Annotated in this window: 47 protein-coding genes; 20 read left to right on the forward strand and 27 right to left on the reverse strand. The window is 49.7% G+C overall.

What is annotated here, in order from left to right; genetic code table 11:
* Positions 1–389 precede the first annotated feature (389 nt).
* The 3 genes from mnmG (at position 390) to H6F90_RS29370 (ending at position 4,583) form a co-directional block, all read left to right on the forward strand.
* Entirely contained in the window at positions 390–2,303 is a 1,914-nt protein-coding gene (gene mnmG, locus H6F90_RS29360) for a tRNA uridine-5-carboxymethylaminomethyl(34) synthesis enzyme MnmG (protein WP_190555486.1), read from the forward strand.
* A 521-nt stretch (positions 2,304–2,824) separates the two neighbouring features.
* The gene (locus H6F90_RS29365) at positions 2,825–3,874 is read left to right on the forward strand and encodes a hypothetical protein (protein ID WP_190555487.1); all 1,050 of its coding nucleotides are present in this window, start codon (positions 2,825–2,827) and stop codon (positions 3,872–3,874) included.
* Between the two features lie 115 nt (positions 3,875–3,989).
* The gene (locus H6F90_RS29370) at positions 3,990–4,583 is read left to right on the forward strand and encodes a TIGR04376 family protein (RefSeq protein ID WP_190555488.1); all 594 of its coding nucleotides are present in this window, start codon (positions 3,990–3,992) and stop codon (positions 4,581–4,583) included.
* 85 nt (positions 4,584–4,668) lie between these two features.
* Here the strand turns inward: H6F90_RS29370 and H6F90_RS29375 are convergent, their stop codons facing one another.
* Positions 4,669–5,025 carry a hypothetical protein gene (locus tag H6F90_RS29375; protein WP_190555489.1) on the reverse strand — a complete coding sequence of 119 codons (357 nt, stop codon included), beginning with the start codon at positions 5,023–5,025 and terminating at the stop codon, positions 4,669–4,671.
* A gap of 171 nt (positions 5,026–5,196) precedes the next feature.
* On the opposite strand from H6F90_RS29375, the gene H6F90_RS29380 reads away from it, so the two are divergent.
* A complete protein-coding gene (locus tag H6F90_RS29380) occupies positions 5,197–7,719 on the forward strand; it encodes a GTPase (protein ID WP_190555490.1) in 2,523 nt (840 codons plus the stop codon).
* 12 nt (positions 7,720–7,731) lie between these two features.
* Entirely contained in the window at positions 7,732–9,486 is a 1,755-nt protein-coding gene (locus tag H6F90_RS29385) for a GTPase (RefSeq protein ID WP_190555491.1), read from the forward strand.
* 151 nt (positions 9,487–9,637) lie between these two features.
* Here the strand turns inward: H6F90_RS29385 and H6F90_RS29390 are convergent, their stop codons facing one another.
* The gene (locus tag H6F90_RS29390; RefSeq protein ID WP_190555492.1) at positions 9,638–10,879 is read right to left on the reverse strand and encodes a glycerophosphodiester phosphodiesterase; all 1,242 of its coding nucleotides are present in this window, start codon (positions 10,877–10,879) and stop codon (positions 9,638–9,640) included.
* Positions 10,880–11,085: 206 nt separating this feature from the next.
* Here H6F90_RS29390 and ligA point away from each other — a divergent pair, with 206 nt between their 5' ends.
* A complete protein-coding gene (gene ligA / locus H6F90_RS29395) occupies positions 11,086–13,152 on the forward strand; it encodes an NAD-dependent DNA ligase LigA (RefSeq protein ID WP_190555493.1) in 2,067 nt (688 codons plus the stop codon).
* A gap of 9 nt (positions 13,153–13,161) precedes the next feature.
* Here ligA and lepB read toward each other — a convergent pair whose 3' ends face one another.
* Entirely contained in the window at positions 13,162–14,625 is a 1,464-nt protein-coding gene (gene lepB, locus H6F90_RS31675) for a signal peptidase I (RefSeq protein ID WP_190555494.1), read from the reverse strand.
* A gap of 34 nt (positions 14,626–14,659) precedes the next feature.
* A complete protein-coding gene (locus H6F90_RS29405) occupies positions 14,660–17,104 on the reverse strand; it encodes a VIT domain-containing protein (protein WP_190555495.1) in 2,445 nt (814 codons plus the stop codon).
* Positions 17,105–17,310: 206 nt separating this feature from the next.
* Here H6F90_RS29405 and H6F90_RS30320 point away from each other — a divergent pair, with 206 nt between their 5' ends.
* Positions 17,311–18,363 carry a hypothetical protein gene (locus H6F90_RS30320; RefSeq protein ID WP_199296269.1) on the forward strand — a complete coding sequence of 351 codons (1,053 nt, stop codon included), beginning with the start codon at positions 17,311–17,313 and terminating at the stop codon, positions 18,361–18,363.
* A gap of 3 nt (positions 18,364–18,366) precedes the next feature.
* On the opposite strand, the gene H6F90_RS29415 is transcribed toward H6F90_RS30320, so the two are convergent.
* The gene (locus H6F90_RS29415; RefSeq protein ID WP_190555496.1) at positions 18,367–18,555 is read right to left on the reverse strand and encodes a CPXCG motif-containing cysteine-rich protein; all 189 of its coding nucleotides are present in this window, start codon (positions 18,553–18,555) and stop codon (positions 18,367–18,369) included.
* A gap of 46 nt (positions 18,556–18,601) precedes the next feature.
* Positions 18,602–20,260 (reverse strand): radical SAM protein, encoded by a 1,659-nt coding sequence (locus tag H6F90_RS29420; RefSeq protein WP_190555497.1) that lies wholly within the window; start codon positions 20,258–20,260, stop codon positions 18,602–18,604.
* 180 nt (positions 20,261–20,440) lie between these two features.
* Here H6F90_RS29420 and H6F90_RS29425 point away from each other — a divergent pair, with 180 nt between their 5' ends.
* Together H6F90_RS29425 and H6F90_RS29430 are read left to right on the forward strand one after the other, a co-directional pair.
* Positions 20,441–20,890: a thiol-disulfide oxidoreductase DCC family protein gene (locus tag H6F90_RS29425; protein ID WP_190555498.1), complete on the forward strand. Its 450-nt coding sequence runs from the start codon at positions 20,441–20,443 to the stop codon at positions 20,888–20,890.
* A 239-nt stretch (positions 20,891–21,129) separates the two neighbouring features.
* A complete protein-coding gene (locus tag H6F90_RS29430; protein ID WP_190555499.1) occupies positions 21,130–21,897 on the forward strand; it encodes a gamma-glutamyl-gamma-aminobutyrate hydrolase family protein in 768 nt (255 codons plus the stop codon).
* Between the two features lie 53 nt (positions 21,898–21,950).
* Here H6F90_RS29430 and rpsU read toward each other — a convergent pair whose 3' ends face one another.
* The 8 genes from rpsU to H6F90_RS29470 form a co-directional block, all read right to left on the reverse strand.
* On the reverse strand, positions 21,951–22,130 hold the full coding sequence (gene rpsU / locus H6F90_RS29435; RefSeq protein WP_190433665.1) for a 30S ribosomal protein S21: 180 nt from the start codon (positions 22,128–22,130) through the stop codon (positions 21,951–21,953).
* 104 nt (positions 22,131–22,234) lie between these two features.
* Positions 22,235–22,582, reverse strand: coding sequence for an RNA-binding protein (locus H6F90_RS29440; RefSeq protein ID WP_190433663.1), 348 nt, complete (start codon positions 22,580–22,582; stop codon positions 22,235–22,237).
* Positions 22,583–23,022: 440 nt separating this feature from the next.
* Positions 23,023–24,561: a glycosyl hydrolase family 57 gene (locus H6F90_RS29445; RefSeq protein WP_190555500.1), complete on the reverse strand. Its 1,539-nt coding sequence runs from the start codon at positions 24,559–24,561 to the stop codon at positions 23,023–23,025.
* 105 nt (positions 24,562–24,666) lie between these two features.
* Complete coding sequence (aroF, locus tag H6F90_RS29450; RefSeq protein WP_190555501.1) at positions 24,667–25,545, reverse strand: 3-deoxy-7-phosphoheptulonate synthase; 879 nt, start codon at positions 25,543–25,545, stop codon at positions 24,667–24,669.
* 570 nt (positions 25,546–26,115) lie between these two features.
* The gene (locus H6F90_RS29455) at positions 26,116–26,952 is read right to left on the reverse strand and encodes an Npun_R2479 family HD domain-containing metalloprotein (protein WP_190555502.1); all 837 of its coding nucleotides are present in this window, start codon (positions 26,950–26,952) and stop codon (positions 26,116–26,118) included.
* A 120-nt stretch (positions 26,953–27,072) separates the two neighbouring features.
* Positions 27,073–27,783 (reverse strand): SDR family oxidoreductase, encoded by a 711-nt coding sequence (locus tag H6F90_RS29460; protein ID WP_190555503.1) that lies wholly within the window; start codon positions 27,781–27,783, stop codon positions 27,073–27,075.
* A gap of 196 nt (positions 27,784–27,979) precedes the next feature.
* Positions 27,980–28,492, reverse strand: coding sequence for a GNAT family N-acetyltransferase (locus tag H6F90_RS29465; protein WP_190555504.1), 513 nt, complete (start codon positions 28,490–28,492; stop codon positions 27,980–27,982).
* 20 nt (positions 28,493–28,512) lie between these two features.
* The gene (locus H6F90_RS29470) at positions 28,513–29,418 is read right to left on the reverse strand and encodes an alpha/beta fold hydrolase (protein WP_190555505.1); all 906 of its coding nucleotides are present in this window, start codon (positions 29,416–29,418) and stop codon (positions 28,513–28,515) included.
* A 151-nt stretch (positions 29,419–29,569) separates the two neighbouring features.
* Between H6F90_RS29470 and H6F90_RS29475 the strand changes: the two genes are divergently transcribed.
* Positions 29,570–31,375 carry an S-layer homology domain-containing protein gene (locus tag H6F90_RS29475; protein WP_199296270.1) on the forward strand — a complete coding sequence of 602 codons (1,806 nt, stop codon included), beginning with the start codon at positions 29,570–29,572 and terminating at the stop codon, positions 31,373–31,375.
* A 137-nt stretch (positions 31,376–31,512) separates the two neighbouring features.
* Here H6F90_RS29475 and H6F90_RS29480 read toward each other — a convergent pair whose 3' ends face one another.
* The 5 genes from H6F90_RS29480 to H6F90_RS29500 form a co-directional block, all read right to left on the reverse strand.
* Positions 31,513–31,902, reverse strand: coding sequence for a hypothetical protein (locus tag H6F90_RS29480; RefSeq protein WP_190555506.1), 390 nt, complete (start codon positions 31,900–31,902; stop codon positions 31,513–31,515).
* A gap of 93 nt (positions 31,903–31,995) precedes the next feature.
* Positions 31,996–33,144 carry an EAL domain-containing protein gene (locus H6F90_RS29485; protein ID WP_370588135.1) on the reverse strand — a complete coding sequence of 383 codons (1,149 nt, stop codon included), beginning with the start codon at positions 33,142–33,144 and terminating at the stop codon, positions 31,996–31,998.
* Positions 33,145–33,448: 304 nt separating this feature from the next.
* Positions 33,449–34,375 carry a 15-cis-phytoene synthase CrtB gene (gene crtB / locus H6F90_RS29490; protein ID WP_190555507.1) on the reverse strand — a complete coding sequence of 309 codons (927 nt, stop codon included), beginning with the start codon at positions 34,373–34,375 and terminating at the stop codon, positions 33,449–33,451.
* 31 nt (positions 34,376–34,406) lie between these two features.
* The gene (gene pds, locus H6F90_RS29495) at positions 34,407–35,834 is read right to left on the reverse strand and encodes a 15-cis-phytoene desaturase (RefSeq protein WP_190555508.1); all 1,428 of its coding nucleotides are present in this window, start codon (positions 35,832–35,834) and stop codon (positions 34,407–34,409) included.
* Between the two features lie 222 nt (positions 35,835–36,056).
* Positions 36,057–37,802 carry a hypothetical protein gene (locus H6F90_RS29500; protein ID WP_190555509.1) on the reverse strand — a complete coding sequence of 582 codons (1,746 nt, stop codon included), beginning with the start codon at positions 37,800–37,802 and terminating at the stop codon, positions 36,057–36,059.
* A gap of 149 nt (positions 37,803–37,951) precedes the next feature.
* Between H6F90_RS29500 and H6F90_RS29505 the strand changes: the two genes are divergently transcribed.
* From H6F90_RS29505 to H6F90_RS29545, 9 genes are all read left to right on the forward strand, one after another.
* On the forward strand, positions 37,952–38,176 hold the full coding sequence (locus H6F90_RS29505) for a hypothetical protein (RefSeq protein ID WP_190555510.1): 225 nt from the start codon (positions 37,952–37,954) through the stop codon (positions 38,174–38,176).
* A 97-nt stretch (positions 38,177–38,273) separates the two neighbouring features.
* Positions 38,274–40,301 carry a molecular chaperone DnaK gene (gene dnaK, locus H6F90_RS29510; RefSeq protein WP_190555511.1) on the forward strand — a complete coding sequence of 676 codons (2,028 nt, stop codon included), beginning with the start codon at positions 38,274–38,276 and terminating at the stop codon, positions 40,299–40,301.
* A gap of 94 nt (positions 40,302–40,395) precedes the next feature.
* Positions 40,396–41,382: a DnaJ C-terminal domain-containing protein gene (locus H6F90_RS29515; protein WP_190555512.1), complete on the forward strand. Its 987-nt coding sequence runs from the start codon at positions 40,396–40,398 to the stop codon at positions 41,380–41,382.
* Positions 41,383–41,556: 174 nt separating this feature from the next.
* Positions 41,557–42,042 carry a PAS domain-containing protein gene (locus H6F90_RS29520; protein ID WP_370588136.1) on the forward strand — a complete coding sequence of 162 codons (486 nt, stop codon included), beginning with the start codon at positions 41,557–41,559 and terminating at the stop codon, positions 42,040–42,042.
* A complete protein-coding gene (locus H6F90_RS31310) occupies positions 42,003–44,252 on the forward strand; it encodes a bifunctional diguanylate cyclase/phosphodiesterase (RefSeq protein WP_190555513.1) in 2,250 nt (749 codons plus the stop codon). The genes H6F90_RS29520 and H6F90_RS31310 overlap by 40 nt, the downstream gene beginning before the upstream one ends.
* A gap of 160 nt (positions 44,253–44,412) precedes the next feature.
* Entirely contained in the window at positions 44,413–44,883 is a 471-nt protein-coding gene (gene sufU, locus H6F90_RS29530; protein WP_190555514.1) for a Fe-S cluster assembly sulfur transfer protein SufU, read from the forward strand.
* 55 nt (positions 44,884–44,938) lie between these two features.
* Positions 44,939–45,472: a Ycf51 family protein gene (locus H6F90_RS29535; protein WP_190555516.1), complete on the forward strand. Its 534-nt coding sequence runs from the start codon at positions 44,939–44,941 to the stop codon at positions 45,470–45,472.
* 126 nt (positions 45,473–45,598) lie between these two features.
* Entirely contained in the window at positions 45,599–46,783 is a 1,185-nt protein-coding gene (locus tag H6F90_RS29540) for an iron-containing alcohol dehydrogenase family protein (protein WP_190555517.1), read from the forward strand.
* A 3-nt stretch (positions 46,784–46,786) separates the two neighbouring features.
* Positions 46,787–47,998: an aspartate aminotransferase gene (locus H6F90_RS29545; protein ID WP_190555519.1), complete on the forward strand. Its 1,212-nt coding sequence runs from the start codon at positions 46,787–46,789 to the stop codon at positions 47,996–47,998.
* A gap of 93 nt (positions 47,999–48,091) precedes the next feature.
* Here the strand turns inward: H6F90_RS29545 and H6F90_RS29550 are convergent, their stop codons facing one another.
* The 7 genes from H6F90_RS29550 to H6F90_RS29585 all read right to left on the reverse strand — a co-directional run bounded on the left by H6F90_RS29550 (position 48,092) and on the right by H6F90_RS29585 (position 55,197).
* The gene (locus H6F90_RS29550; RefSeq protein WP_190555520.1) at positions 48,092–48,853 is read right to left on the reverse strand and encodes a hypothetical protein; all 762 of its coding nucleotides are present in this window, start codon (positions 48,851–48,853) and stop codon (positions 48,092–48,094) included.
* 361 nt (positions 48,854–49,214) lie between these two features.
* Positions 49,215–50,066, reverse strand: a complete 852-nt coding sequence (locus H6F90_RS30325) for a peptidoglycan-binding protein (protein WP_199296271.1) — start codon at positions 50,064–50,066, stop codon at positions 49,215–49,217.
* A 423-nt stretch (positions 50,067–50,489) separates the two neighbouring features.
* Positions 50,490–50,915, reverse strand: coding sequence for a hypothetical protein (locus tag H6F90_RS29565; protein ID WP_190433631.1), 426 nt, complete (start codon positions 50,913–50,915; stop codon positions 50,490–50,492).
* 28 nt (positions 50,916–50,943) lie between these two features.
* Positions 50,944–51,348 (reverse strand): NIL domain-containing protein, encoded by a 405-nt coding sequence (locus H6F90_RS29570; RefSeq protein WP_190433629.1) that lies wholly within the window; start codon positions 51,346–51,348, stop codon positions 50,944–50,946.
* Positions 51,349–51,552: 204 nt separating this feature from the next.
* The gene (locus tag H6F90_RS29575; protein WP_190555522.1) at positions 51,553–51,807 is read right to left on the reverse strand and encodes a hypothetical protein; all 255 of its coding nucleotides are present in this window, start codon (positions 51,805–51,807) and stop codon (positions 51,553–51,555) included.
* A 148-nt stretch (positions 51,808–51,955) separates the two neighbouring features.
* Complete coding sequence (locus tag H6F90_RS29580; RefSeq protein WP_190433626.1) at positions 51,956–53,140, reverse strand: M20 family metallopeptidase; 1,185 nt, start codon at positions 53,138–53,140, stop codon at positions 51,956–51,958.
* Between the two features lie 14 nt (positions 53,141–53,154).
* Positions 53,155–55,197 carry a DUF3352 domain-containing protein gene (locus H6F90_RS29585; protein WP_370588137.1) on the reverse strand — a complete coding sequence of 681 codons (2,043 nt, stop codon included), beginning with the start codon at positions 55,195–55,197 and terminating at the stop codon, positions 53,155–53,157.
* A gap of 163 nt (positions 55,198–55,360) precedes the next feature.
* Here H6F90_RS29585 and H6F90_RS29590 point away from each other — a divergent pair, with 163 nt between their 5' ends.
* A complete protein-coding gene (locus H6F90_RS29590) occupies positions 55,361–55,642 on the forward strand; it encodes a hypothetical protein (RefSeq protein ID WP_190433622.1) in 282 nt (93 codons plus the stop codon).
* Positions 55,643–55,651: 9 nt separating this feature from the next.
* Here H6F90_RS29590 and H6F90_RS29595 read toward each other — a convergent pair.
* Positions 55,652–55,867 (reverse strand): sigma-70 family RNA polymerase sigma factor (locus tag H6F90_RS29595; protein ID WP_190555525.1); only part of this gene is annotated, 216 nt, incomplete at its 5' end.

Here is a 55,867-nt window from a genome sequence, read left to right on the forward strand (position 1 = left end):
TCAGCCTTAGACAAAGCCATTCAAGAGGCATTTGCTCAAGTCTCTCTAGAAGATATTCGCAGCTGGTTTACTCATTGTTGTTACTGTACCTCAGGAGACTAGGAAACGCTCTATAAAAACCTCAATAAATATTAATTAATCTTCAAGAGCATTGCTCATGGAATTAGCTGGTAAGCAAAGATTTTAAGAATTAACTTGTAGTTGTTGGGGCGAAGCATCTGGGAGGAAAGCTTTTGCTAATCCAACAATATTCTGTCGATTTTTCTGTCTTTACTTAGGTTGATGTGCAGCATCAATTCCTTTGGCAACAGTTAAGTGGATATAGCCTGACGGTTGAGTATAACCGCTAAAATTAGTGAGTTGAGATTCTCCAGCGTTCGAACCAAACTATGACCCTGCAAACACCCGTAGAATTCTTAGATGCTTTTGATGTGATTGTGGTTGGAGCGGGTCACGCTGGTTGTGAAGCAGCTCTCGCTTCCGCACGGTTAGGTTGCCGTACGATGCTGCTCACCCTCAACCTCGACAAAATTGCCTGGCAACCCTGCAATCCAGCTGTTGGCGGACCTGCTAAATCTCAACTTGTACATGAAGCTGATGCTCTGGGTGGCGAAATTGGCAAACTGGCCGATCGCACCTACTTGCAAAAGCGCATTCTTAACAACTCCAGAGGGCCAGCAGTTTGGGCCTTGCGCGCGCAGACCGATAAGCGTGAATACGCCAACATCATGAAAGTCATCGTGGAGAACCAGGAGAACTTGGTGCTGCGAGAGACCATGGCGACCGACTTGATCTTGGGCGAAAACGATGAAGTGATCGGCGTGCAAACCTACTTTGGCGTGGCCTTCCAGTGCAAAGCTGTTGTCCTAACCACAGGCACATTCTTGGGCGGCAAGATTTGGGTGGGCAACAAGTCGATGGATGCAGGACGAGCAGGAGAATTCGCCGCTGTAGGACTCACCGAAACCCTCAACCGACTGGGATTTGAAACCGGACGCCTGAAAACTGGCACCCCCGCGCGGGTAGATCGGCGATCGGTAGACTACAGCAAAATGGAAGCCCAGCCCCCCGACGAAGATGTGCGCTGGTTCAGCTTTGACCCAGAAGCTTGGGTAGAGCGGGAGCAGATGAACTGTCACCTGACTCGCACCACTGCCGAGACGCACCGCTTGATTCGCGAAAATCTACACTTGTCTCCGGTCTATGGCGGTTGGGTCGATGCCAAAGGCCCCCGCTACTGCCCCAGCATCGAAGACAAAATTGTGCGCTTTGCCGATAAAGAGAGCCACCAAATCTTTATTGAGCCAGAAGGTCGAGACATCCCAGAACTCTACATCCAAGGCTTCTCCACCGGACTGCCAGAAGGCTTGCAACTGCAAATGCTGCGATCGCTGCCTGGACTCGAAAACTGCACCATGTTGCGGCCCGCCTACGCCGTGGAATACGACTACATACCCGCTACCCAGTGCTACCCCACCTTAATGACCAAAAAAGTAGCTGGGCTGTTCTGTGCAGGGCAAATCAACGGCACCACAGGCTATGAAGAAGCTGCGGCTCAAGGTTTAGTTGCAGGCATGAACGCTGCCCGCTACGCCTACAACCAGGAGATGGTGATTTTGCCCCGTGAGCAAAGCTACATCGGCACTTTGATCGACGACCTCTGCACCAAAGACCTGCGCGAACCCTACCGCATGCTCACCAGCCGCTCCGAGTACCGATTGCTCCTGCGCTCCGACAATGCCGACCAGCGCCTCACCCCTCTCGGTCGCGAAATTGGCCTCATCGACGATCGCCGCTGGGAACTCTTTACCCGCAAGCAAGCCAACATCACCGCCGAAAAAGAGCGCCTGCACGAAACCCGCATCAAAGAACACGACCCTGTGGGCAAAGCGATTGCCACCGACACTCAACAAGCCATCAAAGGCTCCGTTACCCTAGCCGATTTACTGCGTCGCCCTGGATTCCACTACACCAACCTCGACCATTATAACCTCGGCAACCCAGAACTGGAACGCGTCGAAAAAGAAGGCGCAGAAATCGATATCAAATACGCAGGCTACTTGCACCGCCAACAACACCAAATTGAGCAAATCACCCGCCAAGAACACCGCAAACTCCCCGCCGACCTCGACTACGCCGCGATCGAAACCCTCTCGAAAGAATCCCGCGAAAAACTAGCTAAAATCAAACCCCTTACCCTAGGCCAAGCCACCCGCATCGGTGGCGTCAACCCAGCCGACATCAACGCCCTCCTAGTTTACTTAGAAGTCCGGGCGCGGCAGTTGGTTGGAACTGAGGGATGACGGAGGAAGGATGAGGAATGAGCCAGAACTTTAGAGGTTAGGGCATTCCAAGCCTCGAAACACCGCCAACTAGACTCGTCTGGAGGAGGCCTGGAGGACGCAGCCGTCCTTCAGCGGGGGTTTGGGGGCGAGTGCCCCCAAGGCTCGGGTTTAGTCAAACCTAACCAGAGCCACCTTGGTTTTTTGTAACAACTAATTAAAATCTGAACCCCGAAACCCTGTAATCATCACCACTCTTGCTAAATTTTGGTAGATTCAGCGATCGCAGCTTCAGATCACACGATTCGTTGTATTCTTCCTGTAAACTACTCATGATTTTCCGCCTCCGCGTAGAACCTTCTACTGATGAGGCCGCGATCGCCTTTAATAAGCTACTTCGCAAACGATTTCAGGAAGCAATCTTTATATCTATAATCAGGGCGCACTAGCATTAGCTTTTTTGAGAGATTGGTTGAGCAGAATCACTCCAACCTCCTCCAGCAATACCCGCATTAATTGAACTGTCACCGAGCGAGCAGTCTATGTCCCAAGATGTCGTAACCAGCCAGATGGCCTCAGACTCATTAGAAAACTCAATGCCGAGTCCTGTTTGGTCTGTAGAGGACTATGCTGACAAATTGATGGATGAGCTGTTTGAGGACGTAGATCGCGTCGTGGAAGGCGGCACCTCACTACCCACAGAAACTACACCGATTGAGAACACTTCGGTCCAAGCTCTAGCCATTCCTCAAATGATCCTGGCTTCAGCACTCATGCCACGCCAAGGTCTCACCTCCCAGCCTGTTCGCAGCGACGCTCCCGATACAGCTTTGGTAGAAACCGATAGCTCACTCGAAAAGCATCGCCAGTTCGGCCACTCGTTCGACAAGATCTTGTTGGGGGCGGCTTGTGCCTCCATTGTCGGCATCATCTTGATCTGGTTAGGGAGCCAGGGTAAGTTGGGGCGATTCTTCCCTACTAGCAACTCTTCCTCTGTCATAACCACACCTGCCCCCACAACTAAAGAGCTAGCAGATGCTCAATTTGGTGCGTATGTGCAGCAATCGCTAGAAACCATTGCTCAACTCGAAAACCCAGGCAAACAAGTAGCAGCAGTTCCCACCACTGCACCCCAATCTGCCGGAACTCTGCCGACCGTACCCGTGACTGGCAACTTAGCCCAGCCGCTGACTCGGATTCCCAGCGCGCTAGAGCGCATCTACACCCTGCCGAAGATACCGCAACGCCCCTACAATCGTCCTGTCCCTGCACCTGTCGCACCTGTGGTACCGCGTCCTGTGGTTGTGCGTCCCGTAGTCCCCATGCCCAGTGTCGCGCCTGCACCTGTCGCTTCTGTCCCCATTGCTCCCGCTGCACCTGCCGCGCCTGCGCCTCAAGTAACTCTGCAAGGGGTTGTGGAATGGGGCGATCGCTCTGCCGCTTTGTTTGAAATTGGCGGTAGCACCCAGCGAATTAATTTGGGTGAGGGCATTGGCTCTAGCGGTTGGACTTTGGTGAAAGTCAGTAACAAAGAAGCCGTAATTCGCCGCAATGGAGAGGTGCGATCGGTTTACGTAGGGCAGCAGTTTTGAGCTAGTTTCAAACTGAGCCAGTGCTTCGTAAGTTCTTCCTTAAGCTTGTAGCGGAGTTTGGGTTACCCCTTGCTACCATCAGACAAAGCTTTATCCGACCGCAGGAGTTCTGGCCGTGGGTTTATTTGAAGATTTCAGCCGTTTTCTGGAAACTCGACTAGAGGAATTTCTGCGGAACAACCCTCATTTGGAGTTGCAAGCTCTGGAAGAACAACTGCGGGAACAAGAGGAAGAAGCGCTGCGACTCATGGCCGATTTGCGTCTGAAAGAGAAGCAAGCGCAAGATAATATTTTGGCAACAGCTCAAGAAATCCAGCGCTGGCATGAGCGGATTGGGAAAGCCAAAACTGCCGGGAGATGGGACTTGGTGAAGCCAGCCGAGGAGCGAGAGGCCGCTTTGTTGCGAGAAGGCAATCAACGCTGGGGCCAAATGCAAGTGCTGAAGGAACGCATGAAGCAAACAGAAGAGTTGCAGCGGAAGATTCAAGCTCGTCGCCAAGAAGTCAGAGCCAAGGCGGTGGAAGCGGAGGCAGCTCGTGCGAGTGCTAATGCCAATGCGAGTGCCAAAACCGCAACGAGTTGGCAGACGATTGGCTGGAACCAAAGCAACACTTACTTGCACAACAGCGCCGATCCCCTAGAAGCTCAATTCAAGCGCTGGGAAATGGACGAGGAACTAGATCAACTAAAGCGCAACATGGGGCGGTAGTTCCAACTTTCTGCGAAAAGCTGGAAGTCTAAAATTTAGCGATCGCGACACTCAGCCCGACCCAATGCGGAACTAGCTTTGGGCTTTATTCTTGGGACTCAGGGCGCTGAATCGTAAACGAAATGGGATGAGGTGGTTGAGATTTTAGGTTGGGTAACTGAGGCTCTAAAGGTTTCTGGGCTGAGTTGAGCTGAACGGGAATTCCTGATGCGACAGGATTAATCACCGTGGGAGTTGGGTTAGCGATCGCCTTTGATTCCTCGAACTTCAAGGCGAAAGGCAAGCCTGCACGTTTGTCATAGTTAGAGGCGATCGCTAAAGCGGCCCCGCCCAGGATAAACACGGGCAATGGTAAGGTCACTGTCCAGTTAAAATGTTGCACCCATTGGTACAGTTCCACCAAGCCAAACAAAACGACAAACGTAGTTGCCCAGATTTTCATGGCTCAGCCCCAAGCATTCCGCTAATGTACCAGTACTGTACCAAAGCTGTACTATACCGCAAGGTTTCCCAATTTTGCTATCGCTACTCAAGAGCAAAATTCTCTCACTAATGCTAGTCATCAGCAGGTATCGGGAACTCTACCTCTGTCGCTCTATTGAACTAACTCTTCATGCAAACAACTGAGCCCGTTGTAGTAGCTGATGAGCAATTAAACTATCCATTTCTGCTGATCACTCACATGGTTTGTGCGGATCAGCAAATCCATAATCAAGAAGCAAAAAGCCTGCGAGAGTTAGCTTCTCAAGCCCAAGTGAGCCAGCAAACGCTAGATGAGATGGAAAAAATTCTAGCGCAAGACGAACAGCAGCTTTCTATAGATTCTGTAGCTCAGGCAGTACCCCGAAAACAAAGAGTAGAAGCAATACAACAAATTCTTGCGATCGCTTATGTGGATGGATTTTGCTCACCGTTAGAGCGAGAAATGATTGAACATATTTCTCAGCTTTGGAGCATTCCATTAGACACTATACAGCGGTTGCTGATAAAAGCAGAAAGTGCTGTTGCTAAGGTAAAGAGTACTGCTGAAGAAGCCCAAGCTTTATCTTTTGGTGCTCGCTTACTGAAGGGGGCTGACTCTTTGCTGTCTCGCTCTCTCGTAAACAAGCTGTCGGAGATTGCTCCGCAAGATGTTAGCCGGAAGGTTGAGCAGTTACGGCAAGAAATTCTTTTAGCTGGTCCTGAATATGATGATGCCATTCATCAGTGCTCTGAAGTCGCTCGTGAGGATTACAAATTCGCCGAACTAGCCCTCAGGTCAACCTACACGGCTCTGCAAGATTTAGGGAGTAATATCCAGCAAGTAGTTGGAGAGATAAGGAGTAAAACAACTGATAAGGGACAGGCTGGTACTGCGAAAGAGGTTGCTAAGCAGCTTGAGAATACAAGACGAAGTTTAACTGCTGAAATCATTCAGGACTTAGGCAAAGTTCGTGAATCTCTCCAAGCCAAGCAACGTGCCCTCAATCACTTCAGTATTGCTTTTATGGGCAGAACCAAAGCTGGTAAAAGCACCCTTCATGCCATTGTGACGAATGAAGGCTGGGATGCAATCGGAGTTGGTAAGCAGCGTACTACCCGATACAACCGTGTTTACGAATGGAAGAATGTCCGCATTATTGATACTCCTGGCATCGGTGCTCCAGGAGGGAAAACTGATGAAGAGATTGCCCAAAGCATTATTGAAGAAGCAGATGTCGTTTGCTACGTGGTGACAAATGACAACATTTTGCAAACAGAGTTTAATTTCTTGCAAGCTTTAAAAGAAAGAGCAAAGCCATTAATTGTTCTACTCAACGTCAAGCATAATTTACGAGATTCAAGACTCTTAGAGCGTTTTCTGCAAGATCCTGAGAAGCTGCTTGCGATGGACGGTAAGAGTGGCTTAGGTGGGCATATTGAACGTATTCGCAGATATGCCAAGCAGAACTACGCTAACGATTACTTCAGTATTGTTCCAGCAATGTTGATTGCGGCACAAATATCTCGTGAAACGGAGGATCAGAAACGTAAGCAGCAGCTTTTTCAAGCTAGCAAACTGCAAGACTTTCTCGATTCAATTCGAGTATCTCTCATTAAACATGGTGTCATTCGGCGATCGCAAACGTTACTTGGTTCGACTGTTGGCTCAATTGAGCAGCCGCAAATCTGGCTTATCAAAGAAGCTCAAAAGTATGAGCAATTAGCTAGCACTCTCCAAAACAAACGTAAAGCACTACAGGAGACTATTAAAAGAGCTGAAAAAGATACTCTTGAAGTTCTAAAACAAAGGATTGAAGCTCGTTTTCAAATTGCTATGAACGAAGTTCAGCCTTTTGCGGAAAGTCACTGGGAAAGTAATGAAACCAGCATGAAATTAGGCTGGGAGAGCAAACTTAAGGCGATCAAGTTTGAGGAGTGCCTAAAGATAGCGTACCAAGAGAGTAGTCAAAAGTTTAGCCAGGAGGTTCAAGAAGCTATTGAAGAAATTGGAAATGAGTTACAGCTAGTTGCTCAATTAAATAGCAGTAACTTCAAATTCTCCGAGCAATCTTCCAGCATGTTTGACAAAGACTTTGTTCGTATTGGTGGTAGCGTTCTAGTAATTGCTGGTGCTGTTCTCTCCTTTTTTATTCCGCCACTTGGTTTTGCAGTGGGTATTGCTGGAACTGTTGCTGGTCTACTAAGCGGGCTCTTTAAATCGAGAGAGCAGAAGCGTAGTGAAGCTGTTAAAGGTATTTCAAATTCTTTGACTAGCCAGCTCGAAGAACAAAAGAAAGTTGTACTTCAGCAAGCTGAAGGTGATTTTTGCAAGCATTGCAATTCCGTTGCTACAAGCATTGAGCAGTATTTCGATGAGTTAATAGGCGGCTTGTCAAAAATTGCAAGTCATCTTGAAGAAGCTCAAAAGAAATTAGCTGCCTCTGCCAACTATCTAAATCGAGCCTACGCTAAGCGCATTCTCGATTACTGTCTTGAGCAACGTGAACCTTTAACCGAGGCAAATATTAGCAAGAGCGTGCTCAGAGTGAAACGAGACTTTGGACGAAGCATCATTATCTCCACCAAGTTGCCTCTACAGTCGAAAAAGTCTTTGAACGAGCTGAAAGAAGTTCTTCAAGAAAACATTTCTATTCCAAACGCCAAATTTCAATAGAGGAATCAAGTCATGACTCAAAGTAATGCAGGTTTTAAGGCTGCCACTATTGGCAGTCAGTTTAAGAGTGCATGTGTCAAGTTTGACAACTTATTAGCTAAAGGGAGTACTGAAGAACTCACGGCGATTCGCAAGAAGCTGCGCGAAGGATTGAAAGACTATCAACAACAAGGAGTACTCAGCGTTGCCTTTGTGGGACAGTACAGTGCAGGTAAATCTACAATTATTTCCGCTCTTACAGGCCGACGGGATATTCGCATTGATGCTGATATTGCAACTGACAAAACATCTAGCTATAGCTGGAATGGCATCAAAGTCATAGACACACCAGGACTTTTTACAGAGCGTAAGGATCACGATGACATTACTTACAATGCTATTGAGAAGGCAGATCTGTTAGTTTTCTGCCTGACTTACATGCTGTTTGACTCAATTACAGTTGAAAACTTCAAAAAGTTGGCATTTGATAAAGGCTATCGCTGGAAGATCATGCTGCTCGTCAATAAAATGTCTGACGAAGCTGGGACTGAAGAACAAAAGATCGCCAGTTATCGCAAGAGCCTCACTGATGCCCTAAAGCCTTATAACTTAGATGAATTTCCTGTTTGCTTCATTGATGCAAAAGACTATTGCGATGGCGTAGACGACCAGGAAGATTTTTTGATTGAGATTAGCCGCTTCAATACATTTATTGATGAGCTTAATGAGTTTACAAAACGTCGCGCTTCTCTTGCTCGTTTAGATACCCCAGTTCGGATTGCCCTTGGTTGCATTGATGAGGCCCAAGTTAGCTTTACTCGTAACTCTAAGCAAGATTCAGCCTTTCTTGAAGTGCTCACACGCCTCTCTCGCACAGTCCGCAAAGAGCGCGATCGCTTAAGAACCAAGGTTCAGGGAATTACACTCAAAATGTCAGCCGCAGTTGCTCAGGAAGGCTCTATTCTTGCGGCAGAGGTAGGAACTCAAGCTGATTTTGGGGTTTTGAACCAACAAGTGGAGATCAATATCCGTCAGCATTACGAACAAGCTGAAAATGCTTTGCAATCTGTGATTAACTTAGCAGTTGAATCGATACAGTTAGAGGTAGAAAAAGTTCTCCAAAGCGATTTAGCTCAAGCTTTTGTTGCGCGCTTGGAAGCAGATCAAAAGATATCTGCCCAAGACTTTAACAATGGCGTAGATATGAATCGCTTAAAGGGTCAGATTGGCTGGCTAGGGCAAATCGGTGGAGAAGTTGGAGTTCGACTCACAGAAGCTGCAACTCGAAGTGTAATATCTACTGCGGGGCAAGGATTTCTTCGTTCTATGGATGTAGCAGGAAGCGGCTTACATCAAGGTGTTTTGGCAGTTGGGAAATTTGTAGGCTTTAAATTCAAACCTTGGCAAGCAGTTGGTATTGCTAAAAATATCGGTAATGCCGCTAAGTTTCTTGGACCTGCTATGGCACTCGTTTCGGTTGGTGTAGATGCTTATTCCATACATCAAGAGCGGGAAACCGAGAGGAAGATGTCTGAGGTTCGTAGTGATATTACGAGCCAGTTCCAAGCGATCGCGAAAAACTTGGAGAGCCAGATTGAAAGCCAACTGAGAGAGTTTGAAGCTCAGGTTTACGGAGAGATTGATAGAAAAATTTCTGAGGCTCGTCATACTGAAGAGAGCGCGATCGCTGGGTCAAACGAATGGGTCAAGCAACTCATTGGAATTCGGCAGGAGTTTGAGGGGATTATCCACGAAATTAGTGCTGCTATGATGCCTCCCGTCAGTTAGTGCTTAGACGATCGCGCTTGGAGCAGTGGTATGGGCACCTCTTGTGGGTGCCGTTCATCTAAGCGGGGTAGGCACGAGACCCACCCCTACAAATGCGCGCGTTTTACAAGTTGCCAATCAATATCAATGCTAGGGTGGCGATCGCGCAAATCTAAGACGGTTCAGACTGAGTGCGGCGACGGCGGAGGAAGGCTGCGACAGGGATGACTCCTAACGCTAAAGTCAAACCGGGTTCGGGGACTTCCTTACCGCCATTTGGATCACCAGCAACTCGATTCCGCACTTGCACCGCAGTTCCGGGGAAATCGCTGAACACACCATCTACGCCCAACGCAAAGAACTGTTCGTACTCCCGTTCCGGATTGCCGTTGTAATCCTGGGCTAGGAAGAAGTTCTCGTTGCGGAACGTGTAGGGATGTACCAACAGACCAGCTGTGTGAGCATCATCGACTAACGTAGTCGGCGATTGTAAAAACCGATCAGCATCGCTAATTACGCCATCTCCGTTCAAGTCATCTGGCTTGCCGTCTTGGTTTTGGTCAATGGTTGCCGCAGGGATAATCAAGCGCTTGGAAGGGCCAATGCCGTTGGCGTAAGAGGCGATCGCAGTCAAAGCATTGGGTCGAGTTAAATCACCATAGGTGCGAGCATCGCCACTCAAAATAAAGTCGTAGGGTTTTTCAGTGGCCCCACCAAACAACTGCACTAAAGGTACATCGGTGAGTTGGTTGAGCTGCTGGAGGTTGCCCACTTCAAACGACTGGATAAATACCGGAGCATTGAGGCCGATATAGCCATTCTTATTCAGGGTTTCGACCAGAGGTTCTTCGAGCGACAGACCAATCGAGTCGAAGTAGCTAGGATGCTTGGTTTCGGGGTAAATGCCAATCGTACGGCCTAGCTCAGCACTCTTCCGCTGGGCTAAATCAATCACTTCTTGCAGCGTCGGAACTTCAAACTGCCCATTAAAAGCTGTATTGCCCGGACGCAGGTCAGGAATTCGCTCCTTGGCTCGCAGCGTCTTCAGTTCTGCCAAAGTAAAGTCTTCGGTGAACCATCCAGTATAGGTCACGCCATCAATCACTTTGGTGGCTTTCCGGGTGGCAAATTCTGGACGCTCAGCGACATCGGTTGTGCCAGAAATCTCATTTTCGTGACGAGCTACCAGCACGCCATCTTTAGTCGCAACCAAGTCAGGCTCAATGTAATCGGCTCCTTGGGCGATCGCTAACTCATAAGCCGCCAAGGTATGCTCTGGCCGCAGACCACTCGCGCCTCGATGACCAATTACAATTGGGGGTTGCCCGGTTAGGGTGGCAGCTTTCACTTCAACCATCGGCCATACTGCCAGCACGGTACTTGCTAGCAATCCTAGCTTGAACAAACGCAGCATGAAAAATTCCTCACTAGCAGGTGAACAACGCCTCCTTGAGTAAAAATACGGGGTTCAGATTAAGCTTAAGTCTAGGTTTTTGTTAATGGCTGTTTAGGAGCGGGTTAAACTGCGATCGCTTTTGGTCTTTTTCCTCAACCAGAATCGGAAGTGGGAGCGTTAAACTAGCGTCTGGAGTTTTGATTCATGGGCAACGGAGCGTCTCTGTGGAACAGCCAACTGCACAGCCAACCCCTGCGATCGCAGCGCGAGTATTAGAACTGCGGAAATTGGTGCAAAAGGCTAGCTACGAGTACTACGTGCTGGATGCTCCGGCGATGGAAGACGCGGTTTACGACCAGCTCTACCGAGAACTCAAAGATTTAGAAATTCAGTACCCAGAGCTAATCACCCCCGATAGCCCCACCCAGCGCGTTGGCGAACGACCTGCCTCTCAATTCACCTCTGTCCGCCACAATGTGCCGCTCTACAGCTTAGAAAACGCCTTTGGCAATGCCGATTTGAACACTTGGCAGGAACGCTGGCGGAGAGTTGCGCCAGATGTCGGCGCAGCAGAATACATTTGTGAACTGAAAATCGACGGTAACGCGATCGCCCTGACTTATGAAAATGGCTTGCTGGTGCGCGGTGCCACCCGTGGCGATGGCATCTCTGGCGAAGAGATTACCCAAAACATCAAAACCATTCGCTCCATTCCCCTACGACTCAACCTCGATAACCCACCCCCTTCAGTCGAAGTGCGAGGCGAAGCCTTCTTACCGCTGGACGTGTTCGAGCAGATCAACCAAGAGCGTGCCCAAGCAGGCGAAGCCTCCTTCGCTAACCCCCGCAACGCTGCCGCTGGAACTCTGCGCCAACTCGACTCGCGCATCGTCGCCAAACGCCGCCTCGACTTCTTCGCTTACACCCTGCACATCCCCGATGCCTCCGCTCAAGGGGAAGTTTCCCATCCTTTCCAAATTCAAAGCCAATGGGAAGCTCTGGAATGGTTGCAACAAGTAGGATTCCGCGTTAACCCCAACCGCGAGCGCTGCCCCAACCTAGAAGCCGTGAAAGCTTACTGCGATCGCTGGTCTACCGAGCGGGTGGAGTTGCCCTACATGACCGATGGTGTAGTGATCAAAATCAACTCTTTTGACCTGCAAACCCAGCTCGGATTTACCCAAAAATTTCCTCGCTGGGCGATCGCACTCAAGTATCCTGCCGAGGAAGCTCCCACACTGCTGGAAAACATTAGTGTCAATGTCGGTCGCACCGGAGCCATCACCCCCGTCGCCGAACTCAAACCTGTGCAGCTCGCAGGCACCACCGTTTCTCGCGCCACACTCCACAACCGCGATCGCATTGCCGAACTCGACATCCACATTGGCGACACGGTGATTGTTCGCAAGGCAGGCGAGATTATCCCCGAAGTGGTGCGAGTGCTGAAGGAACTGCGCCCCGCCGATGCCCGCTCCTTCACCATGCCGACTCACTGCCCAGAGTGTGGTCAACCCGTGGTTAAGCCTGAAACTGAAGCTGTCACCCGCTGCATTAATGCCTCTTGCCCCGCGATTCTGCGTGGAGCCTTGATTCACTGGGCCAGCCGTGATGCTTTGGATATCAACGGCTTGGGCGAAAAACTCGTGCAGCAGTTTGTCGAACACAGCTTGGTACATTCCGTCGCCGACCTCTACGACCTCACGACAGAGCGGCTGATGACGCTAGAGCGCATGGGCCAGAAATCCGCTCAGAAACTCGTCAATGCGATCGCCCATTCCAAAGATCAACCTTGGTCTCGCGTCCTTTACGGCTTGGGCATCCGTCATGTCGGTAGCGTCAATGCTCAAACCCTCACCGCTCAATTTCCCAGCGTCGAACAGTTAGCGAGTGCTGAGGTGAGTGCGATCGCCAGTGTCTATGGCATTGGCTCCGAAATCGCCCAAGCCGTACATCAGTGGTTTCGCATCCCTGCCAACCAAACTTTGATTGAGCGTTTACGTGCCGCTAGATTGCAGTTTGCTGCGGAAGTTACTGCTCAACCCACTAGCGGAAATCAAGCTTTAGCAGGCAAAACATTCGTGATCACAGGTACCCTACCCACACTCAAGCGCGATGAAGCCAAAGCCATGATCCAGCAAGCCGGAGGTAAAGTCACCGATTCTGTAAGCGCCAAAACCGGCTATTTGGTTGCTGGAGAAAACGCTGGGTCAAAGCTAGAAAAAGCTCAATCTTTAGGTGTTCCTCAACTTACTGAAGCTGAGTTATTAGCGCTAATTGCATCAATCCAGTGAACAATAAACTTACTGCTGGTTTAGAGGTCGAATTCTAGCGGGTGGCCAGTAGATTTTGTACGCTCTACCCACAATATTTCTGTCTGGGAGAAATCCCCAAACATGAGAATCAAAACTATCATTGCGATTATCCCCTAAGACTAGGTAGGCATCATTAGGCACTACTTCTGGCCCCCATTCGTAAGCAGGAGGCTCAGAAATATAGCTCTCCTGTAAAGGTTGGTCATTGCGATAGACTCTACCTTCTTTGACTTGAATTGTTTCCCCCGGTGTACCAATCACTCGTTTGACAAAAAACTTATCTTTCATTGGCCTGTCTGAAGAGCTTCTTTGCAGTGGATGGAAAACAACCAGATCACCATCTTTGGGCACATATCTTAAAGACTTTAAAACAAAGATTCGGTCCTTAACTTGTAGCGTTGGCTCCATTGAACTGCTAGGAATTACAAACCTCTCAATTCGTTGCTGGAGAGAGGCAGGCACTGCTCCCATTAATAAGCGAATTGCAACAATACTAGCAATCACTAAAACAATAATCTGTTGTGCTCGAATCGCTGATTTTTTCGGCGCATGAGCATAAGCGTGATAACAAGCAAAACCCGTAATCATTGCAGGTAGCCAAACATGAATCTTGAGGCCCACTAAACCACTGGCAGCAACAATCATGGCTACTATCAAGACCGTACCAAGAAGGTTTTGCTGAAGGTAAACCTGCCCCAATCCAGGCAAAAGTTGCGACAAAAAAACAGCCAACCAACTCTCTTTTTGGCTCGCATCCTCCTTGTGAACTTCTAGAATGCTACCCCCCGTTACCCCACGGTATGCTTCAAACAAATCCACAATGTAGATAAAGACAACTGGCAGAATGCAACTTAAGCCAATTAATGTATTGCCCGCAGGGCTGAAAATTGACCAAAAAGCCAACCAAATTAGGGCGATCGCCATCCCCGCAAACAGTAATCCCCTAACTATCTGACCTACATAGATTTGGCCCAAACCAGGAAACAACAAAGATAAATTCGCCGCGAACCAAGCATCTTTACTCGCGATCGCCCCTACCTCTCCTGTCCCCGCAGACTTTTGCTTCTGACCAGAACCAGCCTGAGTCAAAGAACGCGAACTGGCAATAGATGCAGCCGCAGGAATAGCCGTTGTTGGCCTTGTATCAGACACAGAAGCTTGATCCGCGATCGCAAACTCCTCCATCCAACTCAGTGCAGCCTGATCAACTTGCTTCCCCGAAACCTGCACCTGCTGAATCCCTGCCACACCCAAAGCCAGCAAGCCTCGACGCACATAGTTTATTGCTACTGACTGATTAGGTAACCGCTCCGCCACCAACTCCACCTGCAAGCGATCGCCCACCAACTCCACCGCCGCCGTTATCCCCTGCGGCTTCAGAGCCCGATTCATCAACGTAGCGATCGCATCAGGATTCCCTTGTTTAGCTAGTTCCAGCAGATTCTCAGTCACGGCAGATGGCTATAAATGCTCAACTAAATCCACCCTAACGCAACCGTAACGTCACCCGCACCTTACCCGTCACACCTTGCGATGGCTGCCAGCCCTGGAGCGATCGCTTGATCACATTAACCACAACCGCCTCTTTTAGGGTAGAAGTCTTGTCATCCAGCAAAATGCGACCGACTCGACCATTCTGCACCGAGAACTCTAGCACCACGTCTCCGTTAAATCCGGTTGGTAGATTCAGGCGTTGCAGATATTGCGTCAACATAGGCATTTGCGCCGGATCTAAACCCGTGATACTTACCACTTGCAAGCGAGAATTGTTAGGTACAGGAGCGATCGCCTCTGCTTCAGCAGCCACCCTGGTCTTAGCTACTGGAGGACTCGCTGTTGCTGCTTGGTTGTTACTCCCCACTGGTCGTCCCGCTAAACTCCTAGATGGAGCCATCGCAGGCATAGGAACAGCGGCACCTGACCCCATCGCAGCGTCTTGAGCGTTCCCAAAGACACCTTCGTAGCTAACCCCCTCTGGCATTTCCACTGGCACTTGTACCCTCTGGCGAGTGCCATCTGGATTGACTCGCACCTCATCACTGACCGCGACAAACGCTGTATATTGCGAGAGCAAGCGATAAGCCAAGGCTGTATCAGTAACTGCTGCCACGCCAGACGTGGTTTCGCCACCAAACATTTGGTTCATCAAGTCTTTGATCCGGGCACGGCCCCAAAGCTGAGCGATCGCGGGATTGTTATCTCCTTGGTCAAAGTTAACCTGGAGCATTTTTTCATAGCGTTCTCCACCCGCCGCTACTCCGGTGATTTTCAGAGTGCCACTGGCGCGATCGCTTTTGCGTCCAAACAGCACCAGCGGTTGATTAGCAAACAAATCGGGAGCCGCTAAGGGATAAACTTCTGGGGCAGCACCAGAGCCTTGCCAGGTGGCTTGAACGTTGGTCAGAACGGGGTTGTTGATTTGCCGGAAGAACTTCTCGGATACTTGCTGAGTTGGCTCATCTTGGCGAATCACCTGAGACGTCCCTCGACCCACTTCTGCCAAGCGATCGAGCAAAAAGCGATTGACTGAACTACCCACGCCAAAGCTGTAGAGCCGATTCCCTGGCTTGAGTTGGCGCTGTACTTCAGCAATCACTTGGTTTTCGTTGCCAATGTAGCCATCGGTGAGCAGCACGACGCTGCGTAGCCGCCCGGATTCTGCCGCTGGGAAATTCATCACCGCTTGAATGCCATTCAACAGTTCGCTGCCGCCGTTGGCCTTGAGTTGGTCCACATAAGCGATCGCCTTAGCGCGATTAGCGGGTGTGTTTGGCAGTGGTGCGGGAGAGAGCTGGGTGGTTGTATTGGAAAAATCAATAATCGAGAAGGTGTCGTTGGGATTCAGCCCATTGATGAAGCGGCGCATCAGTTCTTGCGACTTCGCCAACGGATCGCCTTCTTGAGAGCCAGAGGTATCCATCAAGAACACCACATCTTTCGGCACAATCTCATTGCTGCGGTACTGCACAGCGGGGATGAGATAGACCGCAAAGTGCCCCCCTTGGGCGTCGGCTTGCGTCAACAGCGTGGCTTGCGTCTCTTTGCCCGCTACCCGATAACGCAAAATCAGATCTTTGTTAGGAATCGTGTCTTCTGCCACCAATTGCACTTTGGTTGTATTACCTGCTGGCTCCACTCTCAGTTTGTGAGAAGGCGATCGCACCTCTTGCACAGACACACCTGCATCAATCTCAACGGTGACTCCAATATCATGACCAGAGCGGGTGCCAGGTTTGAGAACGGGAGGCGTAATCCGAGAGGCATCAGGCACCACATCTGTATCGGTGCTGTTACCGATCGCGTTGCCAGGGATGTATCGCGGTCCTACCACCATCGGAAAGACGAATTCGTAATCACCACCCTCAAACTTGAGGCTATCGCTGTAGCGAATCGTGACTTCAATTCGTTCACCGGGACGAATATTCGCCAAGGACTGCGTAAAAATATTGTCCCGCTCTTGCTCTAATAGCCCTGCGGTGCGGCCTTGTTGTCTCGCCTGCTCATAAATTTTCTGCGCTTCTTCTCGCTTTTTAATATCTCCTTTGATGACGCGATCGCCAATTTTGATTTCCATGTCATCTACTGCCGCCTCATCGGGCAGGGGAAAAACATAGATGGCTTCTAGCGGATCTTTAAAGGGATTCTCAAAGGTTTGAGTTACCTCAACGCGAGAGATATTGCCCGCTACCTTCGCCTTCACCTCCGTATGTTTGAGCACAAAGGCTTGCTGCTGCCCATCCTTTTGCCCAAATAAACCACCGGGTGCAGGAGTAGGTGTCGGCTCAGCAGTGTTATCCATTGAAGTTGGATTCACGATTGTAGGGCGCAGAGGCACTGACCTCACCGATTGAGCAATAGAAAAGTGGGCGAGCGCTCCTATCGTGCCAACCAGGAGCAATGTAGCAGCAGGCAGAGCATAGGCAAATTTCATACTTAAACTCTTAGCAGTAGAAAAGAATCGCTAGACCGAACGCGGTTGACTCTTACCATGACATGCTGAAAGCTACCGATCTCGACCGTTGCAATTTTTGTAACATCGGTCATGGCAAGATCGGAAATTATAGCGATCGCGACTGTAGCTACTTACCAATCAGGCTTTAGTTGCTTTGTTTATTGCTTTGCTGTGGCAAGCTTCCTATGTTTAAACCATCTCTCACAATCAGTGCCTCTATCTGTGCTGCGCTCGGTCTGCTCTCAATAACTCAGCCAGCCTGGTCCCGTCCCAGCGCGAACATTACCGCGATCCAAATTGAACCCATGCAGAGAAATGGTCAGGAGCAGTTAACCCTGATCGTGCCTGATCGCAATCTGTATAACGGTTCCAGTGGTGCTCTGAGCCGCTACAACCTGCACATGGCCAAAATGTTTGAGGTCACGTTTGCCCACTGCGACCAGTTGCGCCCTCATATTCAACAAGTGCGATGGCAATATGTTGGGGACAATGGCGATCTGAACTTGGATCAATTCTCGATCAATTGCGAACTGGCTCAGGAAGTGGTGGATACCTATGGTCTGACCAACTCCGAACCCACGACTATGACTTATCGGGCTACAGGAACTAAGACAGTAGAGTACATCCCCACCTTGAACTTGAGAGGCGATCGCTTAGCCCGCTTCCAAGATACCGTTCAGCAATTTCGGCCTGCTCCCAGTTCTGAGTTTGGGCCAGCGATCGGCGGTTATAGCGAGCCTGTCTCGATTGCTCCAGCCACTACGCCAGCAGACACAACCGTTCCCGTTGCTAGCATTCGTTTCCTGCCAGCCAGCCAAGGAGGACAAGCTCGTGGCATTTTCATCGTGCCCGATCGCGACACCGCTCGCTCGGCCTATGGTGGCTCTTTGCGTCGCTACGATGTGCATTTAGCCAAAATGTTTGAAGTCGCCAATCTCTACTGCTCCACTAACGATTGGCAGAGTGTGGAGTGGAACTACTTTGCAGGCAATGGCGACATCAACATGGGCCGCTTCGTCATGGGCTGCAACTTGGTGCGCGATGTGGTCAATGCCTATGGGCAGGGTCGCAAAGAGCGTACCCTAATTCGTTTTGGCTATGGCAATAATGCTGCGCAGGAAACTCACAATTTACCGGTGCTGAATATTACGGGAGATAAAATCCCCAAATTCATCAACTTTGCCAAGCGTTTCCAGCCTGTCGGGGTGGCGCAGCGAGTTGATGCCGAGCGACGTTAACGCTTAACCTTCATAGTCGCTGTCGATTTCAATATCCAGCGTGTCTTCATCAATGTGGACATAAAGCACATTGGGGCGGCAGCAAACTTGGCAATCTTCGATGTAGGATTGCTGTCCCCCAGCGCTGAAGTCAACAAAAGTTAAGTTAGGTTCACCACAGAAGGCACAGAAGTATTCAGCCGTGTTTTGCATGAGTTCAGGTGCAGCGCAAAACCCTCATTTTACCTATAGGAAGGTCTTAGGCGGGAACGCTTAACTGTTGCTCTAACGCGGCTTGGTGTTCCCAGTTAAATAGACTGGTGGCCGTTGCCAAATGCTTCAGCAGCGTGTTTTGGGGTAATGGTCCTTTTAAATGCTGCCAAGGCAATACGAGATCCGGAGTCCAATCAGCATAGACATAAAATTCCAGGTCGGGTAACTGTCCTCGCAGTTCTTTGAAAGCGCGGCGGTAGCTGCCCAAAGAGTCTCCGTAGTGGCGGGTGAGTTCTAACAAGCGCGAGAGACGGCGATCGCCCCTAGAAATCAAGGCTTGAATCACCGACCAGTTGTAGCTTTCCGGTCGAAAATCAATCCCTTGCGATCGCAACTGTTTTTGCAGAAATTGTATCCGTTTCTCTGCTTGGCGATTCACGCCAAACCATTGGAACGGAGTATGGGACTTGGGCACAAAGGTACTACAGCCAAAGGTGAGGCGCACACCCGGAGCCGCTTTCTTGAGGCCGCGCAGCATCGTCACGGTTTGCTCTAGGTCATCTGTTTCTTCGCCAGGCACACCCACCATACCGTAGAGCTTTAGGTTGCTTAAGCCCCCTGCTTTGGCATTCACCGCTGCCTGGTTAATTTCGTCGTTGTGCAGCTTTTTATTGATGATTTGCCGCAATCGCTCTGAGCCACTTTCTACCGCAATCGTGATGGAGCGGGTGTCGTGCTGAGTGAGGGTTCGCGCTAGTTTCTCGGTGACAGTGTTGGTCCGTACCGAAGCAATGCTCAGCCGTACTTGGTCATGTTGAGGTTGGCTGATGTAATCCAACAAGGAGTCAAATTCTGGATGTTGGGTGACAGAAGCTCCCAATAAACCGAGGCGATCGGTCACGGTCAGACCCTGTTTGATCGCGGGAATCAACGACGTTTCCACATCGGCTGTGCGGAAGGGTAAAGTCAGGTAACTGGCGAGGCAGAAGCGGCACATCTCTGGACAGCTCCGCACCACTTCCACCATATAAATGTTTTCCCAAGCAGCTTTTTCGGTGACAACGGTAGAGGCGGAGAGAGTATTGCCCCGATAGGTTTGCTTTTCGACCTGAGCAGGAATGGTGGAGTCAACGGGTTGAATGGTGGCGATCGCTCCGTCTGGGCTATGGTAGGTGACTTCGTACAAGCTGGGAATGTAAATTCCAGGGACTTGTGCCAAGTGTCGCAGTTGAGTGGCGCGATCACTGCCTCGCACTTCTTTGTAGGCTGCAACCAGCGCATTTAGCAGAATTTCGCCATCTCCGAGCAGCACCACATCAAAGAAGTCGGCGAAGGGTTCGGGGTTCGCCGTCAGGACAGGGCCACCTCCGAAAACTAGCGGGTGAGCGTTGGTGCGATCGCTAGCCCGAATCGGAATATCGAGAGATTCTAGCAAGTTCAAAATATTTACATAGTCCAGTTCCCAAGACACCGAAAAGCCGAGCAGTTCTGGCTGGGAGGGGAGGGGTTCGTGAACATCGGTAAATAAGCGGCTGACTTGCAGATCCGAGCGAGCGGCTAAGGTGGCCCAAACGACTTGATAACCCAAGCTGGTGATGCCGACGTTGTACTCGTTAGGGAAGGCAAAGATCGTGGGAATCGCGTCAGGGTTGGGTGTAGCGGGAGTAAAGAGGAGGCGTTCGGCAGCAAAGGGCGAATTAGTCACAGAAGGGCGATCGCTCGGATCTAGGCGAATTGAACAAGGATTAGCTCTCTCACTCTAGTCAATTTTGAGCAAGCGATGACAGGCTGGATTTCCGGACATCCCCGAACTCTTAGGTACACGTGCCTTCTGCTCTACGGAGGAGAATAATTCACAATAGAAAGGCAACTCTCTAAAAAACTGATGCCCTACACCGTAATCTATGACGGCAAATGCAACCTCTGCGTTACCCTTGTACAACTTCTAGAAAGCTTAGACAAAGGCGATCGCTTTCAGTACATTCCCATGCAAGATCCAGAAAGCTTACAGCGCTGGAACGTCACCCCTCAGGACTGCGAACTAGGCATGATCTTAATTGACTCAGAAGCCCCAGAGCGCCGATGGCAGGGAAGTGATGCCGCTGAAGAAATTGGTCAATTATTTCCTCTAGGCAGTGTATTTGTGGCTGCCTATCGTGCCCTCCCTGGGCTGAAATGGAGCGGCGATCGCATCTATGAACAAGTACGCGACAATCGCTATACCCTGTTTGGGCAGCGCACTGCCGTTTACCATTCTGCTTATCCTGCCTGCGACTCTAATGCCTGCGATCGCTACTTCACCACTCCAGCGGCGTCAGCTAATAGAGAATCTTGAAGTTTAGAGCGAGATTAAAGCCAAGTCTGACAGTTTGAACACAGTTAGAACTCAGGCAACTAAAGTATCCTAAATTTCGACCCTAAGATTATGTTTGGGATCGTGCCAACTCCTAGAACAAATTAGGGAAATTTAGTAATAGTGAATGATCCCAATGTGGTTGATCATAAAGCGGGCGATCGCACTCTGGTTCTAAGACTGCGCTCTCCTGGTTGTCTTGCTTAGGATGATTGTGCAGCATGTTGTTCCCTCTTCCATCCCCCAACTCAATTACGAAGCCGCCAATTATTGGCATCACGACTTCTTGCAAAAACGAAACAGGCCACTACTCTCTGTTCAGCAATTACATAGATGCGGTCAGACGTGCTGGAGGTGTGCCTGTACTCCTAACTCCTGGTGAAATGCATCAGGCTCGCATCCTCGATTTTGTCGATGGCCTGCTCTTTTCGGGGGGCGGCGATATTGACCCAGCCGAGTACGAGGGTTCATCGCACCCCAGCATCTATCGCGTCAATGCTGAGCGAGATGCCTTTGAACTCGGACTTGCTAACCTAGCTCTGAAAACGTCAATTCCAATGTTGGGAATTTGCCGAGGGCTGGAAATTTTTATGGTTGTGAGCGGTGGCCAGTTGGTTCCTCACATTCCTGACGAATTTGGCAATACCGTCATTCACCGAGCCGATCAGTCTCACTGTGCCAAGCATCCCGTGCAACTTTTGCCCAGAACGCGACTTGCAACTTTGCTCCATCGAGAAACAGAAATTAATGTAGTGTCTTGGCACCACCAAGCCGCCCGAAGCGCACCTCCCGGCTGGCGCGTTGCTGCTCAAGCCCCGGATGGTGTGATTGAAGCACTAGAACATCAGCATCATCCTTGGGCGATCGCAGTGCAGTGGCATCCAGAACTTGCCCCAGAAGATTCTGGGCAACAAAGGATTTTTAAGGCATTTGTCCAAGCGGCCAGCCAACCACAGGTCGTAGCTCTGCCTCAGCCCGCCTCAAACTAAAAGCGAAGAGTGCCAACTGACAACTCTTCGCTTTAGCTTTAGCTAGCCCTAGTTTAGTGAAAGCGATGTTTGCGACGTCTGGCTAACGCTTTACGCTTCTCCTTGTCCTGAGGAGTTTCAAAGAAGCGTTGACGCTTCACATCAGCGAGAATTCCAGCTTTAGAAACTTGACGCTTGAAGCGACGTAGCGCTGACTCAATTCCTTCGTTTTCGCCCAGAACAATTTGGGTCATTCTGTATATCCCTCAGGTTGCCTCTGAATCGTGATGAGTATTGTTTACCAGGATTACCGCAAATTCAATCCACTCAAGCCAGTGCTTCAGTTTCTAGGAAATGATTAATACCGGGAGTAGCCTCTGCCGCCACCGCCGCCACCGCCGCCGCCCCAGCTATTGCGATCGTCACGACCTCTACCACCGCCACCACCGCTACCGCTGCGCTCTTCGCGAGGCTTAGCTTTGTTGACTCTTAGATCGCGACCCATCCACTCAGCTCCATCCAGAGCCTCGATTGCTGCGGTTTCTTCTGCTTCTGTGGACATTTCGACAAAACCAAAACCACGAGGGCGACCCGTTTCCCGGTCTAGAGGAAGTTGAACTCGCTTAACAGTGCCGTACTCTGCAAAAACGGCATTTAAATCGTCTTGCGTGACATCGTAAGACAGATTACCAACGTAAATGGACATGAAACTCTCCAGAATCAAAGAAATTGCAGAGATTTAAATTCGGAGAGATGCCTGTCGAAATGAGAAAACAAACCCTACAACCGAATAAAACTCTTCGAGTACAGCTTACCATACCATTGTTTGATTTAACAGGACTTTGAGCCGCTCAAATGTCTCTGCATTAGTCCAATAATTTTGTTGCAATTAATACAAAAAAATGCAGTCCTACGGAAATTTTAGTCGGCTAGTGAATTCAGCCTCCAAGCAAGATTGAAATTGATATTTTTCCTAGACTAATCACTAATTTCAACTAATTTTTTCCTGAGGAAAATTAGCTTGATGGAGTGCTAAACACTTAGCCTTGCAACTTTTTATCCGTCGAGAAATAAACTTTGGGTAAGGAATGCTAGAGCGATCGCCACGACAAACTTCTATCGAATCAGCCGCAACTAAGCAACTCTCTAAAAATGACTGGAGATACTCTCTTTCCCCCGACTATAGAGCGTACGGGCATAATCAGTCCACATCCCCTGACCCCAGTAGTTAAAACAACTGGTTTGGATTAACAGGTTGTAAAGGAGGGCTTGGCGATAACGGGACTGCTGAGTTAAAGCAGAACTTAACGGATTAGTGTGAGGGTTAGCCTCGCCATTGCTTGATTGAGCTTGCAGGAGTGGATCAAGGGTTTGGTGAAACAACGCACTGAGTTTCTGCATGGAAGCCAAAACAGGGTCGTTGCCTTGACTCCAGCGCAGAGCATGAGCTGAAGAAACTCCCTCTACCTGAAAACTAGGATCTTCTCGCTTGAGTTCGGTAATGGCCCGCGCGATCGCCTTGGGAGTATCTGCTTCGAAAACTCGCTGCCAAATTCGGTGCTGTCCCTTGGCTTGACAAACCGGATAATCCTCTGGGGTACAACCTGCTGCCTCTACGAGTTCTAGATATTCAGTGCCGGTTAAGCCAACGACACCAAAGTGGCCTTGAGCTTGGGCGCTCATGTCATACCAGGCATTTCGGAAAGTACTCGGAAAGTCATTCATCATAATGCCGCTATTTTCACCATCACCAATTTGCGTTACCAATGGCGGAATAGTGACCTGGCCAACGAGTTGCGGGCCGAGAGTTCTAGCTTTCTGGTAGGGCTGCATTTGACCGACTAGCTGATTGTTAGCACCCTGGGTTTTAATCAGCGCCGTGATGCTAACAGTTTCTCCCTCAGTGTTGCGGGCCACCAATCGATGCGGGAGATGGGGCTGCGATAGCGGTTGGCCTGTGGTGGTTTCTACTGTATCTGCTTGCAAAAGAAGCCAACGATACCCCGCTTCCTTTAAGGCTTTTATGAGTTCAAATAGGGTGTCGGGATGATTGGGAAGGTGCATTTCTGGCAAGGAAAATCCTTTCACTCGCGCTAAAGCATCCCAGCCAAAGATGGCCGCAAAGTGATGTTGCCAAGCTTGAATGTGCAGCTTCAGGTCAGGAATCGGAGTGGTCGAGGCGATCGCGTGACCCCAGAAGGTACCTAGCCACTCGACATACGGGTGGTAAGTGCGATCGCAAGTGATGCGCTTGAGGTTTTCTAAAATGTCTCCCCGACCCATCTGGCGCAGTCCCCACAAAAGAGTGCCAGAGTAGTCCAGCATGATGCGGGGGTTGCAACCTTGACCCACCAGATCAATCATGAAGTCGGCAATGCGGCTGTAGCAGTAGGCGAAGGGGCCAGCATTGTGGTTATCCCCTTCGTAAGGATGCTCAAACATATACTGCAAATTGCTGATTAGCTCTCCACCTGGACCTGCCGGAATCATGGGCTGGTGCATGTGGAGGGCGATCGCAAAAGCAGCGGAGACATCCTGAAGGTAAATATTGGTAGTGGGTAGAAAAATGGGGCGATCGTGCTGCACCACCGATCGCACTTCTGCCTCCCAGCCAGAAATATTGGGCAATCCATCAATCAGTTCTGGAAGCAGCGGCAGACTAGCTGCTTGACTGAGGGCAGGCATAAAGCTGAAGTCTCATTTCAGGGAATAAAGGCATATTCCTCTATATGCTGATCATGAGGCAAGCCTTTGAAGTAAGTGTTTGGAATCTGCTTTGCTACTTGTTTGTTACTTGACACCCACCATTCCCGCTAAAACTGGAACTAGAGGACGGGTATTCATTTCTGCAATGCCTCGCCCAACCGCAACCGCGATCGGCTTCAAGCTAGCGACTAGTTCCGCCATCTCTTCTAAAGAAAGGGCTTGGCGAGCATCCGAGACAGATTGCTCTGGTTCCGGATGACACTCAATGATCAGGCCATCAGCACCACAGGCGATCGCGGCTCTCGCTAGGTCGGCTACTAATTCTCGCTTTCCAGCAGCGTGGCTCGGATCAACAATGATCGGCAGATGGGTGATTTGCCTGAGGGCAGCAACTGCACCCAAGTCGAGGACGTTGCGGGTGTAGGTGTCGAAGCTGCGAATTCCCCGCTCACACAACACTACATCCGGATTGCCGTGAGCCAGGATGTATTCCGCCGCCAAAACGAATTCTTCAATCGTGGCGGAGAGACCCCGCTTCAGCAAAATCGGTTTCCCTGCTTGGCCTAGTGCTTTGAGCAAGTCGTAGTTCTGCATGTTGCGGCTACCAATTTGCAGCATGTCAGCCTGAGCAGCAATTTCCTCAATCTGAGAAATCGCCATCACTTCAGTCACTACAGGCAAGTGGTAGCGCTGCCGCACCGTGGCTAAAATCTCCAAGCCTTCCAAACCCATACCTTGGAAAGCGTAGGGAGAGGTACGAGGCTTGTAAACTCCACCCCGCAAGGCTTGGATCGGGGCTGTGAGTAAGCGGCTAGCCACAGCTTCCATTTGGGCTAAGTTTTCTACAGTGCAAGGGCCACCGACAATCAGCAGATCTTTACCCCCAACGGTCACGTGATCAGACAGTTGAATCACGCTTTTGTGGTTGGCGTGGGCTTTGCTAGCGAGTTTGGCGTTTAACATGGTGGGTCTCCGAGAGAGTAAGGAAGTGAGAGATAACAAAAAACCCGGAACCTTGTGAGAGTTCCGGGTCGTGCAGCGAGCAGCATGGCGACTTTACCCGGAACTCCTGGTCCAAAAGTAAAAGCTATAAAACCAGCTTCCCCAAAAAGAAAGACGCAGGTGGGAAATACGCTGCGTCTTGAGGCAATTACCAAAGTTGAGGGCACACAGGCTAGCTGCGGGCATCTGAGAAATTGCTTTGGTGCGGGGAGTCGTCACGAGTCGTTAGTCCTGTCTGGGTTTTGTGTGAGTGAAATCTGTCCTTAAAAAGCAAAAGACCGCAGAGCTGGTTGTCTGCGGTCCACCTGGAGATTCAGCCGAAGCTGGATTCACTCCAAGTGAACCTCCACATACCAAAAATAAAAGTAGCTGCTGCGAAGAGATAGCATTTGCGAAAAAATCTTTTGCGAGTTGTCAAGCTTTATGCAATGACGCTAACAGAGAAAAACCAGCATCGTCAACCCCCACCTTGACTAATTCTTGAGGGGATTGATGGGGAGAAGGCGATCGCTCCTCTTCTAAACTCCTTTCTTAAATTACTGCTGGACCGTGTTCTATAACAAAAACATTGGCGTAAAGATTGGCGATAATTTGTTGACCTTGTTGCGTTAATTGCAGATAAGTGAGGGCGTTTTCTACGTAGCGGTAAACCACATTCCAGAAGAACTTTGGGTAGCCTTGCCGTAGGTCACCGGGATGGTGATAACCCAAGTGTTTGTTGGTGCCGTTTTCTTCAAATTCGTAAAACAGCGCATTGATTTTTTGCAAATAACGAACATCACTCAGTTGACCAATTAAATCTGCGGCTCTAAGCAAACCGGGGTAGTTAATTGTGTCTTGATGGTCGCTATCGTTGGGCACTGGGAAACGAGTGAGTTCGATATTGCGCTTAATTTCTTCGGCATCAATCAGTGGGTGTCCGCCAAATCGCTCCTCAATAAATAGCTTGCCGCGATCGATGTGGTAAGGCGTGAGACTGGCATCGGTCGCTCCGGGTGGCAGAGAAATCATTGTGTCGCCCATACCCGTGGCGTATAAACCTAGGCGATCGCGACGGCAAACCCCTTTGATATAGCCAATGTCGTGACAGAGCAGAGAAATCATGCAGTGCAGCCAATCATCGCAGGAAACTCCTCCATCCCGGATCTGCTTACCTCGTAAAATTTCCTGCCCTACCAACGTGACGAGAATCGTGTGCTCTACATTGTGGTAAAGCGCATCACTGTTGGCAATGTTCTCTAGCGCCATGCTGCCCACCCAGGCAATAATCTCCTGGTACTCAGATTTCCAGCCGCCATAGGTACGTTGGTAGGCACTTCTGAGTTGCTCTAAAAAGTTTTCGATTAAAAGTTCTGTGGCATTGAACATGCTAGATTGCTGTCTCCCAAACCCGCGATCGCCTTAGTGTCATTAAGCAGCCATGTCCTAAGTTTGCCCCAGCAATCATGGGTGAGCACAGAAATGGCTAAATCTCATCTACAAGGTGCTTTACCAGGGGATAGGTTGGCGATCGCGAAAGAAACCTCCGGTGGGGCCACCATCCGGTAGAGTGGCTAACCAGGCGATCGTGTCTGCTCCTTGCTCTGGCGTACGAGGGGCATCAGGGCCACCCATATCTGTTCTTACCCAACCGGGACACACCGAGTTCACTAAGATATTGCTCCCTTGCAACTCATTCGCCAGAATGCGAGTTAAAGCATTGAGAGCCGTTTTCGACATTCGATAACTGGGATAGCCGCTGTTCATCTCGCTTAATTGCCCCGCTCCAGAAGAGACATTCACCACTCGGCCATATCCCCGGATTTGCATCAGCGGAATGAGTGCCTGGGAGAGCAGAATCGGGCCATAAAGATTGGTCTGTAAGGTTTGCGCCAGTGTCTCAATTTGTAGATTAAAGAGACTGCCATTGTCAAAATCAAGGCCGATGCCAGCATTATTGACCAGAATTTCTAAATGGCCAAATTGGTCACGAACAAACTGGGCGAGTTGTTGCACACTGGCCGCATCAGTCACATCTAAGGGATGATACCCAACCTCCAACCCCTCAGACTGCAACTGCTGAACGACAGCCTGCCCCTTCGCCTGATCACGACTCGTGAGAATGATATAAACGCCTTGCTTAGCTAATTGCCGCGACGTTTCCAAACCCAAACCTCGATTTGCACCCGTTACCACAGCAATTTTGCGATCGCTAGCCATCGTTCCCTCCTGTTGCAACCGTCACCACTCGCCCCTCGTTACACAATCAAAAGCGATCGCCCGCATCCCATCACAGAGAGAAGTTCGCAAAAACCCGACCAACTTTTGAAGAGAGTCTGAAGGACGCAACCGTCCTTCAGCGGGGGTTTGGGGGCAAGCGCCCCCAAGGGTTTGATTCCAATTAGCTTAGACAATGCTAAGAGTCAGCAGGCCGATAAATGGCATAAAGTCGAATCGGCTTGTCCGACAAAATCACATCTTTTTCATACGTTAAACCCACCCGCAGTGCCACCTTCTGCGAAGCCAGATTGTGAGGATCGATCAGAGAAATTAAGCGATCGCAACCCACCGTATTGAACCCATAATCTCGAATCGCCGTAGCTGCCTCCGTCGCCAATCCCTGCCCCCAATAAGCGTGGGAAAGTAAATAGCCAATCTCAACTTCGCCTTGTCCCTCAATGGTTTGAGGAATCAGCCCACAACGACCCATTAATCGGCGATCGCCCTTATGGATCACAGCCCAAAGCCCAAAACCATAATCCTGATAGTTTTGGATGATGCGCTCAATATGCTGCTGTGTGGTCTCGTAAGAGCGAACCCCACCCAAATAAGTCATGACAGCAGGGTCAGCATACATCGCTGCTAGGTCATCCACGTCATCCTGAGTGAATTGTCGCAAAAGCAGGCGTGGCGTTTCAAAGACCGTCATGAGTTTTCCAGGGCATGAGTTTACAAAGCCGTTTCTGCGAGCCAATCCAAAATTAGAGCATTCACCACTTCTGGTCGCTCATCGTGTGGGCAGTGGCCTGTGTCAGGAATGGCGACAAAACGCACCGGAGGCACATCTTCCCCAGGTTCGCGATCGCTCAGCTTCCGGTAAACCTCTGCTCCTCTGATCGGAGTCCAAGGGTCACGTTCTCCCCAGAGCACCAGCAAGGGGCACTGGACTTGAGGCAGCAATTCTGTGGGAGTAGGGCCAGGAGGGGCCGTCAGAATAGACGCAAAGACCCGTTGGGCACCTTCGTCGCAGGATGGGGCATAAAGTAAGTCTACGAGTTCATCCGTCACCGCTTCAGCATTGCGATAAACCTGACGCAACGTGTTCCGAATGCGATGTTTTTGGCGAACTCGGTTAAACAAAAAAGGGCCAAATTGGGGAGAACTGACCAGTTTGGTAAAAGTGGCCATAATCAAGCGCAAGGGCAGCACCAGTTCATCGGGGCGATGATTTAGCCCTCCCGCACAATTGAGCAGCACGCCTCCAGCAGCAATTTCGGGATGATTAGCCAGCACCATTAAGCTCAGTAAGCCACCAATGGAGTTACCCACAAAAACAGCAGGTTGCTGAATCTGGTCTTCCCAAAAGTCTTTGAGCAGCACTTGCCAAAGTTCTAAGTTGTATTCAATATCTGGCTTGGCTGAGCCACCAAACCCCAGTAGATCCAAAGCAAACACTCGGTAGCCACCCGCTGCCAAAACTGGAATGTTGTTGCGCCAATGGCCAATGGAGGCTCCGAAACCATGAATCAGCACCAGTGGGCGTCCAGTGCCCATGACGGTGTACTGGATCGGGTAGCCGCGCCAAGTCCAAGTCAGTTTTTCAAAAATATTGGTCTTTGTTAACTGCTGGGTCATTCCCACTATCTTCTTAAGATTTGTAAATAGTCTTCGTTCATCATATATTTTTTGGCCTACGCTCAGCCATAAAGACCTCTAAGGCATCAATCAGGGAACATATACCAATTAAAAACCGTCCCTTTAACCGTTTACGTGAGTGTGAGGATCTATGAATCAAGGCATTTTGGCCTCTTTGGGCAAGCTGTTTTTGGCTGCCACGATTTTGTCGATGACTGCTTTTGCTCCAGCAAATGCTGTAACTTCGGAAGCTGAGGCTACGAATTCACCTGTTACTAGCCAACAGCTTTCTACAGAGCAGTCTGGCGAGTTGCTCATCAGTCAGTCAGACGACGACGACGATAGTGATGATGGTGACGATGATGGTGGAGACGACGATAGCGACGACGATGATGGCGATGACGATGGTGGCGAGGAAGTCGAACTATCTGAAGGCGCTTCCAGAACTATCCTCCAACAAATCTCTACCAGCCAGAAGATATCACTTGCTAGCCTGCGAATCACTAGAGCAGAGAGAGTAGAGTGGTCCGATGGTTGTTTGGGTCTGGGGGGTGCTGGTGTTGGTTGTACCCAGGCGATCGTTCCAGGCTACCGGGTTTTTGTAGAAGGTGATAACAAAACTTGGGTCTTCCGCACCAATGCCACTGGCTCTCAAGTTGTGTATGACGAGGCTGCAACTCGGACCGTTGCGAGTCAGACTACTAGTTCCACTCAAACTACTGAAACTCGTCAAACCACCACAACTACACAATCTAGCAGCAGCCAAGTTAGATTTACTCAAGCGATCGCCACCTCTGTATACCAAGCGATCACGGCTCGTAGCCAAGTCCAAGCGACTCAACTGCGGGTGGTTTCCGTCCAACAAGAGACTTGGTCTGATAGCTGCTTAGGTGTTCCTGGCACTGCATCTACCTGCACTCCTGGTGATGTTCCTGGTTTCCGAGTAGTTGTAGCCAGCTCCGAGGAAGTTTGGGTATATCGTACCAACGCGACTGGCTCAGTATTGGCATTTGACCAAGCTGCCACCCAAACTCTAATGGCTCGCCTAACCAGCCAATCTACTACTGGCCAAGGTACTACTTCTACTGGCCAGCAAACCGGTGGTCAGCAAACCACAACCAGTACTACTCAAGGTAGCTTTACGGATGTTTCGCGTAGCTACTGGGCCTATGAGTTCATCGCTCGCTTGGCTCAACAGAATATTGTTGAGGGTTTCCCCGACAATACCTTCCGTCCTAGCGAAGCAGTTACTAAGGCTCAATTTGCCGCAGTGTTGCGCAAAGCTTTTGACCAGAGAGCCGTTCGCGAAGCCATTGAGTTTCGTGATGTCTCCACCAGTTATTGGGGTTACACTGCTGTTCGCGAAGCTTACTCGATGGGCTTCTTTGGCGCTGATAGCGATCGCCTCTTCAACCCCACCGCTCGTCTGACTCGTCTGGATGTGTTGGTAGCCTTAGCCAGAGGCTTAAACTACACATCCGTCAGCAGCACCAGCACTGTTGCAACCTTGCTGCAAGGTTATGGGGATGCAGCTACTATTCCTGCTGATGTCCGGACGCTAATCGCGGCCCTGACCGAGCGGGGAATCGTGATCAACTACCCCAACACCAATCGCTTAGAACTCAACCGCGTAGCGACTCGTGCAGAAGTTTGTGCGTTCTTGTACCAAGCTTTGGTTAGCACAGGTAAAGCTCAAAGCTTCTCTTCTCCCTATGTGATTCAGCAGGGCACCACCCAAACTGAAACTCAAACCGAGCAAGAGACTGAAACTGAGCAAGAGACCGAAACTGAGCAAGAAACTCAGACTCAAGAGCAAGACGACGAGAAAGAGGGCAAGCAAAACTGTAACCAAGGCATTGGTAATGGTGCCGAGGGTTGCGATCCAGGTAACTCTAGCCCCCGTGGTGGCAGCAATGACGAAGGTGGCCGCACCCCTGGTCAGGCTCCCTCTCGCTAAATAAGTTCTGGCTAAGAACTGCCGATTGAAAGAATGAAGCTAGTAGGGGCACCTCTTGTAGGTGCCCTTTCATTTTCGAGGGCAAAAAATCTACCCCTACCGATCGCCCTGGTTTTGAGGCTTACTAGTAGCTGATTTCAACCAATGGGTACCTCTAGCCACTCTTGCAGGTGAGATCGCAGTTGTTGACAAAATTCTGGACGGCGGTCAAACCATTCGGTGCGGAGCGGTTTGCGCTCGGCATCTAAGGTCCAACCATAGTCGCTGCTGAGACGTAATTTATCTTGCCAGTCCGCCACAGAGACGATTAGTTGATTGGCAGGACTGTTGTCGTAGTCATGCACTCGAAACACGTAGTTAAACGTATTTTGTTTCGCTGCGGCAACGGTCGAAGGCTGACCAAACTTTTCCTGAAGGCGCGATCGCATTTGCTCAATGAGTCCTGGATCGGGGATATCTTCGAGAGTGCGAACCGCTAAGGTGAGAGCGAAATAAAAATCTTCAACAGGCACAAATTCGAGTTGCATGAATCGTCGCAGGGCTTGGACTCCATCTACTATGCAAGCTGGAGGGGCCTGAATGCAACCTGGAAACGCCATCTAGAGCTACCAGTTACCAATTTAGCTAATGGCATGGGTGAGGCGGGGTTGGCGGCTGTTAAATGCGGCTAGCTTGGCAGCAAATAGAGGCGCGATCGCAGGTCGGCGATTGATCAGAGGACAAAAACTGGCAAGATCCAACCTCTGCTGTTGCAGTATCACTTCGGGTTTAGCTAGCCCAAAGCCTTGACCAAAATCAACGCCTAGATCCCGACAAAAAGCAATATCTTCAGCCGTTTCCAAACCCTCGGCTACGACTAAAATGCCCATTTCGTGGGCTGAGTAAAGAAGACTCTTGAGCAGAATTTGCTGGACTGGATGGCGGCTGCAACCTTGCACGAGCTGACGATCTAGCTTGATCACATCCGGGTGGAGAGCCATGAAATAATGATCGATTGCAACTTGCCCCCCTAAGTCATCAATGGCGACCCCAAACCCATAGTCCCGAATTTGATGAATTAAGCGTGAGAGGTCTGGATGTTGAATCAGGGCTTCTACTTCGGTTAACTCAAAAACAATCTGCTGCGGTTGCAACCCTAGAGCCAAGACTTGTTGCAAATTGCGCTCTAGAGATTTAGGCCCCTGCAAAATGGCATTGGGTAGCACGTTGATAAAAAAGGTTTGGCCATTGCTTACCTGCGCGATCGCATTGATGCAAGTTTCACGAGCCAGCTCATCAAATTCATGGGTGCAATGAGTCGAGAGGGCCGCATCTAAAATCTGTTTGCCATTGAAGTATTGGCCTTGGCCCTGCACCGCCCGCGCCAAACATTCGTAAGCCAGCACCTCACCGGAAGCCAAGTTATAAATGGGCTGATACTTAAAGACAAAAGCGCGATCGGCTAAGGCTTGAAAAAACCATTGATGCTTGATCGGCACCGTAACACTGCTCAGCGGTTGAGCGTGCAGAAATTCAATCAATAATGCTTTCGACTGGAGGGGCGATCGCGTCAGAATAAAGCGAGAATCGGCTTGTCCAGCTTCCGAGAGCCTCTGGCTGATTTGGCAAAAAACTCCTCGGAGTTGGCTTTCATCGAGCACCAAGCAGAGCAGTTGTGGAACATCAGGAATCGGTTGCAAGCCGAGCTCACAGAAGAAGGCATGCGCTTCTGTGTCACTCGGTTGAACCACCAGGTGGAGCACTTCGGTTAGTAGGCTGGTATCACGCACTACTCGGATCTTCCCTTGCGTTACGCACTATCCTTGTATGAGGCAACAATCGTCCTTTAACGTAAGCGAATCGATTGCTTTTGAAGAGTGTTAAAAAACACAATTAACAAACAATAAAGACGCTTTTTGAGGAAAACGGCAGAAATCGCCAACGTCACTACTTCAGGAAAGCTCTAGCCTGCCGTTGCTAGTTCTGCCTCTCGCACAGACATCCCCATCATAGCTAGAATCACGAGCCTGTAAACCGTGAAAACAAAAGTAGATCACAACTGTAGTGTGATCTAAAGCACAGAAAAAGAATAATTTAGAGCGCCTTAGAGCGTAACCAAGCAACTGGCAGGCACATTAGTTTCCGAGGGCCTCTGACGTAAGCCCGCTGCTGAAACACATCGTACTGGTTACTTTCGATCGCGTTGAGAATTTGGCTATAGAGTCCTGTGGCTGCCCAAACTGGCCAGCGAGCATCAGGACTGAGCCGACTAATGCCTCTTTCTGCTTGGGCGTAAAACTTGCGGGCCCGCTGGATCTGGAAGCGCATCAATCCTCGCCAACGCTCATCTACTACCCCATTAAATAGATCTTGCTCGGTGTAGTTGAATAAAGCTAAGTCTTCTAGAGGCAAATAGATTCTGCCGCGCCGTGCATCTTCACCCACATCACGCAGAATATTGGTGAGCTGGTTTGCCACCCCTAGGGCGATCGCTTCTTCAATCGGTCCTTGAGGCGTGCTGCGGTCCCAGGGAGCGGTGCGATAGGTGGTATCTACACCCATCACCGCTGTAGACATCAGCCCCACGGTACCTGCGACTCGATAGCAATAGAGATTTAGCTCTTCAAACGTCTCATAGCGGCTGCGATACAAATCCATCTGCTGCCCCGCGATCATGTCGCGGAAGGGCTGAATATCCTGGGGAAACCGCTCTAAGGTATCCACCAAGGCGACATCGGGGTCTTCCAACGGATGTCCAGCGAAAACCGACTCTAATTGCTGCTCCCAGCGATCGAGCGTTTCTGGCGTCGTCTGTGCTGCCTGCGGTCCATCGACTAACTCGTCAGTGCGACGGCACCAAACATAGATCGCCCAGATTGCACGACGCTTTGCCTCTGGCATTAAGAGCGTGCCGAGGTAAAAGGTTTTGGAATACTTTGCCGTAATTTGGCGGCAAAATTCGTAGGACTCCTCTAAAGAGGCCAGAGTTCTCACACGAGGGGAATCAGGCAGTTGCAGCATGTCCTTCGGGGCGCTTCGCTAACGTCGCAGGCTAGGCAGTAGTGGTTTGCAGGGACTTCTGCCCTGGAGCTGGAGCAGCTAAATTGGGATGAGCAGATGCGATCGCCTGCGCTGTCAGCTTACCAGAAAGTACGGCCCCCTCCATACTGGCTAGATAGCGTTGCATTGTATAGTCTCCCGTTAGATAGAAATTGCTAATGGGAGTCGTTTGGGTCGGACGGCATGCTTGGCGTCCTGGTGTCGCCTTGTACACGGAGCGGGGAGTCTTCACGACTTTGTACTTTAGCAACTTGGCAGGGTCATCGCCGACAAAGTGATCAGGAAAGAGCTTTTCGATCTCCAGCATCGTGGCGGCGATAATCTCTTCGTCAGATTTGGTAATCCAATCTTTGGCGGGAGCCAAGACCAATTCCAGCATGGAGCGATCGGGGTTCTCGTATTCACGGCACGTGTTGCTCATGTCGGCATAGACGCTGAGCAGGGGCGATCGCGAGAACAGTAGATGATCCACCTCGGTCAGTTTGCGATCGAACCACATGTGCAAGTTGATCACAGGTACGCCTTCTAAGCCATCGAGCTTTTTGAAGTAGTCCATCTGCTTCCAAGGCTGGGGTAGCATCACCTTCAGCGGATCGACAGGCATCGCAGATATATACAAATCAGCGGTTAGGGTTTCGTCGGGTGCGCCATCTAACCCACGAATCACAAAGTGCTTTACTGTGTTGTCTTCATTCAGCACAATTTCTTTCAGCGGCGCTTTCAGTCGCACTTGTCCCCCGCGCTCCGTGACGTAATCCACCATTGGCTGACAGAGCCGTTCGGGTGGCGCTCCATCCAAAAAGGCCATTTTGGAGCCGTAACGTTCTTGCAGAAAGCGGTTGAGGGCTGTTAGAACGACCGTGGCGGAAATTTCATCAGGGTCGATGAAGTTCAACGCTTTCGCCATCGCGATAAATACTTCCTTCTCAACGCGAGGTGGCACGTTTTGCTTCTTTAGCCACTCGGAGAAGGAGTATTTGTCCATCTCTTCGACATAGTTCTGACCTTTAACCATCGCAGGAATCAGACCCAAGCCGAAACGGATCTTTTCTCCCCAAGTCAGCATGTCGTTGTTCCGCAAAATGGCAGTGACACCATTGATGGGAGCAGGAATGTCGGGAAAGTCAAACCGCGAATAGGTGCCCGGAGCGGTGGGCTGGTTAAAGATCATGGTGTGCTCTTTCCACTGCAACCGATCTTCAATGTTCAATTCTTTAAATAGTTGCAGCACGTTGGGGTAGGCACCAAAGAAGATGTGCAACCCTGTTTCGTACCAGTCGCCATCTTCATCTTTCCAAGCGGCTACCTTGCCACCCAATACGTCTCGGCTTTCCAAGACGATGGGGGTGTGCCCCGCATCAACCAAATATTTGGCGCAGGAAAGCCCTGCTAAGCCTGCTCCAGCGATCGCAACTCGCATGTAACCTACCGCTCTTCAGAATTTTTTAACGGTTTCCCGCTCCTCATTATACGTTGCAATCCGTTACATATTGAAGTCTTAGTAAAGTTAATCGCTCAAATCGCTGTTTTCTACCCTCTGGTCGTTGATCGCTATCCAGGTAGGGGGGATTGCTTACTGGTGCAGTAAGATCGATCGCATCTTTTGTCTTACGGGCGATCGTGCTACTGCTGCTTCCGTTTCTCAATTTCGGCGATCGGTGAGCGTATTTCCGCTACAAGATTGATCTAGGGTGAGGCTGTAACAACTTCTCTCGCTGATTTCCAAGCTATCTATGGCCTGTTCAACCGTTTTGGCAGATTGAGTCATTCGTAACTGATTAAAGATCAAACTCGCCCGCTGAAGTTTTTTCCTACTCCCTTGAAAATTTCTTCTACTTTCTTCTGAATTTCCTAGCTGGTGGCAAGTAATTCCAAGCTGATGAAGTATTATCCCTGAGTCATAGGCCAGATGAGCAAAGTTTACAACCGTTGTAAATACATCGGGGCTGAGTTTTTCACTTCGTTCTAATTCAAGTATCTCCGAAAGATCCAGTACAGATGTTTCTAGAATTTGTCCAAGAATTTCTATTAATAGAATTAGCCTGTCTTCGAAATCTTGGTACTCATACATCATTTTTATTAGAAAAAATGATGCCTCACGCTTGGCTACACTCCAGGCTGCAGGATTGAGCTGAAGCCTTTCTCTTGCCTCTTCTCTAAATATGGGATGGAGATAATAGCTTAAACCTTGGGTTTTCATGAGTGATCTGGATATTAAAGCATCAAGAGCTCTTTGCTTTTGTTTACCTGTTAGATCCCAAGCTAAACGAAATACTCCTTCTTTGTTTATATAGGGAATGCATTCATAGCGATAACATCCAAGACGGCAGAGAAGGCTATAGGCTTGATAATCGTCCTGCTTGATCTTTTCAAATTGTCTTTTGACTAGATTTTCGAGCTTAGGGTTTATTGTTAAATCTGTGCGATTGGCTTGCCAATAAAGATCGGAATTTCCTTGGAAGGAGATTTTTATATCACTACTAAACAGAGACATTGCTTCTGCATTGCCTCCATAAGCACGATGCATCTCGTTCAAAGTGGATTCAGAAATTTGAATGCCTTGGTACTCAAAATACTCTTTCCAGTCTTCATGGAGCAGTCCTTGTAATTGATAAACTTGAATCTTAATACCGTATTCGCTTAAAGCTTCTCGGCTGGTAATAAGCGTTACCGAATTTGTGCTAGACAAGGCTAAAAGCAGCTCTGAATAGTAGCAACGATGTGGTTCAATAAGTTCGCCATTAACGAGGACTGATTCAAGATTGTCAATAAGAACCCCAACCCTGTGAGCTTTTAACTGCTCTTTGAATTGTTCTAAGGCTGCTCTAAAACTCTGCTCTGGTTGCAATTTGAAGTGGGATTTTAGCTTATACCTAATCCAATCATCTGCTGAATAGATGCTCTGAGAGCCTGCTCCTACTGATAGCTCTAAAACATCCAAACCCTTTTGTTTAAACCATTTGCGAGCAAATGTTGTTTTTCCTATGCCTCCTTCTGCTTGAATTAGAATGACTTTTGTGGCTTTAACAAGATTGCTGATATCTTCCGTGGCTTCTTGCCGTCCCACAAAATACTCTGATTCGGAACTGAGCGAACTCTTTTGCACTAACTTATTAATCTCGGAATCTTCCCTTTGCTCTTGCTCTAATAATTCAGGTTCTTCATCTTGAGTCAACTCAGCAATATCTTGCCAATCTAAATCGAGTTGCTCACAAATCTCGATAAAGATGTAACGCGCAACTGTTCTACCGTTGAAAAAGTTTCCTATAGGCTGACGAGATACTCCTAGCTCCTCCTGTAAAGCCTTTTGAGTTCCAAACCTTTTACCTAAAGCCCTTTTGACTTTTTTGAGAGCCTCTACTGATACTTGGAGCGATCGCCCAGCCATAACACAAGCACAAAACTTGTGCCTATTTTAGCCCTGCTTAGAGAAGTCATACCTAATACAGGCAAAGGTCAGACGTTTATCAAACTCGATTCAAACTTGATCACAGACATGGGCCTAAGAAGCTAAAGAGGTAGTGATGCAAACGACTCATGAACCTCATCCTATTATTGGTGCTTGAGCGGTTGGCTGATAAAGTGCTTGACAAGCTCTTGGAGAAGTTGATCAGCGATCGCAACCTAAAGCATCTATATAATGTCCTCAAACTTCAGATTGTGATGTTGTATTTAGATTGGCAGCTAACGCGATCGCAAATGGCCGATCCTAGAGAGGGGGAAATAGGGCGGAAACCCGAACCTAGCCTATCGACGGATTGATGGGTACCCTAGCACTGAGCAGCCTCGCTAGCAAGATAGAATGAATCCAGCAAATGATCTCAACAATAGTTAAGATACGCGGGGAGAATTTCAACGCATGGGTAAAGTAGTCGGCATTGACCTGGGTACGACAAACTCAGTGGTCGCCGTCATGGAGGGCGGAAAGCCAGTGGTCATTGCCAATGCCGAAGGCATGCGGACTACCCCCTCAGTGGTTGGCTTCAGCAAAGAAGGCGAGCTGTTGGTGGGGCAAATGGCCCGGCGGCAAGCAGTCCTGAACCCGCAAAACACTTTTTATGGAGTCAAGCGATTTATTGGGCGGCAATATGCCGAGCTAAGCCCAGAGTCCAAGCGAGTTCCCTACACCATTCGCAAAGACGATCGCGGCAACGTCAAAATCAAGTGCCCCCGACTGGATAAAGACTTTGCGGCGGAAGAAATTTCGGCAAAAGTTCTGCGCAAATTAGCCGATGATGCAGGCCGCTACTTGGGTGAGCCTGTGACAGGCGCAGTGATTACGGTTCCTGCTTACTTCAACGACTCCCAGCGCCAAGCCACCCGTGACGCGGGACGAATTGCGGGCTTAGAAGTGCTGCGAATTCTCAATGAACCGACGGCAGCATCCTTAGCCTATGGGTTAGATCGTCAACAAAGCCAAACGGTACTCGTGTTCGACTTGGGTGGCGGTACGTTTGATGTCTCCATCTTGGAAGTTGGCGAGGGTGTGTTTGAAGTTAAATCCACCAGTGGCGATACCCAACTGGGCGGTAACGACTTTGACAAAAAGATTGTCGATTGGCTAGCCGAGCAGTTTCTAGAAGAAGAAGGCGTGGATCTGCGTCGCGATCGCCAAGCCCTGCAACGCCTCACCGAAGCAGCAGAAAAAGCCAAGATCGAGCTATCTGGTGTTACCGTCACCGAAATCAATTTGCCCTTTATCACCGCTACTGCCGATGGGCCGAAGCACCTCGAAACCAAACTAACGCGATCGCTGTTTGAAGGGTTGTGTGGCGATTTGGTCAGCCGCTTACGAATTCCCGTGAAGCGGGCGCTTTCCGATGCCACCATGTCTCCGGGAGACATTGACGAGGTGATTTTGGTGGGTGGCTCCACTCGCATCCCAATGGTGCAACAACTGGTGCGGGGCTTGATCAATCGCGAACCGAACCAGAACGTCAACCCAGATGAAGTAGTCGCAGTCGGAGCGGCAATTCAAGCAGGTATTTTGGCAGGTGAAGTTAAAGATATTCTGCTCCTAGATGTAACCCCGCTTTCCCTCGGTCTGGAAACCATTTCTGGAGCGATGAAGAAGCTGATTCCTCGCAACACTACCATCCCGGTTCGCAAGTCCGACATTTTCTCCACTGCCGAAAACAACCAAACGGTGGTGGAAATCCATGTGCTGCAAGGCGAGCGTGAGATGGCCTCGGATAACAAATCTCTAGGGCGGTTCAAGCTGAATGGCATTCCCCCGGCTCCTAGAGGACTTCCCCAAGTGCAGGTCTCTTTTGATATTGATGCCAACGGGATTTTGCAGGTGACCGCGCTCGATCGCACTACGGGCCGCGAGCAAACCATCGTCATCCAAGAAGCCTCAAATCTTAGCGAAGCCGAAGTGCAGAAAATGATTCGGGAAGCGGAGCAATTTGCTGATGCCGATCGCCAACGCCGCGATCGCGTCGAGAAGCGCACCCGTTCAGAAGCGCTCACCTTTGAAGCGGAGCGAGAGTTGCGGCAAGTCGCGCTCGACTATGGCATGTACTTTGCCAGCGACAAGCGCCGCCGAATCGAAGTCTTGATTCAAGAACTACGGGAAGCTCTGGAATCTAACGACGAGCGCAGCGTGGATTTGGCCCAGGCGAATCTGCAAGATGCGCTGTACAATCTCAAGCGAGAAGCGTATCAATACGCCCAGGCCGAAGAGGAAGAAGACGACTTCTTTGGATCGATCCGCCGGACAATTACGGGTGACTCACCTCGTGATTCCCGCCGCGATTATGATGACAGCTTTGACACGCCCTACCGCAGACCTGGTTCTGGCTCTGCCTATGGCGTGGGTGCAGGCCGTTCTGGGCCGAATTACCAAAATGACAACTGGGACGAAGATGACGATGACTGGCTCTAATAGGTTTTTGGGTGTGGGGAGCTAGGTTTGAACGCCGACTACTAGTTCCTCACAATCAACAACGGACAATCAATCATTGAGTGTTAACTTCCTTATGCAAAACTTTCGGAACTACTACGAAATTCTGGGAGTTTCCAGAGATGCTTCTATAGAAGAAATCAAAAAAGTTTATCGGCGGCTGGCAAGGCAATATCACCCCGACCTGAATCCGGGGAATAAAGAAGCTGAGGAAAAATTCAAAGATGTTGGAGAAGCGTATGAAGTGCTTTCCGATACGACCAAGAGAGCGCAGTACGACCAGTTCAGCCTTTTTTGGAAGCAGAAAGGCTTTCAAGGGGGAAATGCGGCACGCGGAAGTGCAGCGTGGAGCGATCGCAACAATGGTCGCACCAACGATGACCTAGATTTCGGCTCCTTCCCCGATTTCAACAGCTTTGTGGATCAGCTGCTCAATCGGCGCACCACTGCTAAAACGGCAACCGCTGGCACAAATTCCCGCACTACCACTGCCACTCAAGAATATTACCGCCCAGGCACCACCAAGACCACCTATACGGTGCGGACAGGTCGCCGGGATGCCGAAGCCAAACTGAGCGTGCCGCTCGACAAAGCTTATACAGGTGGTCGCGAACGAGTGCGGCTAGAAGATGGGCGATCGCTAGAAGTGAATATGCCAGGTGGCATGTTTTCTGGACAGCGGATTCGGCTCAAGGGTCAAGGCGTTAACGGGGGCGACCTGTACCTAAAAATTGAAGTCACCTCTCACCCTTACTTCAAGTTAGAAGGGACTGATGTTCTCTGCCAGCTGCCGATTACGCCAGTAGAGGCAGTTTTAGGGGGGCAGATTGAGGTGCCCACGCTCGATGGCCTGGTGAAAATGCGAATTCCTCCCGCAGTGCGTCCCGGTCAGCGTCTGCGTTTAGCTGGCAAAGGATATCCCAATGATCAGGGAGTGCGCGGGGACCAGATTGTGGAAATCCAAATGGCGGTGCCTAGAGACCTGACTGCGGAAGAACGCAATCTCTACGAAAAACTCCGTCAAATTGAAAGTTTCTATCCCCGCGCTGACTTGCCCATCTAAATTACTTCAGTTTCTAGCCTTTATTTTTAGCACTTGAAGAAAAGTGCTCAGTTTGCGCAAGTGGCGGATGTTTTTAGCTCAACTTGCGGATTTTTGCTGCTCTAGTTACTGCCAAACTAGACTTTATTACAGCAATTTTTAATTGCTTAGAACTTAGGCGTTTTTCTCGGAGTTGTGCAGAGAGAGTTTCTACACAACTATGGCCTACTCAAAAAACCAACTTTTTTAATTACTGTTAATTATTGCTGCGATCGCGACCCATCCCAGAAGCAAACCAAAAAAGCAAATCAAGAGAAGCAGACCATTATGATGACGCTTCAGGAACTGACGACTACAACCGACGTGCCTGTGCTAATCACAGATCATCAAGGCTTCATTACCTTCGTCAATTCTGCCTTTCAAGCTACTTTTGGCTGGCAGAGTGAGGAGATTCTCGGTCAACCGCTCACAGTAGTCATTCCTACAAGCTATCACGATTCCCATCATCTCGGATTTGCTCGCTTTACCCTCACTGAGCAACCGACGATCATGAACCATCCTCTGCGATTAATGGCAGTCACTCAGGATGGCAGAGAAATTCTATCCGAGCATTTCATTACCGCAGAGCAGCAGCTTGGCCAATGGATGTTTGGTGCCATCTTACGGCCTTTGGAGTCGTAACAACCCCTCACGGAGCAAAAGCCCTAATGCTAGGCGATCCCACCATCCTGCTCAATCAACTGCGCTCCACACTAGGCAAGATGGAAGTGGCTTTAGGGGCCATTGTCGATTCCATCGTTTGGACGGACGAGGATGGCAGAATTCAATGGTCTAATACTACGTTCGACCGTTTAGTGAATCGGCAACGCTTTGAAGTGTTGGGTACACCGCTTCTAGATTTATTGTGCCTAGAGCAACAGAGTCAGCCACTTACGCCGGAGGAACACCCAGTCAATCGAGTGTTACACGAACGACTGAATGTGACTGGCATTTATGAATTTCAACAGGCTGAAACCAGGCAAGTTTTAGAGATTTATGCCACTTGCATCCAATTTAAGGGTCAGGGAACTAATGCTGTCTTGGCAATTCGAGACCTAACAGAGCGCGATCGCCTGGATGCCGAACTGAAGCAATCTAAGCAAAAGCTCTCACTCCATGTTCAGCAAACTCCCCTAGCTGTCATTGAGTGGAACCTAGATTTTGAAGTGGTGGACTGGAACCCAGCCGCAGAAAAGATTTTTGGTTATGCCCAAAGCGAGGTGGTAGGCTGTCACGCTTTAGAGTTAATTGTGCCCCACGCCGCCAGAGAGCAGGTCAAGCAGGTTTGGGTAGAACTCTTGGCCCAAAGGGGAGGCATGCGGAGCACCAATGCCAACCAGACGAAAGACGGCAGAACTATTTTCTGTGAGTGGTACAACACACCTCTGATTGATCAAAACGGGAATCTGATTGGCATTGCCTCACTGGCTCAGGATGTAACGGAGCGCAAGTGGGCAGAAGAACAGTTGTTGCACAGCGCGATACATGATGCACTGACGCATTTACCCAATCGAACTTTGTTTATGGATCGCTTAGAACATGCCATGCAGCGGGCCAAGCGTTCCACAGGGGATTTGTTTGCAGTCTTATTTATCGATTTAGATCGCTTCAAACTAATTAACGACAGCTTGGGGCACTTAGTTGGGGATCAACTGTTAGTTGCGATCGCTCGCCGTCTAGAAGCCTGCCTAAAGTTAGGTGATACAGTGGCGCGGCTAGGCGGGGATGAGTTTGCCGTCTTACTAGAAGACATTTCAGATTTAAGCGGTGCCACCCAAATTGCTGAGCGCATCAAGCAGGCTCTGACCCTACCCTTCAACCTCAACGGTTACGAAGTGTTTACCACAGCTAGTATCGGGATTGCGCTATATACCCGCAGCTACGTTCAACCAGAGAATTTGTTGCGAGATGCTGATATCGCTCTGTATCGCGCCAAAGCCGTGGGGAAGGCTTGTTATGAAGTCTTTAACCTGAGTATGCATGCTCACGCGGTAGAGCGATTGCAACTGGAGACGGATCTGCGGCGAGCCATCGATCGCCAAGAGTTTCAGGTTCGTTATCAGCCCATTGTGGCTTTAGCCACAGGTGCAATTGTGGGGTTTGAAGCTTTAGTGCGTTGGCACCATCCTCAGCGCGGCTTGGTTGCTCCGACGGAGTTTATTGCAGTTGCTGAAGAAACAGGCTTGATTGTGCCACTGGGACATTGGGTGTTGCAGGAAGCTTGCCAACAGGTAGCGAACTGGCAAGTACGGTTTCCCTTCTGCCAACCCCTGACGATCAGTGTCAATATTTCGGGGCGGCAGTTCTCCCAGACAGATTTGATGACCCAAGTCAGTCAAATTTTGCAGACCACCCAGCTAGCACCTGGGAGCCTAAAACTAGAAATTACTGAGACTGTGTTAATGGAAAATTCGGAACCTGCGATCGCCATGCTACTAGCCCTGAAAACTCTGAATATTCAGCTATACATGGATGATTTTGGCACTGGATATTCATCTTTGAGCTATTTACACCGCTTTCCGATTGATGTCCTCAAAATCGATCGCTCTTTTATCACCACGATAGACACGAATAGTAAAAATTCAGCAATTGTTCAGACGATCATCACGCTAGCCCACAATTTGGGGATGCAAGTAATTGCCGAGGGCGTAGAAACGGCAGTTCAACATACTCAACTAAACCAGATGGGATGTGAGTACGGGCAGGGTTACCTGTTCTCTAAACCTGTATCCGCTGCGGTCATCACCACCCTGCTAACTCAGCAATATCATTGCCGCGCTCGCCAACTCAGTCCTCATCCGCAGCATCAACGCCAATTATCAAAAGCTGGCAAGGTTTTACCTGGAAATTGATTCAGAATTTCTGGTCTGAGCACTACGGCAAACCGATCGCGGATCGAGCTAGCAGTTGATATGCTGGAAATTCTCTAGGTAATAATGCGATCGCCCCCTATCAAGCTGGAAGACCCTGATAGGATCGAGAATAGACGGAGACACACATCATCAACCCATCATGACTCTGGGCAACTTACGTGATCTATATCAACAAGTGATTCTGGAGCGTTATAAAAAACCTCGTAACAAGGGTACAACCTCTCCAGTCCATCGCTATCAAAAAGGCCATAATCCCTCTTGTGGTGACACGATCGAACTGACTTTGCAACTCAACGAGAACAGCGACCGGATTGAGGATGTCAAATTTGAAGGGGAAGGCTGCGCGATCGCGATCGCCTCTACAGATCTGATGGCTGAGGCTTTACGAGGTCGCACCGTTGCTGAAGCGCTAGAAATGGTGCAACGCTTCCAAACCATGATGAAAGGAGAAGCAGAGTTTCCCCAAGAATTGCGGAAGTTAAACGTGATGCAAGGGGTTTCTCAGTTTCCTGTGCGGATTAAATGTGCCAATCTTTCTTGGCATACCTTAAAGGCAGCCTTAGAGCTCTCTGAAGCGTCTCAGCCTGCGGGCTTTGTCAGCAACGAATAACCGAGGGATTTCCTCAGCTTTATTGATCTGTCGTTAGTCTGAGTTTGCCACCGTCATGCCTACAACTGCCGATTTTTTAATTGCTACTAAGTGGTCAGGCATTCTGACATTAGTTTGCGCTGCTTTAACCGTTTTAATGTTTGTGTTCCAGTGGGGCGTGCGGTTCCGCTTTGTAGGAGTCACAGGCTTTATGGGGGTTCTAACCGTGGGCTTTTTTGCTCTCGGTTTGGTGCCTCTGACCCATACCATCATCCCGGGTGCCGCTCCTTTCTCACTCATCTATGACTCTGGAGCCAGTCAAGCTGTTATTTCGGTTTCACCCAAGATCAAGCAATCTGAGTTAGATGCCACTCTGCGCCAAGCGGCTTCCGATTTGTTCTCCTTTGGCCGTTTAGGGGGAGCGGACGAGAAACTCACGATTCGGGCTCGGACCATTATTCACCCAGAAGTGGGGCAATCGGTGCCTCTCTATTTAGGTGAAGTCAAGCGATCGCTGGCATCGCGAGATGACACCAATTTGGCGGTAACGATCTATGACCAAAATTTTGCTCGTTTGCCTCAGCTAGAGACCGCATCTCGCCCATCCTAAAACTTCCATCGGTTAGTTAGAAACTGGGTGATCTTTACGCCTTAGTTTCAGTGCAAACTAACCTGGAAATAGTAGTAAAGTTGTCCTTACCCTACGTAAATGTCAACGACCTCGCGATCGTGCCCTATGCCTCATCCCTCTCTGCCGGATTCATCATCAACCCAAACTAAAACCACGACTGCACTGCTCTCGCTGATGGTCGCGCCCGCTCAAGTGATCCGAGGCGAGCAAGCGTTGGCCCAGGTAGGGGAGGCAATTGGTCGCTTAGGACAGCGGCCTTTAATTGTAGGGGGCGATCGCACCTTAGCGGTGGTGCAACCTTGGTTAGAACCTGTCTTGCAGCAAGAAAAACTGTCATTCACTCAGGCTGCCTATGGTTTAGATTGCAGTGAGTCAGGACTGGCAGCGCTACGGGAAGCGGTTGCGACTCATCAAGCTGACGTCATCATTGGTGTTGGTGGTGGTAAAGCTTTAGATGCGGCTAAATTGATTGCTCATCAGTCCCAGTTGCCAATTGTGACTGTGCCCACTTCAGCAGCCACTTGTGCGGCTTGGACAGCCCTCTCCAACGTCTATTCCGATCAAGGAGCCTTTCTGTACGACGTGGGCTTGCCCCGCTGCCCAGATTTGTTGGTGCTCGACTATAGCTTGGTTCGGACGGCTGATCAGCGGACTTTGGTCGCAGGCATTGGTGATGCCTTGGCGAAATGGTATGAAGCTTCCGTCAGCAGCGGTCACTCCGACCAAACGTTGATGATTGCAGCAGTCCAGCAGGCCCGCGTTTTGCGCGACATTTTGTTTCAAAGGTCTGTGGCCGCTTTGCAAGAACCAGGGAGTGACGCTTGGCGCGAGGTGGTAGATGCTGCCGTGTTGTTGGCGGGCGTGGTTGGTGGTCTGGGTGGAGCCCAATGTCGTACGGTTGCCGCTCACGCGGTGCACAATGGCCTCACGCATCTGTTGGCTAGCCATGATGCTTTGCATGGTGAGAAGGTAGCTTATGGCATTTTGGTGCAACTGCGCCTGGAAGAAATGCTGCAAGGAAATCAACTAGCAGCGACAGCACGACAGCAGCTCTTAAAGTTCTATGCTGAAATCGGCTTACCCCAAACCTTAAGCGATCTGGGTTTAGAGCAGATTTCGCTGGCAGATTTACAACATGCTGCTGAAGTAGCCTGTGCTCAAGGCTCGGATATTCACCGTCTGCCATTCTCGGTTGTGCCTGCACAACTGATGGCAGCTATGGTTTCGACAATGGCTCCGGTTGAAGTCAGTCGTACCACTCTGACTCAGGCAACCAGCAACGAGGTGTAAAGAATGGAACTGGATTGGATTACCCCTGCCGAACGTCTGCGGGCGCTCCCTCCCTATGTATTTGCCCGCTTAGATGAGTTGAAAGCTCGTGCTCGCGAACAGGGTCTGGACTTGATTGATTTGGGAATGGGCAACCCAGATGGCCCTACACCTCAACCTGTCGTGGATGCAGCGATCGCGGCTCTACAGGACCCAGCCAATCATGGTTATCCGCCTTTTGAGGGGACTGCCAGTTTCCGCCGCGCTATCACCAGCTGGTACCACCGTCGCTATGGCGTCAGTCTTGATCCTGACGGAGAAGCTTTGCCGTTGCTGGGGTCCAAAGAAGGGTTGACTCACTTAGCGATCGCCTATGTTAATCCTGGTGATGTTGTTTTAGTTCCCAGTCCCGCTTATCCAGCTCATTTCCGGGGACCGCTCATTGCTGGAGGTAAGATTCACAACCTGATCCTAAAGCCAGAAAATGATTGGCTAATCGATTTGGCTGCGATTCCAGATGATGTAGCCAAGCAAGCCAAAACCCTTTACTTCAACTACCCCAGTAATCCAACGGCGGCCACGGCTCCCCGCGAGTTCTTTGAAGACATTGTCGCATTTGCCCGCAAGCATGAAATTCTGCTGATCCATGATCTTTGCTATGCGGAACTTGCCTTTGATGGTTATCAGCCCACCAGTTTGCTAGAGATTCCAGGGGCTAAGGACATTGGGGTAGAGTTCCACACCATGTCCAAAACCTATAATATGGCGGGTTGGCGTGTAGGCTTTGTGGTGGGCAATCGCCACATTATTCAAGGATTGCGAACTCTAAAAACCAATCTGGATTACGGCATCTTTGCGGCCTTACAATCTGCGGCTGAAACTGCTTTACAACTGCCTGATGTCTACTTGCACGAAGTTCAGGCTCGCTACCGCACCCGTCGAGATTTCTTGATCCAAGGACTAGAAGAACTCGGTTGGAGCATTCCGAAGACTCGCGCCACCATGTATCTCTGGGTACCTTGTCCACCAGGGCAAAACTCCACTGACTTTGCTCTGTCGGTACTGCAACAAACAGGTGTGGTTGTGACCCCAGGTAATGCCTTTGGTCCTGGCGGCGAAGGATATGTTCGCATTAGCTTAATTGCAGATTGCGATCGCCTAGGTGAAGCCTTGCAACGATTGAAACAAGCTAACATTCGTTATCAAGCCGAAGCCGTTGGGTCTCACTCCGAATAATTATTACCTTCAAAAATAATCGTGGGTCTAGTAAATATTCACTAGACCCACGGAAAATTGACTAATTTAGTCGCTGAAACTCAGCTCTGCTATTTAACGGCCAGTGGTTCCAGAGGCGCCACCAGTGTTAGTTGTGTCATTGCCAGTTGTACTTGTGCCCTCTGTAGTTGGTGCAGTATCTGACTGATCTCCCGTATTCAGATCGTTGGTGCTAGGTGCGGTATCAGTTGTACTGCCACTGCTGCCCTGAGTAGATGTTGCGTCATTTCCAGTTTGAGGCTGAGTAGGCGCAGGCGCAGGATTGCTGGGCACTGTGATATTTACGTCAGGAGCGGGAGCGGGTGCTACGTTCACCGTAGGTGCTGGAGCAGGAGCGGGTGCGGGTGCTTGAGGTGCTGGAGCCTGTGGCTGAGGAACAGGTACCACTCTGTCTCGCTCAATGATTCGAGTTTCGGTTTTGGTCACCGGGCTAGGCGATGGCTTGGCCGCTGGAGCAACTGAGCGATTCGGCACAATAATGGGTGCTACAGGCGCAGGAGTTTCGCGCCGTTGATTCAAGAAAAATAGTGTGCCAAGAACTAAGCCCAACAAAGAGGTCAGAATAATGCCGATCAGGAGCCCACGAGCTGCATTGTCGTTATCACGAGCAATTTGATTTCCGTCTCGCAATTCCCGTTCGGTGACCTGACCGCTTACGTAGCCATCGCGATAAGACACCTCGTCTGTCGTGGGTGTACGGGTATTAACGGTGTCAGCGTTGCGAGTGACACGAGTATGAGTATTTCCTTGAGCGTCTTGATAAGTCTCTTGACGAACTTCTGAATTGTGGGTTTCGCGGTTATCTCTGTTGTACATTTTTATTGCCAGAACGCTTTCAAAACAAAGGTTTTTAGAAAAAGAGCAAAGAAATATTTGAATCGCTAGAGACTACTAGAACCTAATGGATGAACTCTAAAATCAGTAGATTTCAATAATGACTTCTAAAGTTTTTGAGTCTGTATTTTGTACTAGCTCTACGTGAGCTCTGTATACAAAAGATACTTGGTTTGCAATCACAAACAGTTCTATCGGAAGAGTGGATTATTTGCTCTACCTCCAGGCTGACTTGCTTATTTAACTTTTTAAAGAAGATTTTTATAGCGCGATCGCTGAAAGAGTAGGAAACAAAAGTTACCCTACTTTTTCAAAGCTCAAGTTTCTTTTGAGTCAAAACTAGCTAACGCAGCAAGGCACTCCAAGTTGCAGGCCCAACGATACCATCTGCTTCTAATTGATACTGGCGCTGAGCTGCTTGAACCGCATTTTGGGTTTCTGGCCCAAAGGCACCATCTATGGCTCCTTGAAAAAATCCGGCGGCTTGTAAGCGCTCTTGCAGTCTAGAAACTGCGGAGCCTTGCATGCCTAATCTTAAAACTGGTAACTCTACCGTATAGGCTTCAGGTTCAGTGGAGCTCGAGGGGACAACTGGCCTTGCAGAACTATTACTACCTACTAAGTCCCTATTGGGGTTTGAGTTGCTAAGATTGGTAGTAGCTAGAGCTGGGGAGCGATCAGGATTTGGGTTGCTGGAATTAGTGATATTGGGAGTGGGAAAGGCCGCAGCAGAGTTGGTAGTAGAGGAAAGATTGGCCGCAGAGATAGTGTTGGTGGTAGACGAACGTAGGTTAGCGGTTGGTGGAAAGAGTTGATCCCAGGTGGCAGGCCCAACGATGCCATCCGCAGGAAGTCCTGCTGCTGTTTGAAAGCGAGAGACCGCGATCGCAGTACTTTCGCGATAAAAGCCGTCTACTACCCCAGCGTAGAAGCCCAATAACCTTAAAGTTGCCTGTAGCTCAGAAACGTCTCGACCTTGAGTGCCTAGTTTTAAGGTAGCTCGATTAATCAAGCTACCTGGAGTTCTAGTTAATGTACTGCCAGTTGGCGCTTGGTTGGCAGCTTCTTGAGCTTCAGCCATCCATGCGAAGGTACCGACTGAGCTAGCCGTTAGTAGACTGATGATGCTCCAGCGAACAAGCGGAGTGTAAATGATGCTGGGAGTCGCTAAGCCTCGATCCAGGCTGCTTTTCATTGACCTCACTCCTCTGTCAACTCAGTGACATGCGATCGCATGCCAAACTCCCCTGAGTTTATCTCATGTGTGATCTGGTTCAGCTAGGAACCTGACAATCTACTTTAAAAACAAAATTGCCCCACTGCGTAGAATGCTGTAGGGCAAGAGGACAGTTAAGCGCTTTTCATAGTGTCGTTAAATTCAACTCTAATCTTGGGGTACCGTGTGACGCTTTCTACATTGTCCATCCGGTGACTGAAGAGAGTTTTGTGAGGCAAAATTTTTGAAAAGTTTAAGCTGCGGGCGTTTCAGGCGATTGTATCGAAAACTGTAACTGAATTGCAGTTGCCATCGAACTCCCTTAATCTAGAGCTAACTACTCCTCACACACCACACCAGCAGCCTACAAGGGCTGCTTTTTTCTTGCTCTATTGCTTGCCTTTACGCGAAATAGTGAAAGGTCCAGCCCAATCCTAAGCCAACTAGAGAAAATGCTGATAAGACCCAGAAGGCGGTTAACTGCTTGAATCCGGCAGTTTGTAAGTCTAGCCTTGCCAACATACAAGCAGAAATTGTAACTAAAATATGAACAAAAACATTAGCCATGTAGAGAACTACGGCTGTTAGCGCGGAGCCGCAAAGCACTAGGATAAATCTACCAATGCTAGAAACAGACCAAGTGAAAAATCGCGATCGCAGGCTTTTTTCAGGCGCGGTCAATAATCCTGCCACAATGATGGCGAAGGCAGCAGCAAACAACCAATCAAACCCCGAACTGCGGGATGGGTAAAGGAACCAACCCCATGTACAGTAGGCAACTACTAAAAGTGCTAGAGAGAGCCAAGGAAGTTTTTTCAGCAATGCCATTCACGCGATTTATTGCCATCCATTTAGTTTACAGATTAGTTGAGATCGCTTGAACTGGGCACGTTGGAATGCACTGCTCGCAAACAATGCAGCGCGATCGCGTGAAAGTAAGTCGGAAAGATTGCGGATCGAGGGTCAAGGCTTCGGTGGGACAAATGCCAGTGCAGAGACCACAATGCACACAAACATCTTCGTCAATCAGCAGTTCTCGACTCGCTAAGGAAACTCCAATGTCTTGCGATCGCATCCAGTCAATGGCTGCATCCAACTGATCAATATCCCCAGACAACTCCACAACGAGCTTGCCAATCTGATTAGGGGCAACCTGAGCGCGAATAATATTAGCGGCAACATTAAAGTCTTTGGCCAGCCGGTAAGTGACAGGCATTTGCACAGAACGTTTAGGAAAGGTCAGAGTTACCCGTTTTTTCACAGCAGGCGCTCATAAAGGTTGCTTTGTTGTACTGACCTTTATTATAGATTTCTCTATCAGCGCCCCAAGTAGAGAATTGCAAGGAACCTATCTTGGGCCTACTCAATGCAAAAGGGCACCTACCAGAGGTACCCCTACAATTGTGTTGTGCTCAATTTACCAGAACAGGGTTGTTGCAAGACCTAAATCAGACAGCCTAGTACTTTATAAAGATGAAGGACTATCAGGGGCGACTTCAGTGCCTGCAAACTGAATTAGCTGTTGTTGATCCGTAATCAGATCGCTGAGCTCGTTAATGTTAACCCCAATGTCTTGACAGGCTTGGTGCAATTCCCGCTCAAATGTATTCAAATCACTGCCATAGCCACAGAGATGAGCAGCAGTTTCAACTCCTTGTTTGGCATTCGCTTTGGCACAGTCAATCAGATCTGTACCCTTTAAAGGTGTAGGTGAAGCCATGAATTTAATTCTTCTCAGTTCTGCCTTACCAGCCAATTTAGCTAAGCTTTTCTCCTAGTTGATCTCTCGTAGGGCAGAATGCTCGCCTGACTGAGGTTGGTTGAGGTTGGTTGAGCAGGGTCGGAGTGTTGACCAAGACCGTTCCGTCCTAACGATGCTCCCGTTGCCAGTACTTATAAACAGCATGGGCTAGAGTAACAACTCCGGTTAGAATTGCCGACTCATCCACCTCAAATTGAGGATGGTGTAACGGGTAATTGAATTTATCGGGATAGCCCACACCCAAGCGAAACATGCTGCCAGGAGCATGTTCTAAATAAAGAGAGAAATCTTCAGAGCCTAAAGAAGGCTCTAGTAAAATCTGTACGCGATCGCTCCCCCAAGCTTCATGAGCCGCTGCTTCTAGCAACTGGGTTAGGGCTGGATCATTCTGGACTGAAGGCACTCCCCGACGATAGTGCAGCTCGTATTTGGCACCGTAGGTTTGGCAAACATTGGCGACAATTTGCTCGATCCATTCGGGCAGATTGCTGCGAGTTTCAGGATGGAGCGATCGCACAGTTCCTTGGAGACGCACCTGGTCAGCAATTACATTAGGAGCCCGTCCCCCATTAATCTGCCCAAACGTCAAAACCACGGGACGCAGGGGATTTTGGGTACGGCTAATGGCTTGTTGCAAGTTAGTCACGACTTGAGCCGCAATCCAAACCGCATCGATCGCTTCGTGGGGTCGCGCCCCATGACCCGACTCACCCACAATCAAAATTTCTAAATCATCAGCCGCCGCAGTCAGGGCTCCATAGCGGATGCCGACAGAACCAGCGGGAATCGACGGAAAGACATGAACGGATAAAATCGCCGTGACTTGATCCATAACGCCATCTGCTACCATCCAACCTGCCCCTTGGGCAATTTCTTCGGCGGGCTGAAACAGAAAACGCACCGGGCCTGGTAAAGCGCCGTTGAGTTGGGATAACACCATGGCTGTACCCAAACCCACCGTGGTGTGGATATCATGGCCGCAGGCGTGCATAATCCCAGGCTGTCGCGAAGCAAATTCTAGACCAGTTCGCTCCTGGATTGGCAGGGCATCCATATCTGTCCGGATCGCGAGCAACCGTGGGTCGGTGCCTTGATTTGGCAGTTCACCTACGACTCCAACTTTGCCTACTGCTTCTTGCACATGCAACCCGCAGGAGGAAAGAACACCCGCTACATAAGCAGCCGTTTGATATTCCTGGCCGCTTAGTTCTGGATGACTGTGCAGATGGCGACGAATTTCAATTAAACGCGGGGCGAGGGTATGAGCAATCTCTTTAATCTGACTAAGCATGACAATGGGCGCTGCTATGGCTTTCTGGTTGGTGCCAGAACGAGTAGACTATCAAACTGTTGCTTTTCTGGTGTAGCAGAATTAGAAGCACTAATGCTATAAACTGTGCCGAGCCAGCGCTTGACTTCTCTCATCTCTGGGGCGTTGCTATAAGGCTGAAATAGGCCGTAGATAAACGATAGGGAAGCTCCCATGTTCGTATAAAAATAGCCTTGGTTGGGACGTGAAAAAGAGTCGGTAGCGGTTTTGAAGGTGCGATTTTGGTTAAGTGGTAGGTACGGTTTAGGGTTGAGCGCCTTCATGGGACCGAGCCCAGTTGTGACCACTAACGTATCTTGATCCACCCAACTATGGGCGAAGAAACTTTGGCGATCGCCTGCTTCTGCAAATTCCCAACTGGTGACGGGTTGGCCTTGAATGCTACGGGTCGCAATGTTCAAAGCGCTACCGGATTGCGATTTGATGAACTGGTCGAACTTTTTCAGGGCGGCTTCAGCGGCAGGGCGATCGCTGGTTTGCATCACCAAACCCAAGCCCAAGTCCAGGTTGGGATAGAGGCGGCTGAAGGGCCCTTGATTATCGGGAAACAAAAACGCTGCATATTCCCCATCCATCCAAGGCAGCCAATCGCGCTCCAAATCTAAACCACTGAGGGTCCGAATCCCATCCCGAACGACCTGTAAAGCTGGTTGTAGGGTTGGTTCCGCTTGAGTAATATCTACGAAGGATTGCCATTGCTGCTTGAGATTGCGGCTAGTACTGGCTAGATAAGTGGCCCCTGGCATCCGCGTTAGAATCTGCTCGGCATTGGGAGTCAAAACATCAGCTTTGGTGGGTTGTGGCGTTTTGTAGTAAGTACTAATTTGGGTGTGAACGCCTTCTGGCTGCAACCATACATAGCCATCAACGGTGCTGTAATCTTGGGCTAAGCGTTCTAGGCCAACCGTCAGCCCTTCCATTGGCACTGGGCTGGGTGGCTGAGAATCTGCTTTTAATTTACGAGGCTGAGAAGTTTGCGGTTGGGGAGAAGTAGGCTCTTCCGTGGGAGGTGTTGTGGGAATCGGGAACTGGGGCTGAGGGAAGCGAGCAATCTCAGCGATGTTGCCGTAAGCTACCAGCAGCGATCGCTGAAACTGGGGATGCTGCATTGTGCGCTGAAACTGCGGATTCGTTGCTAGCGCTGGGCTCTTGCTGCGGCGGGCATCAATTAATTGTTCGATCGGGGCTGGAGTGGTAGCTGTCACCAAGTAACCAGGCAAGACAGCGATCGCTAAACCTGCCTGAGGGCTAGGAATGGAGGGAATCGAGAGTCCCCCTCCGGGAATGGGAGGTAAAGGTAAAGTAGGCGTAGAACCGACAGCTTTGAGTTTGGAAAATGCCTGTGGCTTGTCTGTCAAAGTCTGAGTCGTTGGTTCAGTCGGCTGAATTTCTTCCTCAGAGGGTGCTTGAGGTGTAGTTTCAGGCTCTGATTCAGTTTCTGGAGCTGACTCGCAGCCTGGCTGGTTTGGTGAGGCACTGTCGCACTGCGCTGGCTTTTCCGCAGGCCACTCCCAAACGGTAACTCCTTTATATTGACGCTCGAGCGGAAGTTGGCTTCGGGATGCCTTGAGCTTTGTCAAAAAAGCATTCAAAAGCTGAGTGTCTTTAACTGGGGCTAGCAAAAGGGCATGGTTTGCGTTAAGAAGTTCCGAGCTATTTTCTAAGCGATCGTCGGAGTTCTTTTCTGAACCCGTGAAGGGCATGAGAGCGATCGCCACTCGCTCACCTAGCCAAGGCTGTACATCTGTGGTTAAGTCTAGACCTAGAAAAAGAGCGGGCAGTCCGGCTAGAAAAGGTCCAGCTTGGGAAAACAACTGAAACTGTGTCAGTGTGGTCCAAGCCTCAGTATTGGTGTTGACAAATACTACACCCGCAACATTAGCAGGCAACGTAGTAGTGAGTGAGGAAGATTTAGCAACGTTAGATGGGGAACTGGGTTGCGCGATTACATAACTTGGACTCGTTGCTAGAAGTGCAAGAAGTGGTAATGCGAAACGATGTAGCAAAGTTCTCTCCACCTTTTTTGTTCACAGACTAGCCTATTCCTGTAGGTTTAGCAATCTAGGTTCAACTCCAGGTTTGACTGGTTCTTCTGGCAGTTCAGGTGGGAATAATGACACCATCAGCCAAAATTGACGGCTGAACACCTGGTACTGAATAACGAGATTGCTGGAGACGATTATGATGTTGAAGAGCGAGCCGAACCGGATGCCTTATCATGGCTGGCTCCTTGAGGTCATCCCTTATGGTGATTCCTTCAGGTTCGATGCCCATCACCCCAGTGTACCGGGTGGCATGAATGAAGGAGAGACCTACAACAGCTTTGCGGCTGCCTTGGTAGCAGGGCGTCACTTTATTGACCGCGAAGTCGCAATTCAAGCTTTATTAGATGTGCTAGGCACCCTACTAGAAGACGAGAAAATTAGCTGCGATGAATATTGGAGCTTGACCTGCTTCTACTAAATCCTGAAGTTAAGGATCGCTTTGTAATTCTTGAGGCTGGAGATAAGCCACCATCTGCTGGATGCCTCTCTGAATGCGGCGAGTCACTGTCATGGGGCTAACTTCAATCCGCTCTGCAACTTCTTTGCGGGACAAGTCGCTGAAGTAAACAAGCTCGATCGCGGCTCTTGTCTTGTCTTCTAGCTGGCTCAGCGCTCTCTGCAACTGCTGACGGTCTTCTTCGAG

Origin of the sequence: Trichocoleus sp. FACHB-591 (assembly GCF_014695845.1) — a bacterium.
Taxonomy (GTDB): Bacteria; Cyanobacteriota; Cyanobacteriia; order FACHB-46; family FACHB-46; genus Trichocoleus.

What these genes read in the sequence shown, in the direction of transcription:
- H6F90_RS29590 (WP_190433622.1), top strand. Translation starts at nt 55,361, where the DNA reads ATGATGTTGAAGAGCGAGCCGAACCGGATGCCTTATCATGGCTGGCTC.
- H6F90_RS31310 (WP_190555513.1), top strand. Translation starts at nt 42,003, where the DNA reads ATGGATGTTTGGTGCCATCTTACGGCCTTTGGAGTCGTAACAACCCCT.
- H6F90_RS29470 (WP_190555505.1), bottom strand. Translation starts at nt 29,418, where the DNA reads ATGACCCAGCAGTTAACAAAGACCAATATTTTTGAAAAACTGACTTGG.
- H6F90_RS29460 (WP_190555503.1), bottom strand. Translation starts at nt 27,783, where the DNA reads ATGGCTAGCGATCGCAAAATTGCTGTGGTAACGGGTGCAAATCGAGGT.
- H6F90_RS29425 (WP_190555498.1), top strand. Translation starts at nt 20,441, where the DNA reads ATGCCCTACACCGTAATCTATGACGGCAAATGCAACCTCTGCGTTACC.
- H6F90_RS29545 (WP_190555519.1), top strand. Translation starts at nt 46,787, where the DNA reads ATGGAACTGGATTGGATTACCCCTGCCGAACGTCTGCGGGCGCTCCCT.
- H6F90_RS29540 (WP_190555517.1), top strand. Translation starts at nt 45,599, where the DNA reads ATGCCTCATCCCTCTCTGCCGGATTCATCATCAACCCAAACTAAAACC.
- H6F90_RS29385 (WP_190555491.1), top strand. Translation starts at nt 7,732, where the DNA reads ATGACTCAAAGTAATGCAGGTTTTAAGGCTGCCACTATTGGCAGTCAG.
- H6F90_RS29515 (WP_190555512.1), top strand. Translation starts at nt 40,396, where the DNA reads ATGCAAAACTTTCGGAACTACTACGAAATTCTGGGAGTTTCCAGAGAT.
- H6F90_RS29415 (WP_190555496.1), bottom strand. Translation starts at nt 18,555, where the DNA reads ATGCAAAACACGGCTGAATACTTCTGTGCCTTCTGTGGTGAACCTAAC.
- H6F90_RS29380 (WP_190555490.1), top strand. Translation starts at nt 5,197, where the DNA reads ATGCAAACAACTGAGCCCGTTGTAGTAGCTGATGAGCAATTAAACTAT.
- H6F90_RS29580 (WP_190433626.1), bottom strand. Translation starts at nt 53,140, where the DNA reads ATGCTTAGTCAGATTAAAGAGATTGCTCATACCCTCGCCCCGCGTTTA.
- H6F90_RS29445 (WP_190555500.1), bottom strand. Translation starts at nt 24,561, where the DNA reads ATGCCTGCCCTCAGTCAAGCAGCTAGTCTGCCGCTGCTTCCAGAACTG.
- dnaK (WP_190555511.1), top strand. Translation starts at nt 38,274, where the DNA reads ATGGGTAAAGTAGTCGGCATTGACCTGGGTACGACAAACTCAGTGGTC.
- crtB (WP_190555507.1), bottom strand. Translation starts at nt 34,375, where the DNA reads ATGCTGCAACTGCCTGATTCCCCTCGTGTGAGAACTCTGGCCTCTTTA.
- H6F90_RS29480 (WP_190555506.1), bottom strand. Translation starts at nt 31,902, where the DNA reads ATGCAACTCGAATTTGTGCCTGTTGAAGATTTTTATTTCGCTCTCACC.
- H6F90_RS30320 (WP_199296269.1), top strand. Translation starts at nt 17,311, where the DNA reads ATGTTTAAACCATCTCTCACAATCAGTGCCTCTATCTGTGCTGCGCTC.
- H6F90_RS29405 (WP_190555495.1), bottom strand. Translation starts at nt 17,104, where the DNA reads ATGAAATTTGCCTATGCTCTGCCTGCTGCTACATTGCTCCTGGTTGGC.
- H6F90_RS29500 (WP_190555509.1), bottom strand. Translation starts at nt 37,802, where the DNA reads ATGGCTGGGCGATCGCTCCAAGTATCAGTAGAGGCTCTCAAAAAAGTC.
- H6F90_RS29565 (WP_190433631.1), bottom strand. Translation starts at nt 50,915, where the DNA reads ATGGCATTGCTGAAAAAACTTCCTTGGCTCTCTCTAGCACTTTTAGTA.
- H6F90_RS30325 (WP_199296271.1), bottom strand. Translation starts at nt 50,066, where the DNA reads ATGAAAAGCAGCCTGGATCGAGGCTTAGCGACTCCCAGCATCATTTAC.
- H6F90_RS29430 (WP_190555499.1), top strand. Translation starts at nt 21,130, where the DNA reads ATGTTGTTCCCTCTTCCATCCCCCAACTCAATTACGAAGCCGCCAATT.
- H6F90_RS29575 (WP_190555522.1), bottom strand. Translation starts at nt 51,807, where the DNA reads ATGGCTTCACCTACACCTTTAAAGGGTACAGATCTGATTGACTGTGCC.
- H6F90_RS29505 (WP_190555510.1), top strand. Translation starts at nt 37,952, where the DNA reads ATGAACCTCATCCTATTATTGGTGCTTGAGCGGTTGGCTGATAAAGTG.
- H6F90_RS29365 (WP_190555487.1), top strand. Translation starts at nt 2,825, where the DNA reads ATGTCCCAAGATGTCGTAACCAGCCAGATGGCCTCAGACTCATTAGAA.
- H6F90_RS29390 (WP_190555492.1), bottom strand. Translation starts at nt 10,879, where the DNA reads ATGCTGCGTTTGTTCAAGCTAGGATTGCTAGCAAGTACCGTGCTGGCA.
- aroF (WP_190555501.1), bottom strand. Translation starts at nt 25,545, where the DNA reads ATGTTAAACGCCAAACTCGCTAGCAAAGCCCACGCCAACCACAAAAGC.
- H6F90_RS29475 (WP_199296270.1), top strand. Translation starts at nt 29,570, where the DNA reads ATGAATCAAGGCATTTTGGCCTCTTTGGGCAAGCTGTTTTTGGCTGCC.
- H6F90_RS29455 (WP_190555502.1), bottom strand. Translation starts at nt 26,952, where the DNA reads ATGTTCAATGCCACAGAACTTTTAATCGAAAACTTTTTAGAGCAACTC.
- H6F90_RS29550 (WP_190555520.1), bottom strand. Translation starts at nt 48,853, where the DNA reads ATGTACAACAGAGATAACCGCGAAACCCACAATTCAGAAGTTCGTCAA.
- H6F90_RS29375 (WP_190555489.1), bottom strand. Translation starts at nt 5,025, where the DNA reads ATGAAAATCTGGGCAACTACGTTTGTCGTTTTGTTTGGCTTGGTGGAA.
- H6F90_RS29535 (WP_190555516.1), top strand. Translation starts at nt 44,939, where the DNA reads ATGCCTACAACTGCCGATTTTTTAATTGCTACTAAGTGGTCAGGCATT.
- pds (WP_190555508.1), bottom strand. Translation starts at nt 35,834, where the DNA reads ATGCGAGTTGCGATCGCTGGAGCAGGCTTAGCAGGGCTTTCCTGCGCC.
- sufU (WP_190555514.1), top strand. Translation starts at nt 44,413, where the DNA reads ATGACTCTGGGCAACTTACGTGATCTATATCAACAAGTGATTCTGGAG.
- rpsU (WP_190433665.1), bottom strand. Translation starts at nt 22,130, where the DNA reads ATGACCCAAATTGTTCTGGGCGAAAACGAAGGAATTGAGTCAGCGCTA.
- H6F90_RS29440 (WP_190433663.1), bottom strand. Translation starts at nt 22,582, where the DNA reads ATGTCCATTTACGTTGGTAATCTGTCTTACGATGTCACGCAAGACGAT.
- H6F90_RS29465 (WP_190555504.1), bottom strand. Translation starts at nt 28,492, where the DNA reads ATGACGGTCTTTGAAACGCCACGCCTGCTTTTGCGACAATTCACTCAG.
- mnmG (WP_190555486.1), top strand. Translation starts at nt 390, where the DNA reads ATGACCCTGCAAACACCCGTAGAATTCTTAGATGCTTTTGATGTGATT.